This is a genomic window from Exiguobacterium sp. s21 (assembly GCF_018617975.1).
In the GTDB taxonomy this organism is placed as follows: Bacteria; Bacillota; Bacilli; order Exiguobacteriales; family Exiguobacteriaceae; genus Exiguobacterium; species Exiguobacterium mexicanum_A.
In genome coordinates this window covers 170,764-224,873 of sequence record NZ_JACSLF010000003.1, presented here as the reverse complement: position 1 = coordinate 224,873, position 54,110 = coordinate 170,764, and the positions used below count along the sequence as shown (strand labels likewise).

68 protein-coding genes and 1 riboswitch (2 of these 69 only partly in view) are annotated in these 54,110 nt (G+C 52.4%); of the genes, 39 read left to right on the top strand and 29 right to left on the bottom strand.

What is annotated here, in order from left to right; translation table 11 throughout:
* From KNP06_RS05755 to KNP06_RS05745, 3 genes are all read right to left on the bottom strand, one after another.
* Positions 1–183 carry the start of a pirin family protein gene (locus tag KNP06_RS05755; protein ID WP_138858613.1) on the bottom strand. 675 nt of this gene lie to the left of the window's left edge, so only the first 183 of its 858 coding nucleotides appear in the window; the start codon lies at positions 181–183; its stop codon lies beyond the left edge, outside the window.
* Positions 184–307: 124 nt separating this feature from the next.
* Positions 308–1,579, bottom strand: a complete 1,272-nt coding sequence (locus KNP06_RS05750; protein WP_353048590.1) for a hypothetical protein — start codon at positions 1,577–1,579, stop codon at positions 308–310.
* Positions 1,580–1,866: 287 nt separating this feature from the next.
* Positions 1,867–2,763, bottom strand: coding sequence for an aldo/keto reductase (locus KNP06_RS05745; protein WP_034779659.1), 897 nt, complete (start codon positions 2,761–2,763; stop codon positions 1,867–1,869).
* Between the two features lie 153 nt (positions 2,764–2,916).
* Between KNP06_RS05745 and KNP06_RS05740 the strand changes: the two genes are divergently transcribed.
* From KNP06_RS05740 to KNP06_RS05725, 4 genes are all read left to right on the top strand, one after another.
* Entirely contained in the window at positions 2,917–3,528 is a 612-nt protein-coding gene (locus tag KNP06_RS05740) for a serine/threonine protein kinase (RefSeq protein ID WP_034779656.1), read from the top strand.
* Between the two features lie 83 nt (positions 3,529–3,611).
* A complete protein-coding gene (locus KNP06_RS05735; RefSeq protein ID WP_214788128.1) occupies positions 3,612–3,941 on the top strand; it encodes a four-helix bundle copper-binding protein in 330 nt (109 codons plus the stop codon).
* Positions 3,942–4,054: 113 nt separating this feature from the next.
* Positions 4,055–4,567 (top strand): GNAT family N-acetyltransferase, encoded by a 513-nt coding sequence (locus tag KNP06_RS05730; RefSeq protein WP_214788125.1) that lies wholly within the window; start codon positions 4,055–4,057, stop codon positions 4,565–4,567.
* A gap of 66 nt (positions 4,568–4,633) precedes the next feature.
* Positions 4,634–4,972, top strand: a complete 339-nt coding sequence (locus KNP06_RS05725; protein WP_214788123.1) for a zinc ribbon domain-containing protein YjdM — start codon at positions 4,634–4,636, stop codon at positions 4,970–4,972.
* A 45-nt stretch (positions 4,973–5,017) separates the two neighbouring features.
* Here KNP06_RS05725 and KNP06_RS05720 read toward each other — a convergent pair whose 3' ends face one another.
* Positions 5,018–6,475, bottom strand: a complete 1,458-nt coding sequence (locus KNP06_RS05720; RefSeq protein WP_214788121.1) for an aldehyde dehydrogenase family protein — start codon at positions 6,473–6,475, stop codon at positions 5,018–5,020.
* A 170-nt stretch (positions 6,476–6,645) separates the two neighbouring features.
* On the opposite strand from KNP06_RS05720, the gene KNP06_RS05715 reads away from it, so the two are divergent.
* The 3 genes from KNP06_RS05715 (at position 6,646) to KNP06_RS05705 (ending at position 8,849) form a co-directional block, all read left to right on the top strand.
* Entirely contained in the window at positions 6,646–6,999 is a 354-nt protein-coding gene (locus KNP06_RS05715; protein ID WP_214788119.1) for a PadR family transcriptional regulator, read from the top strand.
* Positions 6,974–7,729, top strand: a complete 756-nt coding sequence (locus KNP06_RS05710) for an HAAS domain-containing protein (protein ID WP_214788117.1) — start codon at positions 6,974–6,976, stop codon at positions 7,727–7,729. The genes KNP06_RS05715 and KNP06_RS05710 overlap by 26 nt, the downstream gene beginning before the upstream one ends.
* A gap of 172 nt (positions 7,730–7,901) precedes the next feature.
* Positions 7,902–8,849 (top strand): alpha/beta hydrolase, encoded by a 948-nt coding sequence (locus KNP06_RS05705; RefSeq protein ID WP_214788115.1) that lies wholly within the window; start codon positions 7,902–7,904, stop codon positions 8,847–8,849.
* Positions 8,850–8,860: 11 nt separating this feature from the next.
* Here KNP06_RS05705 and KNP06_RS05700 read toward each other — a convergent pair whose 3' ends face one another.
* Positions 8,861–9,703, bottom strand: a complete 843-nt coding sequence (locus tag KNP06_RS05700) for a GNAT family N-acetyltransferase (RefSeq protein WP_214788113.1) — start codon at positions 9,701–9,703, stop codon at positions 8,861–8,863.
* A 72-nt stretch (positions 9,704–9,775) separates the two neighbouring features.
* Between KNP06_RS05700 and KNP06_RS05695 the strand changes: the two genes are divergently transcribed.
* Positions 9,776–10,483 carry a YjjG family noncanonical pyrimidine nucleotidase gene (locus tag KNP06_RS05695; RefSeq protein ID WP_214718978.1) on the top strand — a complete coding sequence of 236 codons (708 nt, stop codon included), beginning with the start codon at positions 9,776–9,778 and terminating at the stop codon, positions 10,481–10,483.
* On the opposite strand, the gene KNP06_RS05690 is transcribed toward KNP06_RS05695, so the two are convergent.
* Positions 10,457–10,903 (bottom strand): NUDIX hydrolase, encoded by a 447-nt coding sequence (locus KNP06_RS05690; RefSeq protein WP_021065918.1) that lies wholly within the window; start codon positions 10,901–10,903, stop codon positions 10,457–10,459. The two genes, KNP06_RS05695 and KNP06_RS05690, sit on opposite strands and share 27 nt — an antisense overlap.
* 53 nt (positions 10,904–10,956) lie before the next feature.
* Between KNP06_RS05690 and KNP06_RS05685 the strand changes: the two genes are divergently transcribed.
* The 3 genes from KNP06_RS05685 to KNP06_RS05675 are packed head-to-tail and all read left to right on the top strand — an operon-like array spanning position 10,957 to position 12,596.
* Positions 10,957–11,559 (top strand): pentapeptide repeat-containing protein, encoded by a 603-nt coding sequence (locus KNP06_RS05685; protein WP_214788111.1) that lies wholly within the window; start codon positions 10,957–10,959, stop codon positions 11,557–11,559.
* A complete protein-coding gene (locus KNP06_RS05680) occupies positions 11,556–12,395 on the top strand; it encodes an aminoglycoside 6-adenylyltransferase (protein WP_214788108.1) in 840 nt (279 codons plus the stop codon). Before KNP06_RS05685 ends, KNP06_RS05680 begins: the two co-directional genes overlap by 4 nt.
* A 48-nt stretch (positions 12,396–12,443) precedes the next feature.
* Entirely contained in the window at positions 12,444–12,596 is a 153-nt protein-coding gene (locus KNP06_RS05675) for a hypothetical protein (RefSeq protein WP_034779628.1), read from the top strand.
* A gap of 13 nt (positions 12,597–12,609) precedes the next feature.
* Here the strand turns inward: KNP06_RS05675 and KNP06_RS05670 are convergent, their stop codons facing one another.
* Complete coding sequence (locus tag KNP06_RS05670; RefSeq protein WP_233004872.1) at positions 12,610–13,011, bottom strand: ion channel; 402 nt, start codon at positions 13,009–13,011, stop codon at positions 12,610–12,612.
* Between the two features lie 104 nt (positions 13,012–13,115).
* On the opposite strand from KNP06_RS05670, the gene KNP06_RS05665 reads away from it, so the two are divergent.
* From KNP06_RS05665 to KNP06_RS05600, 15 genes are all read left to right on the top strand, one after another.
* Positions 13,116–13,943, top strand: a complete 828-nt coding sequence (locus tag KNP06_RS05665) for a glycoside hydrolase family 191 protein (RefSeq protein WP_308162277.1) — start codon at positions 13,116–13,118, stop codon at positions 13,941–13,943.
* A gap of 159 nt (positions 13,944–14,102) precedes the next feature.
* The gene (locus tag KNP06_RS05660) at positions 14,103–15,272 is read left to right on the top strand and encodes a GAF domain-containing protein (RefSeq protein ID WP_034779626.1); all 1,170 of its coding nucleotides are present in this window, start codon (positions 14,103–14,105) and stop codon (positions 15,270–15,272) included.
* A 4-nt stretch (positions 15,273–15,276) separates the two neighbouring features.
* The gene (locus tag KNP06_RS05655) at positions 15,277–16,215 is read left to right on the top strand and encodes a tetratricopeptide repeat protein (RefSeq protein WP_214755981.1); all 939 of its coding nucleotides are present in this window, start codon (positions 15,277–15,279) and stop codon (positions 16,213–16,215) included.
* The gene (locus KNP06_RS05650) at positions 16,197–18,044 is read left to right on the top strand and encodes a DUF2194 domain-containing protein (RefSeq protein WP_214788105.1); all 1,848 of its coding nucleotides are present in this window, start codon (positions 16,197–16,199) and stop codon (positions 18,042–18,044) included. Before KNP06_RS05655 ends, KNP06_RS05650 begins: the two co-directional genes overlap by 19 nt.
* Positions 18,041–19,459, top strand: coding sequence for a GT4 family glycosyltransferase PelF (gene pelF, locus KNP06_RS05645; protein WP_214764465.1), 1,419 nt, complete (start codon positions 18,041–18,043; stop codon positions 19,457–19,459). Before KNP06_RS05650 ends, pelF begins: the two co-directional genes overlap by 4 nt.
* Positions 19,440–20,888 carry an exopolysaccharide Pel transporter PelG gene (pelG, locus tag KNP06_RS05640; RefSeq protein ID WP_214788102.1) on the top strand — a complete coding sequence of 483 codons (1,449 nt, stop codon included), beginning with the start codon at positions 19,440–19,442 and terminating at the stop codon, positions 20,886–20,888. The genes pelF and pelG overlap by 20 nt, the downstream gene beginning before the upstream one ends.
* A 61-nt stretch (positions 20,889–20,949) precedes the next feature.
* A riboswitch (TPP riboswitch) is annotated at positions 20,950–21,054 on the top strand.
* A gap of 82 nt (positions 21,055–21,136) precedes the next feature.
* On the top strand, positions 21,137–21,811 hold the full coding sequence (gene tenA / locus KNP06_RS05635) for a thiaminase II (protein WP_138858633.1): 675 nt from the start codon (positions 21,137–21,139) through the stop codon (positions 21,809–21,811).
* Positions 21,808–22,596 carry a hydroxyethylthiazole kinase gene (gene thiM / locus KNP06_RS05630; RefSeq protein WP_214753465.1) on the top strand — a complete coding sequence of 263 codons (789 nt, stop codon included), beginning with the start codon at positions 21,808–21,810 and terminating at the stop codon, positions 22,594–22,596. The genes tenA and thiM overlap by 4 nt, the downstream gene beginning before the upstream one ends.
* On the top strand, positions 22,596–23,432 hold the full coding sequence (gene thiD / locus KNP06_RS05625) for a bifunctional hydroxymethylpyrimidine kinase/phosphomethylpyrimidine kinase (RefSeq protein WP_214788099.1): 837 nt from the start codon (positions 22,596–22,598) through the stop codon (positions 23,430–23,432). Before thiM ends, thiD begins: the two co-directional genes overlap by 1 nt.
* A complete protein-coding gene (gene thiE, locus KNP06_RS05620; protein WP_214711226.1) occupies positions 23,404–24,042 on the top strand; it encodes a thiamine phosphate synthase in 639 nt (212 codons plus the stop codon). Before thiD ends, thiE begins: the two co-directional genes overlap by 29 nt.
* Positions 24,043–24,065: 23 nt before the next feature.
* The gene (locus KNP06_RS05615) at positions 24,066–24,698 is read left to right on the top strand and encodes an SDR family oxidoreductase (protein WP_214711227.1); all 633 of its coding nucleotides are present in this window, start codon (positions 24,066–24,068) and stop codon (positions 24,696–24,698) included.
* Positions 24,699–24,898: 200 nt separating this feature from the next.
* Positions 24,899–25,357: a hypothetical protein gene (locus KNP06_RS15295; protein ID WP_251131552.1), complete on the top strand. Its 459-nt coding sequence runs from the start codon at positions 24,899–24,901 to the stop codon at positions 25,355–25,357.
* On the top strand, positions 25,243–25,644 hold the full coding sequence (locus KNP06_RS15290) for a GGDEF domain-containing protein (RefSeq protein ID WP_353048593.1): 402 nt from the start codon (positions 25,243–25,245) through the stop codon (positions 25,642–25,644). The genes KNP06_RS15295 and KNP06_RS15290 overlap by 115 nt, the downstream gene beginning before the upstream one ends.
* Before the next feature lie 45 nt (positions 25,645–25,689).
* Positions 25,690–26,139 carry an OsmC family protein gene (locus KNP06_RS05605; protein WP_021065934.1) on the top strand — a complete coding sequence of 150 codons (450 nt, stop codon included), beginning with the start codon at positions 25,690–25,692 and terminating at the stop codon, positions 26,137–26,139.
* An 88-nt stretch (positions 26,140–26,227) separates the two neighbouring features.
* Positions 26,228–26,665: a GNAT family N-acetyltransferase gene (locus KNP06_RS05600; protein ID WP_214788097.1), complete on the top strand. Its 438-nt coding sequence runs from the start codon at positions 26,228–26,230 to the stop codon at positions 26,663–26,665.
* On the opposite strand, the gene KNP06_RS05595 is transcribed toward KNP06_RS05600, so the two are convergent.
* On the bottom strand, positions 26,666–27,112 hold the full coding sequence (locus KNP06_RS05595) for a DUF4385 domain-containing protein (RefSeq protein WP_138858638.1): 447 nt from the start codon (positions 27,110–27,112) through the stop codon (positions 26,666–26,668).
* Positions 27,113–27,179: 67 nt separating this feature from the next.
* Here KNP06_RS05595 and KNP06_RS05590 point away from each other — a divergent pair, with 67 nt between their 5' ends.
* Positions 27,180–27,728, top strand: a complete 549-nt coding sequence (locus tag KNP06_RS05590) for a GNAT family N-acetyltransferase (protein ID WP_214788094.1) — start codon at positions 27,180–27,182, stop codon at positions 27,726–27,728.
* A 41-nt stretch (positions 27,729–27,769) separates the two neighbouring features.
* Here KNP06_RS05590 and KNP06_RS05585 read toward each other — a convergent pair whose 3' ends face one another.
* Complete coding sequence (locus KNP06_RS05585) at positions 27,770–29,167, bottom strand: 6-phospho-beta-glucosidase (RefSeq protein ID WP_214788091.1); 1,398 nt, start codon at positions 29,165–29,167, stop codon at positions 27,770–27,772.
* A 203-nt stretch (positions 29,168–29,370) separates the two neighbouring features.
* On the opposite strand from KNP06_RS05585, the gene KNP06_RS15285 reads away from it, so the two are divergent.
* Positions 29,371–29,712: a MurR/RpiR family transcriptional regulator gene (locus KNP06_RS15285; RefSeq protein ID WP_251131551.1), complete on the top strand. Its 342-nt coding sequence runs from the start codon at positions 29,371–29,373 to the stop codon at positions 29,710–29,712.
* On the top strand, positions 29,713–30,240 hold the full coding sequence (locus tag KNP06_RS15280; protein WP_251131550.1) for a MurR/RpiR family transcriptional regulator: 528 nt from the start codon (positions 29,713–29,715) through the stop codon (positions 30,238–30,240).
* A 30-nt stretch (positions 30,241–30,270) separates the two neighbouring features.
* Here KNP06_RS15280 and kynB read toward each other — a convergent pair whose 3' ends face one another.
* The 4 genes from kynB to KNP06_RS05560 form a co-directional block, all read right to left on the bottom strand.
* Positions 30,271–30,894, bottom strand: a complete 624-nt coding sequence (gene kynB, locus KNP06_RS05575) for an arylformamidase (RefSeq protein ID WP_214788088.1) — start codon at positions 30,892–30,894, stop codon at positions 30,271–30,273.
* 14 nt (positions 30,895–30,908) lie between these two features.
* The gene (gene kynA / locus KNP06_RS05570) at positions 30,909–31,748 is read right to left on the bottom strand and encodes a tryptophan 2,3-dioxygenase (RefSeq protein WP_214788085.1); all 840 of its coding nucleotides are present in this window, start codon (positions 31,746–31,748) and stop codon (positions 30,909–30,911) included.
* Positions 31,749–31,759: 11 nt separating this feature from the next.
* Entirely contained in the window at positions 31,760–33,037 is a 1,278-nt protein-coding gene (gene kynU, locus KNP06_RS05565; RefSeq protein ID WP_214788082.1) for a kynureninase, read from the bottom strand.
* Positions 33,038–33,158: 121 nt separating this feature from the next.
* The gene (locus tag KNP06_RS05560; protein ID WP_214788079.1) at positions 33,159–34,673 is read right to left on the bottom strand and encodes a BCCT family transporter; all 1,515 of its coding nucleotides are present in this window, start codon (positions 34,671–34,673) and stop codon (positions 33,159–33,161) included.
* A gap of 164 nt (positions 34,674–34,837) precedes the next feature.
* On the opposite strand from KNP06_RS05560, the gene KNP06_RS05555 reads away from it, so the two are divergent.
* Positions 34,838–35,692 (top strand): HAD family hydrolase, encoded by an 855-nt coding sequence (locus KNP06_RS05555; protein ID WP_214788076.1) that lies wholly within the window; start codon positions 34,838–34,840, stop codon positions 35,690–35,692.
* Positions 35,693–36,259: 567 nt separating this feature from the next.
* Here KNP06_RS05555 and KNP06_RS05550 read toward each other — a convergent pair.
* Positions 36,260–36,592 (bottom strand): hypothetical protein, encoded by a 333-nt coding sequence (locus KNP06_RS05550; protein ID WP_214764451.1) that lies wholly within the window; start codon positions 36,590–36,592, stop codon positions 36,260–36,262.
* A gap of 98 nt (positions 36,593–36,690) precedes the next feature.
* Between KNP06_RS05550 and KNP06_RS05545 the strand changes: the two genes are divergently transcribed.
* Positions 36,691–36,852 (top strand): hypothetical protein, encoded by a 162-nt coding sequence (locus tag KNP06_RS05545; protein WP_034779568.1) that lies wholly within the window; start codon positions 36,691–36,693, stop codon positions 36,850–36,852.
* 15 nt (positions 36,853–36,867) lie between these two features.
* Here the strand turns inward: KNP06_RS05545 and abc-f are convergent, their stop codons facing one another.
* On the bottom strand, positions 36,868–38,706 hold the full coding sequence (gene abc-f / locus KNP06_RS05540) for a ribosomal protection-like ABC-F family protein (RefSeq protein ID WP_214788073.1): 1,839 nt from the start codon (positions 38,704–38,706) through the stop codon (positions 36,868–36,870).
* Between the two features lie 326 nt (positions 38,707–39,032).
* On the opposite strand from abc-f, the gene KNP06_RS05535 reads away from it, so the two are divergent.
* On the top strand, positions 39,033–39,950 hold the full coding sequence (locus tag KNP06_RS05535; RefSeq protein ID WP_214788070.1) for a DMT family transporter: 918 nt from the start codon (positions 39,033–39,035) through the stop codon (positions 39,948–39,950).
* Positions 39,951–39,987: 37 nt separating this feature from the next.
* On the opposite strand, the gene KNP06_RS05530 is transcribed toward KNP06_RS05535, so the two are convergent.
* From KNP06_RS05530 to KNP06_RS05510, 5 genes are all read right to left on the bottom strand, one after another.
* On the bottom strand, positions 39,988–40,173 hold the full coding sequence (locus KNP06_RS05530; protein ID WP_138858649.1) for a hypothetical protein: 186 nt from the start codon (positions 40,171–40,173) through the stop codon (positions 39,988–39,990).
* Positions 40,174–40,187: 14 nt separating this feature from the next.
* Positions 40,188–41,099: a Gfo/Idh/MocA family protein gene (locus KNP06_RS05525; protein WP_214788067.1), complete on the bottom strand. Its 912-nt coding sequence runs from the start codon at positions 41,097–41,099 to the stop codon at positions 40,188–40,190.
* An 84-nt stretch (positions 41,100–41,183) separates the two neighbouring features.
* Positions 41,184–41,897: an anti-sigma factor gene (locus KNP06_RS05520; RefSeq protein WP_214788064.1), complete on the bottom strand. Its 714-nt coding sequence runs from the start codon at positions 41,895–41,897 to the stop codon at positions 41,184–41,186.
* Positions 41,894–42,454 (bottom strand): RNA polymerase sigma factor, encoded by a 561-nt coding sequence (locus KNP06_RS05515; RefSeq protein WP_214788061.1) that lies wholly within the window; start codon positions 42,452–42,454, stop codon positions 41,894–41,896. The genes KNP06_RS05520 and KNP06_RS05515 overlap by 4 nt, the downstream gene beginning before the upstream one ends.
* A 115-nt stretch (positions 42,455–42,569) precedes the next feature.
* Complete coding sequence (locus KNP06_RS05510; RefSeq protein ID WP_214711245.1) at positions 42,570–42,821, bottom strand: hypothetical protein; 252 nt, start codon at positions 42,819–42,821, stop codon at positions 42,570–42,572.
* A 62-nt stretch (positions 42,822–42,883) separates the two neighbouring features.
* On the opposite strand from KNP06_RS05510, the gene KNP06_RS05505 reads away from it, so the two are divergent.
* Positions 42,884–43,672: an HAD family hydrolase gene (locus tag KNP06_RS05505; RefSeq protein WP_214788058.1), complete on the top strand. Its 789-nt coding sequence runs from the start codon at positions 42,884–42,886 to the stop codon at positions 43,670–43,672.
* A 6-nt stretch (positions 43,673–43,678) separates the two neighbouring features.
* Here the strand turns inward: KNP06_RS05505 and KNP06_RS05500 are convergent, their stop codons facing one another.
* Both KNP06_RS05500 and KNP06_RS05495 read right to left on the bottom strand, forming a co-directional pair.
* Positions 43,679–43,951, bottom strand: a complete 273-nt coding sequence (locus KNP06_RS05500) for a hypothetical protein (RefSeq protein ID WP_214711247.1) — start codon at positions 43,949–43,951, stop codon at positions 43,679–43,681.
* Positions 43,952–44,115: 164 nt separating this feature from the next.
* Positions 44,116–44,331: a hypothetical protein gene (locus KNP06_RS05495; RefSeq protein WP_235420224.1), complete on the bottom strand. Its 216-nt coding sequence runs from the start codon at positions 44,329–44,331 to the stop codon at positions 44,116–44,118.
* Between the two features lie 130 nt (positions 44,332–44,461).
* On the opposite strand from KNP06_RS05495, the gene KNP06_RS05490 reads away from it, so the two are divergent.
* From KNP06_RS05490 to KNP06_RS05475, 4 genes are all read left to right on the top strand, one after another.
* The gene (locus KNP06_RS05490; protein WP_029594535.1) at positions 44,462–44,695 is read left to right on the top strand and encodes a hypothetical protein; all 234 of its coding nucleotides are present in this window, start codon (positions 44,462–44,464) and stop codon (positions 44,693–44,695) included.
* A complete protein-coding gene (locus KNP06_RS05485; RefSeq protein WP_214788055.1) occupies positions 44,692–44,892 on the top strand; it encodes a helix-hairpin-helix domain-containing protein in 201 nt (66 codons plus the stop codon). The genes KNP06_RS05490 and KNP06_RS05485 overlap by 4 nt, the downstream gene beginning before the upstream one ends.
* 155 nt (positions 44,893–45,047) lie before the next feature.
* Positions 45,048–46,508: a UDP-N-acetylmuramoyl-L-alanyl-D-glutamate--2,6-diaminopimelate ligase gene (locus KNP06_RS05480; protein WP_214788052.1), complete on the top strand. Its 1,461-nt coding sequence runs from the start codon at positions 45,048–45,050 to the stop codon at positions 46,506–46,508.
* A 96-nt stretch (positions 46,509–46,604) separates the two neighbouring features.
* The gene (locus KNP06_RS05475; RefSeq protein ID WP_034779525.1) at positions 46,605–46,949 is read left to right on the top strand and encodes a YflT domain-containing protein; all 345 of its coding nucleotides are present in this window, start codon (positions 46,605–46,607) and stop codon (positions 46,947–46,949) included.
* Positions 46,950–47,007: 58 nt separating this feature from the next.
* Here the strand turns inward: KNP06_RS05475 and KNP06_RS05470 are convergent, their stop codons facing one another.
* The gene (locus tag KNP06_RS05470) at positions 47,008–48,003 is read right to left on the bottom strand and encodes an MDR family oxidoreductase (RefSeq protein ID WP_214788049.1); all 996 of its coding nucleotides are present in this window, start codon (positions 48,001–48,003) and stop codon (positions 47,008–47,010) included.
* A 146-nt stretch (positions 48,004–48,149) separates the two neighbouring features.
* On the opposite strand from KNP06_RS05470, the gene KNP06_RS05465 reads away from it, so the two are divergent.
* Entirely contained in the window at positions 48,150–48,581 is a 432-nt protein-coding gene (locus tag KNP06_RS05465) for a hypothetical protein (protein WP_214788046.1), read from the top strand.
* 19 nt (positions 48,582–48,600) lie between these two features.
* On the opposite strand, the gene KNP06_RS05460 is transcribed toward KNP06_RS05465, so the two are convergent.
* The 4 genes from KNP06_RS05460 to KNP06_RS05445 form a co-directional block, all read right to left on the bottom strand.
* Positions 48,601–48,807, bottom strand: a complete 207-nt coding sequence (locus tag KNP06_RS05460) for a hypothetical protein (RefSeq protein ID WP_034779520.1) — start codon at positions 48,805–48,807, stop codon at positions 48,601–48,603.
* Between the two features lie 88 nt (positions 48,808–48,895).
* Positions 48,896–49,600 (bottom strand): SDR family NAD(P)-dependent oxidoreductase, encoded by a 705-nt coding sequence (locus KNP06_RS05455; RefSeq protein ID WP_214788043.1) that lies wholly within the window; start codon positions 49,598–49,600, stop codon positions 48,896–48,898.
* A gap of 11 nt (positions 49,601–49,611) precedes the next feature.
* The gene (locus tag KNP06_RS05450) at positions 49,612–49,998 is read right to left on the bottom strand and encodes a GNAT family N-acetyltransferase (protein ID WP_214788040.1); all 387 of its coding nucleotides are present in this window, start codon (positions 49,996–49,998) and stop codon (positions 49,612–49,614) included.
* Entirely contained in the window at positions 49,995–51,011 is a 1,017-nt protein-coding gene (locus tag KNP06_RS05445) for a serine hydrolase domain-containing protein (RefSeq protein ID WP_214788036.1), read from the bottom strand. Before KNP06_RS05445 ends, KNP06_RS05450 begins: the two co-directional genes overlap by 4 nt.
* Positions 51,012–51,167: 156 nt before the next feature.
* Between KNP06_RS05445 and KNP06_RS05440 the strand changes: the two genes are divergently transcribed.
* Positions 51,168–52,070 (top strand): sensor domain-containing diguanylate cyclase, encoded by a 903-nt coding sequence (locus KNP06_RS05440; RefSeq protein WP_214788033.1) that lies wholly within the window; start codon positions 51,168–51,170, stop codon positions 52,068–52,070.
* Positions 52,071–52,109: 39 nt separating this feature from the next.
* Here the strand turns inward: KNP06_RS05440 and KNP06_RS05435 are convergent, their stop codons facing one another.
* Positions 52,110–53,891 (bottom strand): solute:sodium symporter family transporter, encoded by a 1,782-nt coding sequence (locus tag KNP06_RS05435; RefSeq protein WP_214788030.1) that lies wholly within the window; start codon positions 53,889–53,891, stop codon positions 52,110–52,112.
* A 145-nt stretch (positions 53,892–54,036) separates the two neighbouring features.
* A protein-coding gene (mgtE, locus tag KNP06_RS05430; protein ID WP_214788027.1) for a magnesium transporter crosses the window boundary here: on the bottom strand, positions 54,037–54,110 show its 3' end. 1,285 nt of this gene lie beyond the right edge of the window; only the last 74 of its 1,359 coding nucleotides appear in the window; its start codon lies off the right edge, out of view; it ends in the stop codon at positions 54,037–54,039.

Sequence of the window (54,110 nt, the reverse complement as noted above, 5' to 3'; positions counted from 1 at the left end):
GCGATGCGGGTGGTCCGAGAACGTGCCGCGTTTGAACCAGTCCTCGGCCATCAAGATGAACGGGTCGAACTCGTTTTTTCGCTCAGGGGGCAAGACCCAACCTTGTTGTACGTGTGGATATCCAGGTTGCTTATAAGCGACGGGCCAATGTGTGGCGACGTCGCGCTCGAATCGTTTCGTCATCAAATTCTCTCCTTTGCATCGTTTGCTGTCATTGTCGCATAGCGACCAATGGATGCTTTCTGATTTTGCCTAGAAAACGTGCAAAGACAGACCGGTTCATACCGGTCTGTCTTTAGGAAAGGGGTTAGCCCTGTTGCTTATTGAATAAGTCGTGCCAACGTTCGGCATCGGCGCGGAGCAGTTTGAAGTGTGACCCTGTCAACGTATTCGTCAAAAAGACATCGTCTCCGTTATAGCTGATATCGAACGTCTGCGCACAAATACCCTCGAAAACGGTCAAATAGGGAGTCGGGGCCGGGGTCCCGGCCGTGGCGACAGCTTTCGAACGATCGATCGCTTGGAACACGAATTGGACGGCCTCGGCATTGGCGTGATGCAAGAACGATGCGTCCTTGGATTCCGTTCCGAGCAGCGCCAAGTCATGTGTCACGACATGCCGGCGGTGGGCAAATTGTTGGCGCATCTTCGTTTTCAACCGATCGCCGCGAAGCAACGTTTCTTCTCGATAGGTGATTGAGACGACTTGTTTATGCGGTTTCCCGTCACGGATGAATGAAAAGCTGAACAAAGGATAGCGCTCATTCGGGATGAGTGTCGTCGGGAGCGTGCTCGCTTGACGAGCGCCAAGCATGCGGTCGAACCTCGCGTCTTTCGGTCGAAGCACATCCCCATATAAGGTTTGATCAGATGACAAATGAAGCCCGTATTGTTTTGTATCTTGAGACACCTCGGTACCTAAGGCGAGGGAGAGGAAAGGTTGGCGCGATGCTTCGTTAATCGGCAACGTGACCGTCTCATATGTTTCCGGGGATTCGAACGTGAATTCGAAAGAGCCATTGAACGGCATCGTCACGTGAACGAGCGTCTGCTCGAGCCCGCTCCGTTTCGGATATGGCTCGTTGCCGACGGGTTTAGTCATTTCCTCTGTGAAATGGATCCGTTCGTGCGGTTGGGCGTTTCGCAGTTTTGACGTCGCTGAAGACGGAACAGCGTGGTCACGATACGCAATGAGACTGTTCGGCAATGTGTCGATTTGTTTCATGTACGTGATCGTCTCGGCTTGGCATTGAACGTAGGCTTGATTGTCCACTTCAAAAAAAGTGGCGGTCGGAAAGACATCGGTCGAGGATGTCGTGATCAGCGGTTGGGTCAATGTGACCGTCCCGATCAAGTGACGTTCTCCGTCAGGAATACGGGATAGCGCGTCCTCTGGATAACAAGCATCGAGGACGTTCGTCCGATCGGACTCGGTCATCTCGATTTGTTGTCCTGATGGCAGGGTAGCGCGACCTTGATAGTACTCTGGAGCTGTATGTAAACGAAAGGCATGTTCTTCTTCACATCCAAAAAGGACGAACAACATGGCGAGCGTACAAAGAATCAAGTACTTTTTCACGGGGGTGCACTCCTTTGATGATTAACTTTCATCATTTTAGCACCATTTTTTTGTGACTTTAGTCTTAAGAAAATTAATGTGTTTTTTTAAAAAAAAATCAAAAAACCCGCTCAACTTGAACTGAGCGGGCTTGTTTTACACTTATGGATATGAAATGGAATTTCACTCTTGTGAACATGTCGATTTTTGACGAATGAACCGTTGAATGGCCACGTTCTTGAAAATGATGAAACTATTTAAAAAATCAAGGATGGAACCAATCAGGGTTTATTTGTTTATTTTTACCTTCAATCGACGTCGCGGCCGCGAGCTGCCTTCAAAATTTCGAACCATTCTTCACGGGTGAGCTCGATATCGAGCGCGCCGACGGCGGTCTTGACTCGGTCAATTTTCCCAGATCCGACGATCGGCATGATCTTGGCAGGGTGTTTCAAAAGCCATGCGTAAACGACTGCATCGATACCGCTCGCTTCGTGGCGGTCACTGATGTCTTCGAGTTTCTCGCGAAGCGGCGCATACTGTGACTCGGTGAATAGTTGACCGCCGGCGAGCGGGCTCCACGCCATGAGCGGCATCCGCTTCTCGTGGCATAGGTCGACAGAACCATCTTCGAAGTGTTTCAGTTGCATCGGTGAAAGTTCGAGCTGATTCGTCACGAGTTGGAACGGTAAGCGTGACTGGAGCAACTGTTGGGTTGCCGGTACGTGGTTCGAGACACCGAACGTCCGGACTTTTCCACTGCGTTGTAACGTAATGAATGCCTCAGCGACTTCGTCCGGGTCCATAAGCGGATCGGGACGATGGATCAACAGCGTGTCAATCTGGTCAATGGCGAGCTCTTTGAGTGAACGCTCGGCTTGACGGATGATATGCTCTTTCGTCGTATCATAATGATTGATTGTTTGGCCTGGGTTGAAAGAACCTGTCAGTTTAATGCCAGTCTTCGTCACGATCTCGATTTGATCGCGAAGTGAAGGATTGAGGCGAAGTGCTTCCCCGAATAGTCCTTCACATGTATAGCCGCCGTATATATCGGCGTGGTCGAACGTCGTGATTCCGAGTTCGATACATTGCTCGATGAACGTGAGACGTTCCTGCGGGCTCATATCCCATTCAGCGAGACGCCACATGCCGTGGATGATCCGTGAGAATGATAAGTCTTCTGTCAGTTCGATACGTTGCATGATTGATTCCTCCTCATTGTCTGTCGCTTTCATTATAGAGATAGTCGGGGGATGCGTCACTTATTGGGCGTATCGGACGGACGCGGACCGAGTCAAATGAAAGTGATTTCAGTTATGATAGGAAAGAGATGAATCGAAAAAGAGGAGTGCTCTATGAATCATTATGAACAATATGCGGGCGTCACGTTTGAGCGACACGGGCAAGACACGCGTGTGACCGCCTATCATCCTGACCTCGAACTGCACGGGATCGGGCGCAGTGCTGCCGTGTTCCGCATAAAATCTACACGACTCGTCATTAAAGTGTTTTTCCCTGGCTATACGCACATCGCGGCCGAGGAAGCCGTGATCTATCGGAAGCTCGAGGGATTGCCACAATTCCCGGGTCTGTACGAAGCGGGTCCGAACTATATCGTCATCGACTATATCGAAGGGAAGACACTGTTTGAATGTTTGATTGAAGGCATTTGGATCGACCCCGCGTACATCAAGCAAGTCGATGAGGCGCTCATAGCGGCCCGGCGACTCGGCTTGACCCCGTCCGATGTCCATTTGCGCAACCTCATCCTCACGCCGGACGGCCGACTCTATTTGATTGACTTGGCGCGATTCCGACAAGGGCAACAAGTCGATCACCAATGGGAAGATTTGAAGCGGATGTATCGGCTCTATCGCCTCCGTTTCATGCCGAAGCGGTATTCGGAGCGCTGGTTGAACGGTGTCGCCTACCTATATCGTACATTCGTGAACGACCCGAGACGTTAGGCGACGGGCGTTTTTCTTTTGAAGATTAGGGAACAACAGTAACGTATTGTCGTTGTGTAGTCATTCAAAAGGAGGACGAATACATGGCTCATCGAATTTATGCGAACGAACTGGAAACGTTGCACGATTGCGTGGAGACGTGCAATTACTGTCTTGAATCTTGTCTCGAGGAACATGACGTGAAGATGATGGTCGACTGTATCCGACTCGATCGTGAGTGCGCTGCAATCTGTTCATTCCTCGCTGAGGCGATGACACGGGATTCGGCGTTCGTACCGGAACTGGCCCGGGCTTGTGCGGTCATCTGTAAGGCGTGTGCCCAAGAGTGTGAGAAACATAAGCACGAACATTGTCAGGAATGTGCGCGCGTCTGTTTCGAGTGCGCATCGATGTGTGACCGTTTGGCAGCCTAAGGTAAAAAAGTCAGTCGCAACGGCTGACTTTTTTTGTGGCAGCAAATCGTTACGTGTATTTTGAAATTGAGATAAGTATAATAAAGAAAACTTATAGAAAGTATGGTGTCCTCATGATTCGCAACTGCCGTCGAGACGACCTTCAAGCCGTTTTACATATTTACAATGACGCAATCGTCAACAGTACAGCTGTTTACCATTACGAGCCGGTGACGCTTCAAAATCGCGTCGCTTGGTACGAAGACAAAAAAGCGTCCGGGCTCCCGATCATCGTTTGGGAGGAAGGCGATGTCGTCATGGGCTTTGCCACGTTCGGCCCGTTCCGACCATGGCCGGCCTATCAGTATACGGTCGAGCACTCGGTGTACGTGCATCCCGGCTATCGGGGGAAAGGGATCGGGAATAAATTGCTCCGTGAAATCATCCGCATCGGTGAAGAACGGGAAGTGAAGACGATGATTGGTGGGATCGATGCCGCCAATGTCGCGAGCGTCAAAGCACATGAAAAATTAGGGTTCGTCCATTCAGGCACGATAAAAAAAGCCGGCTACAAGTTTGGCAAATGGCTGGACTTATCGTTTTATCAGCTTGATTTGAAAGGCCCCGAGACTCCGCAAGAAGGCTGACCGCTAGCTGTCGAACTTCTAAAATTGCGGTATACTGGGAACAGTGTATCGAATGGAGGAATCAGTATGACGGAACTACCGAATTGCCCAAAATGTCAGTCGACTTATGTGTATGAGGACGGGAGCTTGCTCGTCTGTCCGGAATGCGCCTACGAGTGGTCGCCGAGCGAGACAGCCGAGGCGGAAGCGGACGCGCAAATCAAAGATGCGAACGGAAATGTGCTCCAAGACGGAGACACGGTCACGGTCATCAAAGATTTGAAGGTGAAAGGGACGTCGCTCGTCGTCAAACAAGGCACGAAAGTGAAAGGCATCCGTCTCGTCGACGGGGACCATGACATCGACTGCAAGATTGACGGCTTCGGCGCGATGAAGCTCAAATCAGAATTCGTGAAGAAAGTCTAAAAAAAGCGTGTTGATCCGTTCGCGGACCAACACGCTTTTTTCTGTTTAAGAGAAAAATGGTTTGTATTCCCGGCGTTCGTGCATGACGGATACCCACTGGAGCGTCGTGAACTCCTCGAGCACCCACTCGCCGTTGAAACGACCAAGACCCGAATCTTTTTCCCCACCGAACGGCAAGTGCGGCTCGTCGTTCACCGATTGGTCGTTGACGTGAATCATCCCCGTCTCGACTTGGCGGGCGAACTCGGTCGCACGGTAAGTCGAACCGTGGACGGCACCGCTCAGTCCGTATGGCAACTCGTTCGAGAGTTTCAGCGCCTCGGCGTCGTCCTTGAACGACAGAATGACGGCGACCGGTCCGAAAATCTCATTTTTCGCGAGCGGCATGTCGTTCGTGACACCGCTCACGACAGTCGGCTCGAGCACGTTCCCGTCAGCGTTGCCGCCGACCTGGAGCGTCGCACCAGCGTCGACCGTCTGCTTGATTTGATCAAGGATGCGGTCGACTTGGTCGTGGTCGATGAGTGGACCGACTTGTGTGTCTGATTCGTTCGGGTTGCCGAACTTCAAGGCACGGACCCGATCAACGAATTTTTTGAGGAATTCATCGTGAATCGACTCGGCGACGAGGATTCGGTTCGTCGACATACAGATTTGCCCTTGGTGATAGAATTTCGAATAGACGGCCGATTCCACGGCACGGTCGATGTCGGCGTCGTCTAAGACGACGAAGACGTTATTCCCACCGAGTTCGAGCGCTGTCTTTTTCAACAGGCGTCCGGCCTTCTCGGCGATCCCTTTGCCGACCTCGGTCGAACCGGTGAACGAGATGAGTTTTGGCACCGGGTGCTCGACGATGGCGTCCCCAATCTCCGAACCGCGACCGACGACGATGTTCAAGACGCCTTTCGGAAGACCCGCTTCTTCAAATAGCGAGGCGAAGAGGAGACCTCCTGTGACCGGTGTCGCCGCCGCTGGTTTGACGACGACGGTATTCCCCGTCGAGAGGGCGGAGACGATTGAGCGGACCGCGAGGTGGAACGGGAAGTTCCATGGACTGATGACGCCGATGACGCCGAGCGGTTTCCGATAGACCCGGTTCTCTTTGTTCGGGACGATTGAAGGCTTGATGAGCCCGTCCATGCGGAACGGGAACGTCGCCGCTTCCTTGATGATCGCCATCGAGGCTAAAAATTCGCCTTCTGCTTTGATGCGCGTGCTGCCCGACTCTTTGACGAGCCAGTCGATGATGTCATCTTTATGCTGCAACGTCACTTCGGCGAACTTCTCAATCAAGGCCCGGCGATTTTGTGGCAGCATCGTCGCCCATTCGGTTTGTGCTTCTTTCGCAACGGCATAAGCCTTGTCGAGATCGGACTCGTCGGCCGAACGAATCGAGAACAATGTCTCGTCCGTGAACGGGTTGGTGTTATCGATCGATTTGTCGCTTGACCCTTCGACCCATTGGCCATCAATGTACATCTTTGTAAAATCGGTATGCATATTCAAACACTCCTTTATCTTTTTGCTTCACCTTAAGAAGTATTCACCTGATTTGAAAAAATAAACCTCTCGATGCGCAACTAACTTGTTTTACAAAGTAGTTGCAATTGGTAGTGCCTTCCATTACTATTATGTATAACAAGTTAGTTTAACGAAAGTGAGGTCACGCCATGGCGATGAGTCAAATGTTAAAAGGATTGCTCGAAGGTTGCCTGTTGGCCATCATCGATAAAGGAGAGACGTACGGATATGAGATGTCGGAGAAGTTGCAGACGTATGGCTTCACGATGGTGAGCGAGGGCAGTATTTACCCGGTCCTGTTACGGATGAAGAAAGAGGGGTGGGTCGAGACGGTCCAAAAGTCGTTGCCATCAGGGGGACCGAAACGAAAATATTACATTTTGACGGAGGCGGGACAGCAAGAGTTGCTCGCCTTCAAACAACGTTGGGCGGAAGTGTCAAGCGGTGTCGACCGCGTACTCGGAGAGGAGAATGAAGATGGAACTTTCAAAAAAGAGTCGTGATTTTTTGGATGACTTGGCGGTCTATCTCATGTCGAGCGGTAAGTCGGAAGGGGAAGTGAAAGACGTCGTCGAGGAGTTGAAAGATCACCTTGAGGAGGCGGAACGGGCAGGGAAAAGCGTGGACGATGTCATCGGCCAAAGTCCGAAAGCCTACATGCAGCATCTCGGTCGTGAGATGGCGTTCGATGGGAAAGGGTTTTTCAAAATCATCGCGATGATCATCCCGAACGTGTTTGCCTACATCATCATCGCTAATTTCATTCAAGGGGAGATGATGTTCTCGACAGTTCAATTGATCGGATTCCCGCTCGTCGCTGTCCTGTTCTTACTCGCCGCTTCACAAGCGTTCCGCAACATGTCGGTCCGCTCGAAAAAAAGTAAATTCAAAAACGGGATGATATACATTGCGCTCGCCGCGATGCCGATGACATTGTTCCTCGGGCTGATGGTGCTCGACATCTTCGTCGAGACCCCAACGATCGTGTTCGGCCCAACCGGTCAACTCGTGTTACTCGGCCTTGCCGTCGTCACGTTGCTCATCGTCTCGGTTTGGACGAAAACATGGATCAATCTGATCATCCCGATTCTTTTATTCGGGCCCCAATACGCGTTCGCCCAAACAAGCTTGCCGCTCGAACAACAATTGATTTACTCGATGCTGATTTTATTCGTTGGGATGGGGATTTTCTTGTTCGTGTGGTGGAAAAAGAACCAAAAGGGGCAAGTTTGATGTTGGCACGCTTCGGATTATTTCTCTTCTTGAGCCTACCTTTGGGCTATCTCATGGCCGCAGCCGACGATCAATGAGACAGGTTGTCCGAAAAAGCACTCACGTCTGCTTAGAGTGTAACGCGGCTGGGAATAGGCAACTGTACGCCTAAAAGAGAAAGAAGGGATTCCCGTTGCCAGTCAATCCGACGATTCAATTTTATTTAAACCAGTTTCAAAATCAGCTCTCGACCACATATGACCAATTGGATCCGTTCGAATTAAGACGACAAGAAGACGCAATGATGACCCGGTTTCAACATAAAGAGCACGTGCATGATGTCGAAGAGCGTCTGATCGCGCTCTCAGGCCGTTCGCTCCCGATTCGCATCTATCGGTCGGGTCGAACGATCGCGCCAGCACTCGTCTATTTTCATGGTGGCGGATATGTCACGGGCAGTCTCGACACCCATGACGCGATATGTCGGACGATCGCGAACGAGGCCGACTGCACCGTCATCTCGGTCGGCTACCGACTCGCTCCGGAGCATAAGTTTCCGACAGCCGTCTACGATAGCTATGAGGCGCTCGTTTGGATTGCGGATCACGCCTCGGAACTTGAAATCGATGCCGAGCGCATCGCCGTCGGCGGAGACAGTGCCGGCGGGACGCTCGCCACGGTCAGCGCCTTGATGGCGATTGAACGAGGTCGTCCCCTCGTCATGCATCAGCTGCTGTTTTACCCGGTTACCGGGACCGAGGAGAACTTGCCGTTGTCATTGATTGATTACGCGAACGGTTATTTGCTCGATGAAGGGCTCATCCGGTGGTTCCAGCAACAATATTTCCGTGATGAGTCGGAATTGATGCATCCGTACGCCTCGCCGATTTTTTCGGACCACTTAGGGGACCTTCCCCCGACGACGTTGTTGACGGCCGAATACGACCCGCTGCGCGACCTCGGACGCGCATACGCCAACAAATTGATTAGCCTCGGTGTCCCGGTGACGTATCACAATTACGGAGGACTCATCCACGGCTTCGTCAACTACTACGCATACGTTCCGGAAGCGCGACGAGCCGTCAAAGAAGCGGCGCAAGCGCTCGGACATGCCTTCCATACGCAAAAAACTCGCCCCTGAGGCGAGTTTTTTTATGCTTTCGATAAATAAGGGAAGCGACAACCTTCCGGGAAGAGTTGTCCTTCGTTCATGCGAATCATCCATTGGCCGTCGCGGGACGGACGTTGTTCCACACCGTCCAGATTGGGCGTGAATTTAAAGACGATTTCGGTGATGCCTTCAAAGGAGAGGCGAGCCACGACGTCACGCATATCGACAGGTCGCGGCGACAGCACGGCATACAAGTTTAAGCGCGAGCGCTCAATCATATAAATGACATGGACGTCATCGAAACGATACACGTCCTCGTTCATCCCTTGGTAGTAATGGAACATCCAAATATGCATGTCGTCCGTCGCATAGAGGCGTGGCGAAAACAGGAGCGACTCCAGCTTGAAACGACGCCACTGCTCGGCATCGACATCGACACGTTCGAGTGGGGAAGCCGATCCCGATACTGAAACGAATAGCTCCGGTTCAAGTTGGACGGAGAACCCCTGTTGCTCGTAAAACGGTTCAACCCCTTCGTCACAAGCCAAAAAATAAGGCAAGGCATCGGCGTCATGTTGCTTGAACACATGCTTGAAGATGCGGGTGGCGAGTCCTTGTCCTTGTCGATCCTCGTCGGTCATGACCGTCCCGATCTGATACGTCTCGCGAGCGGTTCCGTCAGCCACGATCGTCATCCGGCTCATCCCGACGTTCGAGATGACATTCCGATAAAACGTCAATGAGTAACAACGATAGCGGTCGGTCCATTCGCCGGCCATGTACCATTCACCAAAATCGATGCCGAACATCTCATCGGCCAAATAGAAAAATGACGCGAATTCTTCCCCTGAATACTCGAGATTGCTGATAGGTCGTTTAGCCATATGACTCACTCCTTGTTTTGAACTTCTCGGTCCGTTCCTGTACATTAGAGGCAGAGAGGGGTAATGCAGATTATGAAACGGTATGAAGCGATTTTATTCGATGTCGACGATACGTTGCTCGACTTTAAACAGAGCGAGCACGTCGCCTTGGAGCAGTTGCTCGCGGCACACAACGTTCGGATGACAGATGAATTGAAACAACAGTACGTGACGATCAATAACGGATTGTGGCGCGCGTTCGAGCGCGGCGAGGTCGGACGGGAAGACGTCTTAATGGGCCGACACACGCAACTGTTCGATACGCTCGGCATCACGATCGATGCACATGAAGTCGAACAGCGCTATCGCGACCATTTGCACAACGGGGTACACATCATCGATGGGGCACTCGAGCTCGTCCAAACGCTCAGTGAACAGTATCCGCTCTATATCGTCACGAACGGTGTGACGGAGACGCAGTTCAAGCGGCTCGAAGCGTCGGGACTGCTTCCTTATTTCAAGGACGTGTTCGTCTCGGATGCGACCGGATCGCAAAAGCCGATGACACCGTTCTTCGATTACGTGTTCGACCGCGTGCCGAACGTGGCACCGGAACGTGGACTCATCGTCGGTGACTCGCTGACGGCAGATATCGCCGGCGGACGCATGTATGGGCTCGACACGTGCTGGTACAACCCGCACGAGATTGCGGCGTCGGTCGAGACGACGTATGAAATTCAAGACTTGCACGAATTGAAGTCGATTCTATCAAGCTCAGCGATCGATAAAGTGGGGCGGTAGTGATTGCGGCAACGCATAGAGTGTCTCCGGGAAGAGTTTCAAGTCCCGGAGCGCGTCGAGCGGCTGCCAACGATAGATGAGGTGATCTCCTTCCGGTCCATGGAAGTCTCCATGCCGGAGCGGGAGGTCACCCGATACATAAAAGTACATGCCGATCTCATGGACGGTGCGCTCCAAATACGTGAAGAAATTTTCGGAGACGAAAGCGAACGTCGTTCCCGTCAGTGTCGCTTCGAGTTCTTCTTGCAGTTCACGCGTCAAGGCAAGCTCGGCCTCTTCGCCGATGCCGACACGACCGCCCGGTAACGCCCAAAAGTCATCGTTCACGTTCCGATGAACGAGCAAATGACCGTCCTGGACCCAGATGCCGGCGACGCGATAATTGAACGTGCCGTGCTCGGTCGGAAATACGATATCCATCTTCATCACTCCATTCCTTAAGCTACATCAAGTATACGCCAAGGAGGCAGGTCATGTTTCAATCAAATGAGAGTTATAAAGGCGAGGACTTCCGCGACGAGACGCTCCGTGACATCCAACTCACGCAGACGACGTTCGAGAACTGTCGCTTCACCTATATCGATGCGACCGAGTTCGAGACCGAACAGTGTCGTTTCATCAACTGTGACTTCACCGATTCGAAGTGGAACGCCTCGCGCCACAGCGGCAGCTCATTCCTGAATTGTCAGTTCAACGGGGCGAATCTGTTTTTGAGCGAGTTCGATCAGTGCAAGATGACGGGTTCGTCGTTCGATTCATGCACGTTTGAAGGGGTCGTCGTGCGTGAAGGAGATTGGTCGTTCGTCAATCTGCGTCACGCCCCGCTCCGGAAGATGGATTGGTCCGGTGTCCGGTTGACGGAGGCGGATTTATACGGTGCGGATTTGAAAGAATCACGCTGGACGAACGCCGTCTTGTCCCGCGCCGTGTTGCAACACGCGGATTGCACGGGGGCCGATTTTGTAGGGGCGGAGATGGATGGGGTCGATTTCTCGGACGTCATTCTGAAACAAGCGACGCTTGACGTCATGCAGGCCGTCCAAGTCGCCCGCTCGCTCGGGGCGAACGTCATATGACCAATGAGCAAGTGCTCGAGCACTTGACGGCCACGGCCGCGGAGCGGGAAGACGTCCGCGTCCTCGTCTTGAACGGGTCGCTCGTCAATCCGCACGTAAAACCAGACCGTTTTCAAGACGTCGATGTCACTTGTTTCGTCGAAGACGTGACCGCGTTCATCGAGGACCGCTCGTGGATGGCGCCGCTCGGGGACGTCTTGATTATGCAGACGCCGGACGAGGTGCCAGGAGGCGACGAATATGAGCGTTTCGCGTTTCTCGTCCAGTTTGCAGCCGGTCATCGCGTCGATTTGACCGTCCGTCCTATGCGTGACGTGCAGGAAGCGATTCACGCTGACTCACTCAGTCTCGTCCTCATTGATAAAGACGAGATTGCCGGTCAAACGATCCCATCTGATGACACGTACCGCATCAAACGACCGAGCCGATTCGACTATGAGCAGTGTTGGAACGAGTTTTGGTGGGTGTCGCTTTACGTCGTCAAAGGTATCAAGCGGGGTCAACTGTTATACGCATTCGACCATGTGACGATCATGCGAACGATGCTCCGGCAGATGCTTGCATGGGACGTCGGCTTTGCGACAAACTTTACGGCGAACGGAGGAAAGTCCGGGGATGGGCTTGAGAAGCATCTGGCCCCTGAAGTATGGAAGGCTTATCTTGATACATACACTTTGGTCGAAGTGACAGCGGTGGAAACGGCCCATGCGACGTTGGTGGAACAATTTGAACGTGTCAGTCGCCGCGTGGCCGACCAAGCCGGATATCCGTTTGCGGAGATGGAAGCCCGACGAATTCGTGACGCCTTTTCGACGCTTTGGTGTTCAAACGATTAGTTTTCGGTTGAGTCGGGAAAAGCCCCTCTATAGAAGGGGGAATGACGCTTGAATCCGTATACGACGTTCATCGCGCTCCTAGTGGGGAGTTTACTTTTATTTGTCGGCATCCGGACGAAAAAATGGCCGATTTTAGTCGTGGCCTTATTTCCGCTTGGACTTGTCGCCTTCAACATGTATTTGCTGATTACTGGACGTTAGAAGACTGTTTTCTTCAGTCTTCTTTTTTGTATATCGATTTTACAAAAAATGCTGTCGGCAACAAAATCCCGATGGCCGCTTCGAGCAAGGCGAACAACCGGGCCGGACCGATTGGCAGCAGGTCGCCGAATCCGATAGACAGCAACGTGACCCCGCTGAAGTAAAGCAGATTGCGCCAGTTCGGATCGACCGCGTTCATCGTCTCGAGTGACGTCACCAATATGACGCCATCGCGTGAGAGCGCGTAGTAAATCAAGGCAAACCCGATCATGACGCCGAATAGGCTGACGAACAAGTGGCTGAACAAGCGCATGTCGAAACCGGTCTGTCTATACGTTTGGCGTCGAAAAAAGGTAAACACGTTCAAGCCGACGAATAATAGGGCAATCGTCAATAAAATGGTATTCACGCCCATTTCTCCCTTCTGTGATAGTCTGTATTATGTTGTTTCCCTGATCGTTCACCGTCAAACGGACCGATTCACACCAAGACGGATTCATTCAACAAGGAGGTGTCCGAGTGCGACGATGTCTAGTGAGCGGCTTATTGTTCATCTTCTGTTTAGGAGGATGTACGACGAAAGAGCCGTTTGATTTTGATGAGATCCATTCCTATAAGATTTTTTATAACATGCCGACCGAGGCGATCATTGAAGACATGGCCCGATACGACCTCGTCATCATCGAACCGATTTGGTATACAACGGAACAGATTGAAGCGATTCGGTCGAACGGGACGAAAGTGCTCGGCTATATTAACGTGATGGAAGCAGATACGTGGAATCGTGCGCTCATCGGCCAAATGGACAAAGACGATTTCTTCTATCGGGACGGGGAACGCATCTATTTCCCGAAATGGGATTCGTATTTGACGGATATCAGCTCGTCCGACTTCCGTAAAATTTTAATCCGTGAAATTCAAAAACAAGTCATCAATAAACATCTGGACGGAATTTTCCTCGACACGGTCGGGGATATCGATGACGTCCACCTCGACTATCCGGACGACTTAGAAGAACAGTTGGCTGGGCTCGAGGCCTTTTTACAAGCGATTGAAAAGGCATACCCGGGCGTCCCCGTCGTCCAAAACTGGGGCATCGAGACGCTCGAACGAACGAGTGCGCCTTATGTGGAAGGCTTCATGTGGGAAGGCTTTAACTACACGGAAATCACGTCTGACTCTTGGTCGATGGAGATGCTCGATCGAATGAACGCGATTCAAGACGAATATGGAATCGCCGTCCTCACCGTCTCGGACCAAGAAGAGGCGACAAGTCGGGACATGGCCGAGGCGAACGGATTCATCCATTATCACGAACCAACTTATTACAATACGTGGGATTTTTAGGGGGTAATTAGGGGAAAGGAAGATAAGGGACTATGTATACCTGTCCGAGGGCAGGGGATCATCCCGCATTAAAACTGAAGAGATGTTATCCATGAGGAGGGGATTATCATTCTGTACGCTCAAGACCGTCCATGGCTCAAATGGGTCGAGATTCTTGTCGTGTTCGCACTATTGATCGGAATCGATTTATTCTTCAGCCTAGGCACGATTCAAAATGAACTGAACTTGTTTTATGTGGCCGCCATCCTGTTCGCGCTCAGGTATGGAACGATTTTCGGCTTAATCAGTTTCGGCATTTTGCTCCTCTATAAAGTGTTATACACCGGCTTAATGGGAGGAGACATCTTCCTGTTGTTCTACGATACAAACTCACTTCTTACACTGTTTTACTACTTCGCCATCACTGTCATCGTCGGGTTGTTCAGCACCTCATTTCGAGAGCGTTACGAAATCAGCCAGTTCCGCAACGAAGAACTGAAAGATGAAAACACGTATTTGAAAGAGACCGTCGATTTACTCAACACTTCGCAAACCACACTTCGTCAAAAACTACTTCAATCCGAGTACAGCTTGAACCAATTGTATGAACTGGCCGTATCGCTTGATTTGCCGCATCCAGAATTGATTCGGAGCGAGACGATTCGCCTATTGAAAAAAACGTTCCTCGCGAGTGACGTCGCCATCTACCACGTCGACCGTTCCCAGAAGTCGATGCGCCTCTTGATTCGCCAAACGGACAAGAAAGAGTTTCCACAAACGATTTTTCTCGATGAGGCGTCGAGTATGTTCAAACGGTTCTTCCAAGTGCAAGAGACGACGCTCCGTCAACTCGACGACGAGGACACGGACCCGATGTTGCTCGCACCGATCATCGTGGACGGGACGACCCGAGAAGTCGTCGTCATCAAACGGTTGCCGCTTCGGAAATTGACGACCGATGACTTGCACGTTCTCAACATCCTCTTCTCGTGGATTGGCACACGCATTCAAAATGCCGAGAACCTGATTCGTAAAGAGCAGCACGAGAAGATGCATAAAGGCACCTCGTTTTATAAGAAAACAGCGTTCACAGAACTCGTCGCCATCCAAGAACAAAAGAAGATTCACCATGGACAGCCGTATATCGTCCTCGAATATCCGCTCGGGTATGAGCCTGTCTCACTCGAGAGTATCGAGGCCATCGTCCATTCGTATTTACGGGAGATCGATGTCGTCGGGTATGACCCGGATGAGAACAAGCTGTTGCTCTTACTCCCAGGAACGAGTGAAGAACACCGTCAACGGATCTATGACCGGATCGAAGGGATTTTGATCCAGAAGGGAGTGTGACGGGATGGAGTCTACCATTCGTCTCGTATTGATCGGGATTTATGTCGTTCATGCACTGCTCGCCTTCGGATTATTGATCGTGTTGAAACGAAGAATGAAAGCGCCGGATTATGGCGTCGCGGTGGCGGCGCTCAGCTTCGGTCTGTTCTTACCGTTTCTGGCCGAACTTGCCGTCTATGCGGTGTATCGGCTTGCTGAACGGTTCGGTCGGAGCGGTCTGATTGAAGACTATGACGACTATATCGACTTCAAGGTCGTCAACTATGAACAAATTCGTCATGAAGCGAGCAGCAGCAGTCATCTGTTACCGCTCACCGACGCCATCAACTCGAAAGATCCGGCTATCCGCAAACACTCGATTTTGACGCACGTCAACCAGTCGATTGACCAGCAAGGCAAGTATTTGCAGATGGGACTTGAGAGCACGGACAGCGAGACTGTCCACTACGCCGCGGCGACAATGAACATCTTGATCGATCAATATGAACAAGAATTGAAACACGCCAAACGCGAATACGACTTAGGTAACCCAGACACGATTCGACGGCTTGCGACGATTTATAAACGCATGATCCATAGTGAGCTCATCACCGAGGTCATGTTGAAGGACAAGCGAGGTGCATGGCTGGAGGAATTATTGAAAGCGAAGACGCTCTATCCGCCTTCGCCCTGGATTTACGAAGACTTGAACGAGATTTATCTCACGTTAGAGCGCCCCAAAGAGCAATTGAACATTTTAAAAGAGTACGTCCATCATTTCCCGGAACGCATCGAGGCTCATCTGATGCTGATCAATTACTATTATGAGCGCGAACGTTGGAACGAAGTGAAGGCGGTCATGTTTATGATGCAGACCCAATTCTCACTGGAGGACGTACCGTATGAGTACCGACTGTTGTTTGAAGAATGGAGTGACACGACATCATGGAAAAACGAACTGTAATCTCCTTCTCGCTCTTCATCGTCTTATTTTTAGTCGTCGTCGGTGCGATTCAATACTTACGGATCCACTCGCTACACACGTTGTTGCCAAACGTCGCCGAGCAACAGATGAACATCGACCAGTTGAAGAGTGATGCCTCGGCAAAAGCGGGTGAGCATCAGCTACAAGTTTATCTCGTCCGGGATGAAGGTGATTTGGCGGTCGAAACGGCAAACAACCTGCTGTACGGTCTGCAGTATGCGAAACTTGATGTTCGCGAAGTGAACCCAGGCGCCGTCGGATCGATTGCGCCATCTCCATACACCATCATCATTTTCACGGGTGAAGATACGACAAGATGGCCGTTCGTGGAAATGAAACGTTATGTCGAACAAGGCGGGAACCTCGTCTTTGCGAATCGGTTTAAAGATCCGGCATGGAACGCGTTGACCGGCATCGAAGAAATCGGTGAGTACGTACCGGACGTGTATGGTCTAAATTTTGAAGAGACGATTTTCCCTGGGTATGTTGACTTGAACCCACCGGACGACTTATTTGTCCATAGTGTCGTCGATTTTGCGATTGCAGACGAGGCCAACGTCATGTTGTCGGCCGAAGGATTCCCGATTCTTTGGGAATACGGCGTCGGCGAAGGGAACGTCCTTTATTGGAATACGACAATCACCAACCAAAAGATGATCCGCGGTCTGTTCGTGCAGACGCTCGGCACGATGCCGCCGGCGTTCGTCACGGCACAAGCAGCGATCAAGCTCATGTACATCGATGATTTCCCGGCACCGGTCATGGACGGGAAAATGAAAGACGTGTCCGCGACCCCGCTCGATAAATCGGTCAAAGATTTCTTCGCCGAGGATTGGTGGGAAGATATGGTCGATTTGGCGAAAGACGACGATTTGATTTACACGGGTGCCATGATTGGGACGTATGAAGAGGAGATGGAGCTCGTCGACGAACAGTTGATCAAACGGGGTGAGTTCCCAATGCTCTACTTCGGTCGCAAATTGATCGCCCACGGTGGGGAAATCGGACTCCATGGCTATAACCACCAGTCGCTCGTCACGGCCGATGAACCGATTGACCCGACGTACGGGTACATCCCCTGGCAAGATAAAGACGAGATGAAACGGTCATTGCTTCAAGCCGAGTCCGTGTTTGAGAATTATTTCCCGGCTGAAACGCTCAAGTCATATGTCCCGCCGTCGAACGCGCTCAACCGCACTGGGGTCGATGCGATCGCCGAAGCGTTGCCAGAACTGCGCACGATTGCTTCGCTCTACACCGGGGAGCCGGAGAGCGGGGACTTCGTTCAAGAGTTCGAATTTGATGCGACGCATCCGAACTTGTACCATTTCCCGCGTGTGACAAGCGATTACGGGGAAGAGCGCGGATCGATTTTCCAAATGGTCGATGGAATCGCCAACTTCGGTGTGTTTTCCCACTTCATTCACCCGGATGATGTCATCGACCCCGACCGGGCCTTCGGTCGGGATTGGGATACGATGTTCGCGAGTCTTCGCAAAATCGTCCACGACGTGAAGGATCGATATCCGCACCTCGAGGCATATACGCAACACTATGCGACCGAAAAGATGATCACATACCAACAAGCTGATTTGAACGTCACGTTTGATGAGTCGACCGTCTATTTGGCCGGGGAAGGTCTCGTCAACCCCTCTCATTTCACGATTCGCCTCAAACCAGGCCAATCACTTGAGACGGGAGAGTTTGACTTTGGGACGGTCGAACAATGGGAAGCCGACCGTCCGCTCTACCTCGTCGAACTGACATCGGCGAACGCTGAAATCGCCATCAAGGGGGAAGCGCAATGAGAATCGGACTCGTATTAGAGGGCAGTTATCCATACGTGAGCGGAGGCGTCTCAAGTTGGACGCAGACGTTGATTGAGGCGATGCCCGAAGTGTCGTTTGAAATCATTTCGATTCAACCGACAGAGAAGCGTCCGGAAGAGATGAAATATGTGTTCCCACCGAACGTTTCAGGGATCACCCACTTGTATTTGAGCGACTTGGGTGAGCGGGCGAAAGGGCGATTAAAGTGGGGCGCTGAGGACGAACAGAACGTATCGGACTGGCTCATGTTGAAAAGTCCGAACCGGCAAGCGCTTCGTTTGCTTGGGAAAGAAGTGCCTTCAAGTCAGGCGTTTTTCGCAAGCGAGTTCTTTTGGAAAAATGTCAAGGCGGCCTACGCCGAGGAAATGAACGGAGGTTCGTTCATCGACTATTTCTGGATGTGGCAGAGTATGTACACTCCGATTTTACGGGTGCTCCATCAACCGCTCCCGAAAGTCGACCTCGTTCATTCCGTGTCAACGGGTTATGCCGGTGTGGTCGCGTCCTACATGAAAGAGACGCAAGGGATTCCGTTCATCTTGACGGAGCACGGCATCTACTCGCGGGAACGCGAAGAGGAGATTCTACAGTCGTATTGGATTCCAGCGCCGTATAAGCCGAGGTGGGTCCGTTTCTTTCACCATTTGTCGCGTGAGGCCTATAACGCGGCCGATGAGATCATCACCTTGTTCGAGCGGAACCGCGAATATCAGGAGTGGATTGGCGCCCCGAGCGAGAAGACGAAAATCATCGCCAACGGCATCGCCGATCGACAAATCCAGGCGACGGTCGACCGTCCGGAGCACGATCTCTTTCAAATCGGGGCCATCGTCCGCTTGGTGCCAATCAAAGATTTGAAGACGATGATTTACGCCGCCAAGATTTTGCAGGAGCGGCATCGTCTGTTCAAGCTGACGATCATGGGACCGCTCGATGAGGATGAGGAATATGCGGAAGAGTGCCGGTTGCTCATCGAACAGAGCGGGCTGACCGATTATGTCGAGCTCGCTGGAAAGGTTGATGTCCAAGCCTATTTGCCGAAGTTTGATTTACTTCTGTTGACGAGTATCTCGGAAGGTCAACCGCTCGCGATTCTTGAAGGCATGGCAGCCGGCATCCCGTGGGTCGCGACCGATGTCGGGGCTTGTTCCGAGCTCCTGTATGGACGAGAAGACGACCCGTTCGGTCCAGCCGGGTTTATCGTGCCCCCGGTTCATCCGGAAGCGGTCGCGGACAAGGTCGAGTGGATGATGGATTATCCGCAGGAGCGGATGCGTTTCGGTAAGAACGGGCGGGAGCGGGTCCGCCAATACTATCGTCTCCAACAAGTCGTGGACCGCTACAAAGCCATCTATGAAACGAGGAGGGAACAGTATGGCGGGCATCGGGTTTAAGCTGCAGAAGTTGTTCCAAGAAGACTACTATTCGTCCAGGTTGAAGGCGTACACGTTCTCGGGCCTCGTCACATCCGGACCGTGGTTGATCGTCATCTTGGTCGTCGGGACGATTCAATTGTTGGCGTTCCAAATGCCGACGTTATCGCTCGCCGAACGGACGCTTTTCATGATCTCGGTCTCGTACGCGTTCATCTTCTCGCAAATCTTGTTCAGCTTCCAACAGCTCGTCGTCACCCGATATGTGGCGGACTTGTTTTACGAGAAGAAAGCGCATGAGATTTTCCCGGTCTTCACCGGGATGCTCAAAGTGACGATCCTCGCCGCGACGATTCTGTATAGTATCTTTTGGCTATTGTCGCCGCTCGATTTTCTGTACAAACTGACGTTGTTCGTTTTATTCATGACGATCAATGTCATCTGGGTCATGTTCTTGTTCTTGAGTGCCGCCAAGTATTATCAAGCGGTGGCCTATAGCTTCTTGCTCGGCGGACTCATCTCGGTCGGGAGCGTCTATGCGATTAGCCGTCTCATGGTCAATCCGTCGAGTCTCGAGCTGTTGCTCGGTTTCACGGTCGGGATGATTGTGACGTTGTTCGGGTTGTTCTTCGCGATGCTCCGGACGTTCCCGCTCCGTTACGCGGTGAAAGAGTTCTCGTACTTCAAGTACTTCGACCGCTATCCAGACTTGTTCGCCATCGGCGTGTTGTACGTGCTCGGGATTTGGGTCACGAATTTCATCATCTGGTTCGGTGAAGGACGCGTCATCATCGCGGACTCGTTCTTGTTCAACCCGTATTATGACACGGCCATCTTTTGGTCGTACTTGACGATCATCCCGACGCAACTCCTGTTCGTCGTCGCCGTCGAGACTCGGTTTTATGAGCGCTATCGCACGTTTTATGGATTGATTAACTACGGCGGGGCGCTCCATCAAATCGAGAAAGCGAAACAGACGATGACGTCGGTGCTGAAAAATGAGTTGATTCGACTCGCGCGGAGCCAAGGCGTCGTGACGTTGTTCGCCATCCTCATAGCAGGCGTGTTCGTCAGTTGGATCGGCGTCCCGGATGAGATCGGTCAAATCTTTCGGATGACGACGCTCGCGGCGTTCGCGAACGCGATGATTCTCATCTTGACGTTGTTGTTGCTCTATTTCGAGGATCGACGCGGGGCATTATTCGTCAACATCTCGTTCTTCACGTTGAATGCGTTGTTCACGCTCTTGCTCTTGCCGCGCGGCATCGATTGGTACGGCGTCGGCTTTGCCGTCAGCACGACAATCACGTTCTTCTTGGCCGGCCTGCGTTTGATCTATTACATGGGCAAAGTCGATTATTACGTGTTCGCGGCCTCGAATCGACGCAAGCTCGGTACCGAACGGTTCTCCCAAATGGGGACGTTGTTGAACCGTCACTTCTCGCGATAAAGGGTTTTCAACAAAGATAAAGACTGATATGATGTGGTCGTAGACGACCGAATTTCATAATGTTTACCACTAGGGGAGTCGCGTGACGCGGCTGAGATGGACGAGGTCCAGACCCTTTGAACCTGATCTAGTTCACGCTAGCGTAGGGAAGTGGGCGAACCGATTGTTCTCGTACACTTTGTGTAAATCCGACGCCGCTTCCGTTATGGGAGGCGGCGTCTTTTTTTATCACAAAGGAGGAGACAAGAATGACATTCACCGCACATCTTCGACAAGAGGCCGATGCCTTGTTTCAAGCCAGCTTTGACCATCCGTTCGTCCGCGAGCTCGGAACGGGTGAACTCGACGAGGCGAAATTTCGGCATTACGTCATGCAAGACTCATATTATTTGAACCAGTTCTCCAAAGTGCAGGCGAAAGGCGCGACCCTCGCCCCGAACATGGAAGTAGCGAGCCGCTTTTTGACGCATGCGCTTCATACGATTGAAGCGGAGCATGCGTTGCACCGTGAGTTTTTCACCTTGCTCGACGTGACGGAGGCAGAGTGGGCAACGTTTGAGCCCGCTCCAACGGCTTACGCCTATGCGCTCCATATGCAACAGGCCGGTCCGACGCTCGGCGACGTGCTCGCGTCGATTTTGCCGTGCTACTGGGTCTATTATGAGATTGGGGAACGAATGAAAGATGCCACACCCGATCATCCGATCTATGCGACGTGGATTGCGACGTACGGTTCGGAATGGTTCCGCGATCTCGTCGAGGAACAGCTTGAACGGCTCGACGTGCTCGCCGGACAAGCGACAGCGGAAGAACGGGTCCGGTATCAACAGCTGTTCTTGAAGAGTTGTTATTATGAACATGCGTTTTGGGAAATGGCGTGGACGCTCGAATCGTGGGATTTACCGGCGGGGGTGACACGATGAAGCGCGACTTATGGGACAAAGTCAGAGCCGAACGGCCACTCATCCATAACATTACGAATATCGTCGTCGCTAACTTTTCGGCGAACGGGTTGCTCGCCATCGGCGCTGCGCCGGTGATGGCGTCAGCCGTCGAAGAAGTCGCGGACATGGCGTCTGCGAGCGATGCGCTCGTACTCAATATCGGCACACTCGATGCGACGACGGAACGTACGATGATTCGAGCCGGACAGGCGGCGAATGAATCGAGCCGGCCGGTCGTCTTCGATCCGGTCGGTGTCGGGGCGACCGCGTTTCGACGTGACGTCGCTACATCCATTTTGCAACACGTCCGCGTGACGGTCATCCGAGGCAATGCCGGAGAAATCGCGACATTGATTGGTCTCGACGCGGCGGCGCGCGGCGTGGACGCTGGGGAAACGCGGGTTGATTTGAATCACATCGCGCGCGCGGCGGCACGACGCTACAACTGTGTCGTTGCCGTGACCGGAGAGACGGATGTCGTCAGCGACGGGGACGCGACGATTGAAATCAAAGGCGGCACCGCAGCGATGGCCCGGACGACAGGGACCGGTTGTTTACTCAGTGCGGTCGTCGGTGCGTTCCTTGCGGTCGAATCCGACGCGTTGACGGCCACGGCGACAGCGCTCGCCGGATATGCCCGGTGCGGCGAACTGGCTACCGCTTTGGCGGACGGACCGGGCGACTTCCCCGTTCATTTCTTGAATGAACTCGGCAAGATGACGGCCGTCGAGTTGCCGAGCGACCGTATTGAGGTGGTGTCATGATGCGGCCGCAAGTATTGACGATTGCCGGTTCGGACTCTGGCGGGGGAGCGGGAATCCAAGCTGATTTGAAGACGTTTCAAGAGCTCGGCGTGTTCGGGACGAGCGTTCTGACGGCCGTCACCGCTCAAAACACTCGTGGGGTGCATGGGGTCGAAGCAGTGTCGCCGAAACTCATCACGCAACAACTCGATGCAATCGGTTCGGACTTTTCGATCGCAGCATGTAAGACCGGGATGTTATTTGATGCGGCGCGCATCGAGGCGGTCGCTACCGGGGTGAAACGTCATGTCTTCAACCGACTCGTCGTCGACCCGGTCATGATTGCGAAAGGAGGGGCCCCGCTTTTACAGGACACGGCGATCGATGCGCTCAAGACCTCCTTGTTGCCACTCGCGACAGTCGTCACGCCGAACGTGCCGGAAGCGGAAGTGCTGACCGGTTTGACGATTCGATCGTTTAATGATCGTCTCGAGGCGGCTCGGCGGATGTTAGCGTACGGTGTGCGCGCGGTTATTTTAAAAGGCGGCCATCTCGAAGGTGAAACTGCCGAAGACTTGATCATGACGGAGTCGGAAGTGTTCCTCCTCTCGGCCCCGCGCATCCAGACGAGCGATACACACGGAACAGGTTGTACATTTTCGGCGGCGCTTACAGCGGAACTTGCCAAAGGTCGTTCCATCATGGAGGCGGCGGTGACGGCGAAGCGGTTCATTCAAAGCGCCATCACCCATGGCCTCGAGATCGGCGCCGGACACGGACCGACGAACCATTGGGCATATGTGGCGTATGGAGAGGAGGGCGTGACGATTGAATCCATCAAGGCGGGCACTCGCTGAACAGTTACGGCTTTACTTCGTATGCGGGACACCGAACACGAAAGACATACTCCAGACGGTCGAAACGGCGCTCCGATGTGGCGTGACATGTTTCCAATTTCGCGAAAAAGGTAAAGAGGCACTGTATGGGGATAAAAAAGAAGCGATGGCGAGAGCGTTGCAAACACTTTGTCGTTCGTATGACGTCGCGTTCATCATCAATGACGACGTCGACTTGGCAGAGCGCATCAATGCGGATGGCGTGCATATCGGGCAAGACGACGCCGATGCCGCACGCGTTCGCGAACGAATCGGTCCGGGCAAATGGCTCGGTGTCTCCGTCCATACGCTCGAAGAAGCGGCTGCGGCGATCGACTATGCGGATTACGTCGGCATCGGTCCGGTCTACCCGACGAACTCGAAAGCAGACGCCGGGGCAGTCAATGGGACGGTGCTCATTCGCCAAGTTCGAGCCATGTATCGAGAGCTGCCAATCGTGGGGATTGGTGGCATTTTACCGGAACATGTCCCGATGATTCGGCAAGACGGGGCGGACGGCGTCGCCGTCATCTCAGCCATCGCTTCTGCACCGGATGTGGCCATGGCCACACGGCGTTTCGCTTGTCTCTGAATTCAAATCGAGGAGGAAGACAGATGAACGTATTTGTAATTGGCGCGAATGGACAGATTGGGAAACAGCTCGTCGAACGATTGCACGAGGAAGGGAAGCATCAAGTCACGGCGATGGTGCGGAAACAAGACCAACTCGACGACTTTACATCGAAAGGCTATCAGGCCGTCCTAGGCGACCTCGAAGGTGACGTGTCGTCACTTGAACAGGCGATGTCTGGCATGGACGTGATCGTGTTCGCGGCCGGTTCGGGTGGTAGCACTGGAGCCGACAAGACGTTGTTGATCGACCTGGACGGCGCGGCGAAAAGTATCGAGGCTGCCAAGAACGGGAATGTTAAACAGTTCGTCATGGTCAGCGCCATGAAGGCGGAAGATCGTTCGGCATGGCCGGAAGAGATGAAACCATACTATGTCGCGAAGCATCATGCGGATCGTCTGCTCGAGGAGAGCGGGCTTACGTATACGATCGTCCGTCCGGGCGCTCTCACAGATGACGCCGGTACCGGCAAAGTGAAGACGGGCGACGTATCGACTGGTGAGATTCCGCGTGCAGACGTGGCGGCCTTCTTGGCACATCTCATTGGTCGTGACGCAGCCCACAATCAAGCGATTGACCTCGTCAAAGGTGACACGGCGATTGAGGACACATTATAAACGAGATGACGACAGCGAGCGGACTTGGTTCCGCTCGCTTTTTGTATGGATGTGTCCGTGAACTCGACAAAGGATTCGCTTCGACCGATAGAGAAAGTAAGAGATGGATTTGTTAGAAGAAAGGGGTCTATCCATGACCGCATTATTTCTCTATATGGCCGTTTACTTGCTTCCGGCTTTTCTATTGAGTCACCTTGCTCTTGACGTATTGGTTCGGTAACGCCGGAATTTTGATTTTCGTCTGTTCGGTCCACTTCATTGTCAAAGTGACGGGCGTCGGGGCGAAGTTACCGAGATGGATTTATCCGTATGCCATTTATTTGCCGCTCGTCCCGGTCGCGTTGACGTTCATCCGTCAAGAGAACATCTTGAACAGTCAGCGTTTCGACCAAGTCGGTGTCTGGATTTATCCTGAGTTCAACGCGTCTTATTTGACGACGATGACCGTCGGTAACGTGTTTCATTTTCTTGTGATCCTATTATTGATGTATGCCCTTAAGCGGTCCGAGCGCTTCGAGCATCATCGTGTCCTGCGCTTGTCGTCATCGACCTCGACGGCTTTAAAGGAATCAACGACACGTACGGCCACCAAGTCGGCGATGATTTTCTCATTCATCTCGGTGAGTTGCTTGAGATGGCGACGCCGGAAGCGGGACTAGCCTCGCGCGTCGGCGGGGATGAGTTCTATATTTATGTGCCGAACGTCGATGCAGATGACATCGTTGCGTTCGTCGAGCGCTTGCAGTTGCTGCTGACGGAGCGGCCGTTCCGGCTCGGACGGGAAACGATTCCGATTCGAGCGAGCATCGGGGTCAGTGTCGCACCGGATCAAGGGGCGGACTTGGACACGCTCATTCATAAAGCTGATCAAGCGATGTATCAAATCAAGCAACACGGTAAAAACGACTATGCGATTTATGACGAAGTGTTACATGGACCGAAATAACGGGAACGAGAATGAAGATGGCAATTTGATAGAGGAGGAGACAATATGACTGAAAAACCGTTAGTAACGATGCGAGCCGAAGGGGAAGCGACGAGTGTGAAGACGACGGTGCATGTGCGTGACCTCGAACCGTTCGTCGTCGATGAACCGGAACGTCTCGGCGGGACGGACGCCGGTCCGAACCCGCTCGAATATTTGCTCGGGGCATTGTCGTCGTGTACGACAATCATGATTGCCTACGTGGCGCAAGACCAAGATTTCAACTACGACGGGGTGACGTTCGTGACCGAAGGAACGCTCGACCCGCGCGGCTTCCAAGGCGTTGAAGGAGTACGGACGTATTTTGAGAAAGTACACGTCAACATCGTCCTCGATACGACCGAATCGGATGAACGGATTGCGGCGCTCCAGAAAGGCGTCGAAGCTCGTTGTCCGATCCATAATTTGATGCATGCGGCCGACGTCGACATCACGGCGACGTGGACACGGAAGTGAGGATGGGGCGACCCATCCTTTTTTTGATGTAGACAGGAATGTTTGCCGACGAGCACGAACAAAAAGAGACGTGAGAAAGGAGGTTGTCATGGATATTCGCCCGATGACACAGCAAGACGCCCGCGCGATTCAAGCGTGGACGTACGAGGCACCGTATGATTTCTATAACCAAGAAGCTTCAGCGGAAGGGCTGGATGAACTGATGGCGTATCAGGCCGTCCATGACGAGGCGTTGATCGGTTTCTATTGTCTCGGCACGTATGCACAAGTGCCGAACGATACATACGTCTACGATGACACATGCGTCGACCTCGGGCTCGGCATGCATCCGGATCGAACGGGACGGGGGCACGGGCGTACGTTCGTCCGGTTGGTGATGCAAGAAGCAGCGCACGAAGGCAAACCGCTCCGGTTGACGGTGGCCGCGTTCAATAAGCGGGCCATCCATCTCTATGAGCAGCTCGGGTTTCGACAGGTCACTTCGTTTGAAAAAGGGGCGACCCGTTTTCTCGTCATGACCCGATAATCAGCCGTACTGTTTCTGATGGGCTTTCTTTCGCTTCAAATAGTCTTCATCTGCCCGAAGCTGGTCCCATCGCTCTTTGAAGATGCGGGCCGATTCCGCTTTCTCCTCGTCGATTTGTCGGTCGTGGAGATCGCCGTCGTCCTTATATTTTCGTCCGCCTTTATAGTTGGCGTAACGTCTCGCCCGGGTATAGCCCATCTGGATGAATTTGCGGGCCATATCCATTCCGACGAAATCATCGTTGGCCCGGTATTTTTCGAACAGCTCCATGATCTCATCGGCGGACTGTTTGGCGATGTCTGGCGTCTTGAAGCGCCAATGGGGGAGAATCTCACTTTTATATGGTTCGACGAGCAGGACGCCTTGTTCGCCGCGTCCGACTCGATACAGCTCGGGGTGTTCGCGGAAATCAATCGTTTCAAAATCTAAATCATAATCAAATGGCATCGTCATCCCTCCTTATGGATTCATTCCCGGAACGAATCCGAGGGAAACGACAGAAAGGAAGAACAAGATGATTCAACTTGATACAGACCGGCTCCGGTTGCGGGCGTTTCAGCTCGAGGACGCTGAACAGATGTTTCGATACGCGCAAGACGAGCGGGTAGGACCGAAAGCGGGATGGGCGCCGCACCAGTCGGTCGAGGAGACGCGTGACGTCATCCGACTGTTCCAACAAGACCAAGACGTCTGGGCCATCACACTGAAAAAGACAGGTGAGTTGATCGGCAGCCTCGGGTTGCACGACCGCCGACCGGACCCTGAGATTCAGCATGACCGGCAGCGCGAGATCGGGTATGTTCTCAGCCCGGACCATTGGGGGCAAGGGTACATCCCGGAGGCCGTCCACGAAGTGATGCGGCACGGTTTTGACGACCTCGGACTTCAACGCATTTGGTGCGGTCATTTCGACTTCAACGACCAGTCGCGCCGCGTCGTCGAGAAGACAGGCTTCACGTACGCGTTCACGACGTCTCAGCAGTTGACGCGCTTGGATGGGCGCACTGTGCAGAGCCTCATTTACGTCGTGACGAAAGAGGAGTACGAACGTGTTAAAGCGTGAATAAAAGCCAGCGCGTCGCAAATCGACACGCTGGCTTTTATTTATGCGTGCTCGACAGGTTGGAGCGCTTGAATGACTTCGTCTTTGATCGTGACGCCGTTCGCTTCAAGTTCAGCGATTTTATCGGCGAACTGCGGCAAGTAATCTTTATGGGCGATGAGCAGTTCATCGAGCACCCGTTTCGCGGTCTCGCCGCTCGGGATAAGCGGATTGATGATGAACGCTTGAAGGGCGAGCCCATAGTCACCGGTCACGGCCGCTTCTTCGACGCACAGCTCCATGTTCTTCATAACTTGGAGCCATCCTTTTTCAGCCGGGGCGAGCGTGCCGAACGCGATTGGTTTCGCACCGGTCGCACCGATATAGGTGGACACTTCGACGACGTCGTCCGGGGCGAGGTCAGGGACGGCCCCGTTGTTCTTCGTCGAGACGACGATATGTGTGTTCTTATTGGCGTAAATCGAGGCGATCGTCTCACACGCCGCGTCCGAATAGTGGGCGCCACCGCGTTTAGATAGTTGCTCCGGTTTATGGTCGAGGTTCGGGTCTTTGTACAGCTCGAATAGCTCCGCTTCCGTCTGCTTCACTTGCTCGGCCCGCGTGCCGACGGGCGGGTCCCGATATTCCTCGAGCATGTGGGCGAGCATTTCCTCGGCACGATAGTAATACCGGTGATAGCCGCAAGGAATCATGTTCATCTGTTGCAGTTGTTCTTGGAAGAACGGCATGTCGTGAATATTGGCGGGAATCCCCGAATCGCCGTCATACATCTTGTCGATGATGTCGCGTGTCACGTCTTGTCCACTCACGTCGTGGACGCGGTGCCAGTGGAAATGGTTCAACCCGGCAAACGAATAGATCAAGTCCTCTGGCTTCTTGCCGATCAGCTCAGGTTCAGCCATCATCGCATTGACCGGCACGTTGCACAGGCCGATGACTTTGTCCCATTTGCCGTAACGGATGACCGCATCGGTCACCATTCCGCTCGGGTTCGTGAAGTTGACGAGCCAGGCGTCCGGACAGAGCTGCTTCATGTCTTCGACGATATCGAGGATGACAGGAATGGTACGGAACGCCTTCAAGATACCGCCGGCCCCGTTCGTCTCTTGACCGACCATACCGTATGAGAGCGGAATCCGTTCGTCTTTGATGCGGGCGTCGAGCAAACCGACACGGAACTGTGTCGTGACGAAGTCGGCGTCTTGTAACGCTTCTCGACGGTCGAGCGTCAGATGCACTTTAACGTCATACGGAGAAGCGTCCCACATCCGTTGCGCCATCTGTCCGACAATGTCGAGTTTGTCTTTCCCGGCCTCGATATCGACGAGCCAAATCTCACGAATCGGTAACTCTTCGTAACGCTTGATGAACCCCTCCATCAATTCTGGTGTGTAGCTGCTGCCGCCCCCGATGGTGACGAGCTTGATTCCCGTTTTCATTCCAATCTCCTCCTCATATGTTCACAAAATAGTCTCAGATGTGTAAATGAATATCAGCGCTGAATGTATCTTCTCATTTCTCATTCAGTATAAAATATAGAAAAATGAACACAATAGATTTACAGACAACTCCGAAAGCGTTTACAAAAAGAAACATATAGACATTTATTTTTGTGAATTCAATTCACGAGAGGAGGCCGGGCATGCTATTGACCGAGAAAATGAAACAAGACCTGTTCTCGAAATTGGAACGGGCCGTCATCGACTATTTGTTCGCCGAACGGGAGCGAATCCATGACAAGACGATGAAACAAATCGCCGAGGCGACGTATACGCACCCGTCGATGTTAAGTCGCATCGCCATGAAACTGGAGTTCACGGGTTGGATCGAATTGAAGGAACAGTTTTTGGAGGAAATTGAGTATTTGAATCGTCACTTCTCGGATATCGATGCCAATGAGCCATTCTCACCCAAGGACAACTTGATGGTTGTGGCGAACAAGCTGGCGGCGCTCAAGCAGATGACGATCGAGGATACGTTGTAGTTGCTCGATCACGAGGCATACGAGCAGGCCGTAACGATGTTGAGTGAAGCGCGCCATATCAAGGTCTTTTCTGTCATCCATAATTTGTTGCTTTGTCACGACTTCAAGTCAAAGATGAACCGGATCGGCAAACAAGTCAGCCTCTGTGAATTCGATGCCGAATTCGAGGCGGCCAACTCGGACGAAACGACATGTGCGCTCCTGATCTCCTATACGGGAGAAAGTGATTATACGGTCGGACTCATTCCTTACTTAAAAAAACAACGTGTGCCGGTGCTCGCCTTGACGAGTCTAGGGGAGAATGCCATCTCGAACCAGGCGGATTGTACGCTCCGTTTGACGACCCGTGAGCGCCTCTATTCGAAAATCGGAAGCTTCACGACGAACGATTCGATTCATTGTCTGCTCGACCTGTTGTACGCTGGTGTGTTCTCGACAGACTATGAGGCGAACATGGCTTACAAAGTGCAAATCTCGAAACGGTTCGACCATCGTAAAAGTTCGAGTGAGGTCATGCAGGAAGACTGAAAACACCCCTTCGAGCGAAGGGGTGTTTGTTTAATCGAGCGAACGCAAGAGCGCGCGCACCGGACTGCCGTCTCCTTTGACGATCGGGAGCGGCACGGCGTTCAATTCGTAATCACCAGGGGCGATATGGTCGAGGACGAGTCCTTCGAGAATGTGGACCCCGTTGCGGGCGAGTGCATGATGCGCCGCCATCTCTTTACTGTCGATCGCGTCGACCGACGGCAAATCGAGACCGATCAAGTAAATCCCAAGTTCGCCGAGACGATCGGCAAGTGACGGCGTGAGTTCAGGGATATGGCTCGGGAACTCCTGCTTGTTCGGCCAGCCGTCCGTCTTTAAAATCAACCGTTCGACGCCGGTCAAGTCAAAGCCGTCCAAGTCCGTTGCTTCGATCCGTTCGCGGGCAGGGAGATGAATGACTCGGGCCGGACCGATATAGAGCCCGGGATCAAGGTCGATGACGCGCTGTCCGGCGTCCTCGAAATGGAACGGGGCATCAATATGTGTTCCAGTATGCAGGCTCATCGTCACTTTCCCGACGTTGACCGAACCGCTATCGGCCATCGGCCACGCGATCTCGTAACGGAACGCCGTGTCGCCTGGCCATGTCGTAATCGTGTCTTCGAGCGGTTGCGAAACATCAATCCATGTCATCGTGTTCGTCCTCCTTACAGTTTTGTCCGGACAGTCCAAAGTTCAGGGAAGAAACGGTGGTCGAGGACGCGGCGCAAGTAATTGACGCCTGACGATCCACCCGTCCCCATCTTTTGACCGATAATCCGTTCGACGGTGCTCATATGGTTGAAGCGCCACATCTGCTGCTGGCTGCCGATATCTAGCAGTTTCTCTCCGAGCTCATACAAGTCCCAGTACTTGTCCACGTCCCGGTACACCTCGGCCCAAGCCGCTTCGACGCTCTCGTTCCAGTCCCAGTCCTTCGTGACGTCCCGGTTGAGCACGGCGTCATCGATGGCAAGGCCACGGCGGTGCATTTCGTGGACAGTCATATCATAGATGCTCGGTGCCTGTAGCGACGCATCGAGAAGGGGGTACAGTTTCTCGTCATGGGCGTAGACGCTGAGCGTGCGCGCGTTTTTAAAGCCGAGCGCGAACTCGATTTGGCGATTTTGGTACGATTGGAAACCAGAAGACGAACCGAGTTTGTCGCGGAACTCCAAATATTCAGCCGGAGTCAATGTCGCGAGCACGCTCCACGACTGGATGAGCTGTTGTTGAATCTTCGAGACACGGGCAAGCATCTTGAACGAACGCTCGAGCTCTCCTGTCTCGATGGCGGTCACGGCCGCCGTCAGTTCATGCAAAATCAATTTCATCCACAGCTCACTCGTCTGATGGATGATGATGAACAGCATCTCGTCATGATGGTCCGATAAGCGGTGCTGACTCGATAAAATCGGGTCGAGTTGCAAATAGTCACCGTACGACATGTCTTTCGAAAAGTCTGTCTGAATCGATTGCTCGACTTTGTGTTCAATCCGTTCACTCATATTGTTTCTCCTTAGGCCACGACTTCGCGGACGTTCTCGAACGCCTCGTATTCTTTGTTTTCCATAATTGTCTGTAACGTCATCACGACATCATACACATCGGTGAACGTGTTGTAAAGCGCGACCGGTGCGAGGCGGATGATGTTCGGGGCCCGGAAGTCCGGGATGACGCGATGCTGTTTGAGCGCTTTACAAATGCGGGCCGCCTCAGGGTGTTCGAGACTCAAATGGGCACCACGTTGTGTCTCGTTGCGCGGACTGCCGATAACGAAGCCGTATGGTGCGAGCACTTCGTCAATCAGTGCGGTCATATACGTCGTCAAGGCGAGCGATTTCTCGCGGATGGCGTCCATCCCGATCTCATTGAACATCTCGAGGGCACCAAGTTGCGGGGCCAGGCTCAAGACGTGCGGCGTCCCGATTTGGAACGCACCGGCGTCATCGGCCGGCGTCATCGTATGATCCATGTCGAACTGTTTATCTTTGCGTGAACCGAACCAACCGGCAAGACCAGGCGTCGTCCCGAAGTGACGCTCGTGAACGAATAGACCGCCGACGCTGCCAGGTCCGCCATTCAAATGCTTATAGTTGCACCAGTAGGCAAAGTCGACACCCCAGTCGTGGAATGCGTGTGGGATGGCGCCGACCGAATGGCAGGCGTCCAAGCCGATCAAGATATCCCGTTCATGCGCCGCCTTGGCGAGACGGGCCATATCGAGGATTTGTCCGCTGCGATAGAGGACGGTCGGCAAGACGATCAAGGCGATGTCGTCTGTCATCGCTGCGATGATGTCTTCTTCCTTCAAATAGCGTCCGTCCGGGCTCGAGACTTGGACCAAATGTTCACTCGGGTCGAGTCCACGGAGCTCGAGTTGACTCTTCAAAGCGTAAATATCAGATGGGAAGGTGAGTGTGTCGGCTAAAATTTTCGTCCGCTTGCCTTCCGGTTTAAAGAATGAGGCGACAAGTTGGTGCAAGTTGACCGTCGTCGACCCGGTGACCATCACTTCTTCGGCTTTTGCTCCGACGAGCGGGGCGTTAAGTGCGGCCAATTGTTCTGACAAGTTGAACCATGGGTGGCGTCCCGACATCCAGCCATCGATTCCGAGCTCTTTCCAATCGTTCAGTGATTCGAGTAACGTCCGTTCGGCCCGTTTCGATAACAGGCCGAGTGAGTTACCGTCCATATAAATGCCGTCTTGCGGCAAATAAAATTCTCCCCGGAATGGTGCGAGCGAGTCGCTGGCGTCGCGTGTTTCCGCATACGCCCGTGTGAAATCTTGAGCCATATCATTTCCCCCTTTGACTTGCGTGTCATGCTGACAAAAGCGTAGCAATCGCCTTTGCACGTGTCAATATGGAGGGACGCATCCCCAAAAGAAAAGGCCACCTTTGAGGCGACCCCAATTCCTATTTGATTTTACGGACATTTTCTTTGCGTAATAGACTGAACAGCGTGTACACCATCAGAATCAAGATGACGGTGAACGGGAGGGCAGAGATGAGTGAAGCGGTCTGCAATCCCTCGAGCCCGCTCGCGATCAATAGAACGGCGGCGATTCCGCCGAGCAAAATGCCCCAAACGATTCGGACAGTGAGCGGTGGATTCAAACTACCATTCGTCGTCATACTGCTGATGATGTACGTCGCCGAATCGGCTGACGTGATCAAGAAAGTAAGAATCAACAGAATCGACAAGACGGATAAAACAAAACTGAACGGCAATTCGGCGAACGTGACGAACAAAGCACTCGTCACATCGGCATCGACCGCTTGCGCAATCGATGTTCCTTCGAATAAGTCGAGGTGAAGGGCCGTTCCGCCGAACACGGCAATCCACAAGAGCGCGATGAACGGTGGCACGATGAGCACCCCGACGATAAACTCACGAATCGTTCGGCCACGTGAGACGCGGGCGACGAATGCACCGACGAACGGCGACCAAGCGATGGCCCATGCCCAGTAGAAGATGGTCCAATCACGCACCCACGTCCCTTGCTGGTACGGCTGCAAACGAAGACTGTAGCGGATAAAGTTCTGTAAATAATCCCCTAACCCGAGCGTGAACGTCTCTAAAATAAAGATGGTCGGGCCGGCAAAGAACACGAATACCATCAATACGAGCGCGGTCCCGAGGTTGATATTACTGAGCCATTTGATGCCGCGGTCGAGACCGGTCGTCGTCGAAGTCAAAAACAAGACGGTCAAAACAACGATAATCAATACTTGGACGAGCGCTGTGTTCGGCAACCCGAAGACACTGTTCAAACCACCGTTGATTTGGAGCACACCGAGACCGAGTGACGTGGCGACACCCATGACGGTCGCGATGACGGCTAAAATATCAATCGTTTGATTGAGCGGCTGTTTATAAGCCCGGTCTTTAATGAGCGGAGACAGACTCGTCGAAATAAGCCCGTCCGCATTTCGGCGGAACTGGAAATACGCGATAATCAAGCCGACGATGGCGAAGACGGACCATTGGCTGACGCCCCAATGGAAGAAGGAATATGCCATGGCCAATCGAGCTCCTTCGACGGTCAGCTCGGTCGTATCCGCATACGGAGGGGTGATGAAATGGCTCATCGGTTCGGCAACGCCCCAAAAGACAAGTCCGACCCCGAAACCAGCGGAGAACAGCATCCCGATCCAAGTAAAGAACGGGTATTGCGGACGGTCCTGGTCCGTCCCGAGCCGAATCTTCCCGTATTTACTGAACGCGAGGAAGACGAGGAAGACGACGAACAAGAAGACGGCGAGTAAGTAAAACCAACCAAACGAGCGGGTCGTGAAGTTGAAGATGTTCCCGGCAATCGTCGCGAAAAACGTCGGACGAATCGCACCAAACAGGACGAGGAGAGCGATGAGACTCGCCGAAATGTAGAACACGCGATTCAAGCGTGGCTTTTCAGGTGAAGTGTTCATGAGGACTCCTTTCCAAACGCACAAATTATTATTTAGGACTAATAAATATTTCCCTATTTGCGTGAAAGGAAAACGCCTATATGCCAGAATGGTGTTTTCTTTGCGTTGAGATGAATGAATTCGGGGAATGGAATGATGAGACGCGTTTGAAAGGAGATTGGAATATGAAATTGATTGCCATCGATTTAGACGGGACGTTATTGTCTCGAACTGGTATCATCACAGAAACGAACCAAGACGCAATCCGGCGTCGCCAAGCCGAGGGAGATTTGGTCGCCATCTCTTCGGGCCGATCGATTCACGATATCGAAGAGTTGCTGCGACGGAGCAGATTGACTTGTCCAATCTTGTCCGGGAACGGGGCAATCGCTTTCTATGAGAACGAACGCATTTATTACCACGCGCTCCCGAAAGACGTCGTACAGGAGTTGTGGGATGTGGCCCATGAGCAAGGAGCGTATGTCGAATTTTATACGAATGCCGGGGTGAAAGTACTCCGTTCGGGTACCGATTTACTGAAGGGCGAGTTGGATGAGGTGTTGCCACACGACCAATCGTTCTCACAGGAATGGGGCGAGCGGGAGATTGAGATTCAAAACGAACAGTTCGGGCTGACATATGTTGATGCGATCGAGGACATCGACTTTGAGGCCGACGAAGTGTACAAAGTCTTTGTCTATTCGTTCGATCGGCGCAAACTGCACGAGCTCCGGAAACTGTATGAGCCTCGGACCGACATTTTGATCACGACGGCAGGCTGGACAAAAATCGAGATCGGTCATCCGAATGCGAGCAAAGGGATGGCCTTGACGCAGTTGGCAGAGCATCACGGTATTCCCCAAGCGGATATTGTGGCCATCGGGGACAATTTGAACGACATCTCGATGTTCGAAGTGGCGGAAACGAGGATTGCGATGGGGAACGCCGTCGATCCGTTGAAAGACATCAGCACCCATATCACGAAGGATGTCGAGGACGATGGCGTCGCCTATGCGCTCGACCATTATATCGACGACTAAATTTTGGAGAAATGGTGAACACGGATTCGATGTCACGTAAAACGGTTAATGTATTAGTGTATTAGTGTAGTCATTATTCAACGTGTTGAGCTGAAAGAGGGCAACGGATGAAACGAAGATTCAATCGTTGTTTGACTGAGGCCGGCTCGGTGAAACGAGAGACAAGTTGGTTGAAAGACCGGCGGACTAGGTGATCTCCTGATTCAAACTGTCGTCCACCTGACCTCGTGCGAGAGGTGAGGGGCAGACAAAAAGGATATGTGGGAGGCAAAACGTCTAGGAAGTTCGGTGTTTCAAAACAGGTGGGCATGATGAGGTTCAAGATGGATTTCAACCTTATTACGTCGAAACGCAGTCATGGCCGTTTTGGAGGCAATGTCTCTGTGCAGGGTCAGATTGATGTTCAGACGAACGAACGCTCCGAAATCACGTTCTGAACCGCGTCCATTTTCTAGCACGTATCGATTGATTGCATGGGACGGTCGGCTGGGAACTTTCTCGGTCGGATGAAAGTCCGCTCTACTAGAATCGCTCACCGTTAAGCGCCACGATACGTGGCGCTTTTTCTTATGGGGCGAACGTGGCGACCCGGTCCGGTTGTTTGCCATCTGCTCGTTCAAACTTCACACGATGGCCGTCTGCGGCCTGTTCGACCTGAAACGTGTAAGCGGCGTCGGGTTCGTCTTCGAACGTCACATCATAGACGTAGCCGCTTAAGGAAAGGGTACCGTCAATCGAATAGGTTTCCGCCGAAATGTTATAATGAGTCGCAAGGTACTGCTCCAAAGCCCGCTCGCGTTCTTTAATTTCGGTCGAGTAGCGGACGTAGAGGAACGTAGCGGCCGTGATGGTGACGACGAGGGTGAATCGGAGAATCGTCTCCCAGTTTCGTTTTGGCATGAGCACGTCCCCTTTCCATATCTGTAAAATAAGAATTTCAAAATATTTTACGAAAAATTCTGACAAATTACAAGAAAAAATTGTAGAGGAGTGACGACATGCCGAAAATATATTGGCTCGGGACGTTCGTGAGCGGATTGATCCTCATGATGATGGGGGAAACGGGTGCTGTCCCACGTATCGTGCCCTATTTTTTGATGGCGCTCGGCGTGACGGGCTTTCTTGTCCAAGCTTGGTTCGAACAAAAACGACGCCGCTAAAGGCGTCGTTTTTGATTAAATCGATTCGAGCAACTGGTTCAACAACATGTCGATGTCTGCTTGGAGCGCATCGGCTTGTTGCTGCAACGTCATTAATTCTTCTAAATTGTTCGTCTCATTCATCCGGTGCAGGAGTGCTTGATGTGATGCTTCGAGCTCGGTCAGGCGAGCTTCATCAACTGAGGTGTCGCGAGTCGTTTCTTGCTTCGGTTTCACGAGTTTCGGTTTAGGAACGACGACCTCTGCGTTCATTTCATGTTGCCGTTTTTCGAGCGCATACGACACGTTTCCCTGGAAATGTGTCGCTGTCCCATCAAGCCAATACGTAATCGGGAACAGCTTGTTCAAGAAGTAGCGATCGTGTGAGACGGCGACGAGCGTGCCGGTAAAGCGGTCGAGTGCGTCTTCGAGTGCCTCACGCGCTTCGATGTCGAGATGGTTCGTCGGTTCGTCTAACACGAGCACGTTGATGTCCTCGTGCATGAGGATGGCGAGCATGAGCCGCATCTTCTCACCGCCGCTCAAATCTTTGACCGGTTTGAAGACGCTCGCGCCATAGAAGAGGAACTGGGCCAGCAATTGACGGGCCTTCCCTTCATCGACAGCGATGCGGTCACGGAACGCCTCGATGAGCCGATGGGAGTCATCAAAGTCGATGTGTTGGGACAAGTAGCCGATTTGGGCCCGTTCCGCTCGTCGCACCTCGCCTGTCGCCGGTTCGAGGTGACCGAGCAACACTTTCAACAGGGTCGACTTGCCGCTCCCATTTGGGCCGACGATGGCGATGCGTTCGCCATGACCGGCGTAGAACGAGACGTGTTCGAAGACGGTCCGGTCGTAAGTGACCGTCACGTCGGTCGCCTCGAACACATCGCGTCCGGTCCGCCCCTGAGCTGTGAACTGAATGTCCGGTTGAACGGCCTCGAGTCGTGGTTTTTTGATCGTCTCGATGCGGGCGAGCGCTTTCTCCATCGATTTGGCGCGCCGATAAAACTTCTCGTTCGGTGGATTGCCTTCGTTCGCCCACTGTCTTAGCTGTCGAATCGTTTCCTTCATCTTCTTGATTTTCTTTTGTTGCTCCGTATAGGCATGGAATTGATCGAGCAACTTCTTTTCTTTTTGGGCGACGAACGCGCTGTAGTTGCCATCAAAACTAGCCAACTCCCCGTCCTCACATTCGACGATGCGTGTGGCGACGGCGTCGAGAAACACGCGGTCGTGTGAGACGAGGAGAAGCGTGGACGGACTGTCACGCAGGAATGACTCGAGCCAAGTCATCGCTTCTAAATCGAGATGGTTCGTCGGTTCGTCGAGGATGAGCAGTTCCGGCTCTTGGAGCAACGCCAAGGCGAGCCCGACTTTGGTCCGTTCTCCGCCGCTGAGTGTGTCGAATGGGCGGTCGACGAAACTTGTGAGCCGTAATCCATCGATCATCGCATTCACTTTCGAATCGATGGCATAGCCGCCGCCGTTCTCATAGCGCATCTGCAGGGCGCCGTACGTCTCGAGGAGTGAGTCGATGTCGTCACTTGAGATCATCTGTTCCTCGAGTCGTCGCATCTCGTCACCGAGTCTCGTCAACTCGGCGAACGCGGTATAGAGTACGTCTCGCCCTGATTTACCGGGATGGGCAGGAATCTGGGCCAAATAGCCAATCGTCAGCCGTTGTTTTCGATAGATCGTCCCTTCGTCGGGCGAATCGGCGCCGACGATGAGGTGTAGGAGTGTCGTCTTGCCGCTCCCGTTCCGTCCGACGAGCCCGATTCGCTCGCCTGCGTTTACCTGAAGATTGGCATCGATTAAGACGGCGTGGCCGCCGAATTGTTTTTGAATATGTTGTAATTCGATTAACATAGATGGTTCCTCCTAAAGTAGAGGCCTATCAAAAAAACCGAGCGCAAAGAAGCGCTCGGCAAGAAAGAGAGGCGCTTTGTCGTATTTCAGCAATGTCTAAAAAAGGACAGACGGGTCCTGTGGTTACGCGACATCGTGAAAAATCGCACGCAAAATGTACAAATGTTCTGTTGACCAGTGCGTACGTCCGACAAAGTTCACCTTTCTCCCTCCTTTCAATCATCATTAGAGTTATTGTAAGCGATTTCGGTCAGTTCGACAACTAGAGAGACAGGAATTTCAGGAAACGGTGTCGTATTGTTTAGGCATCAGAAAGGAGAGACGCTATGCGCAAGGAATGGCTCGGTGCTATCAGTTTAACGCTCGCCGCCAGCATTTGGGGCGGGATGTACGTCGTCAGTAAGTATGCGCTCGGCTATATCGAACCGTTCACGCTCATCTGGATACGTTACGCCGTCGCGTTTGTCGTCCTGTTCGCGATGTGGTGGGCGTTCGGGCGCGAGCAAATCGGTCGACGCGACTGGAAATGGATTGCGCTCGTCGGCGTCATCGGATACGTTGCCTCGATTTCGTTTCAGTTCATTGGCACGAAACTCTCAGATGCCCATACCGGATCGCTTGTGACGGCGGCGACGCCGGCGTTCATGGTAATCTTCGCCCGATTGATCTTGAAAGAGCGGCTCACACCTGTCAAAATCGGGTCACTTCTGTTGGCGACGCTCGGGGTCATCATTGTCGTCGGCTGGCATGTCGAAGGTACGTATTTCATCGGTAGCCTCGTCTTGGTCGGTGCCGCCATCACGTGGGCGCTCATGTCCATCTATGTGAAAATCGCTTCCGAGACGATGTCGTCGTTAACGATCACGACGTTCGCTATCGGCATCGCCTTCGTATTGATGACGCCGCTCATGGGAATGGAAGTGGCCTCATCCGGTTTACCGGATATGACCACGGTGTTGTGGCTCAGCGTGTTATACGTTGGCATCATTTCGACGGCCGGGGCGTTCTTCTTTTGGAACAAAGGAATCGAACTCATGGATGCGAGCGTCGGGTCGCTGTTTTTCTTCTTCCAACCGCTCGTCGGGGGTTACCTCGGCTGGCTCGTCCTCGACGAACGGCTCGACCGCAACTTCTTCATCGGTGCCGCCTGCATCATCACGGCCGTCACTTGGTCGACACTCGCCGAACGACGGCAAAAACGGATAAGTGACACAAGACTCACCTCAGAACGGCATATCCTATAAGTGAAGACGGTCGACCCGATAAGGGCCGGCCGTCTTTTCAAAATCCGTGATGATCGAGTTTGTCTTCGTCGCGCTTCATTTCGAGCTCGAGCCGCTGGATGGCGAGCTTTTCTTGTTCGACTTTGAGTCGAAGTTCCTCGACACGAACCTTTTGCCTCTTGTTGAAGCTGTCCGCGGCGATGGACACGACGACGATAATCATAATGTAGAAAAAGAAATCCATTTATTTTCCTCCTCTTAGCGTGAGTTGAACAAATCTGTCACCATCTGTTGTGTGAGGAGCGCCTCACGACCGTCCGTCATGATGGCCGTATCGTCGGTCAACGCCGAGATGAAGTGGTCGATCGCTCCTTGAAAGCCTCGTTGAGTCAGGAGCGTGTCCCATGACCCGAACGTCTTCGTCGAATGGGCGCCGTTCTCGAAGCGCTGAAGCGTCACCATCTCATCGACCGTCACGCGAAGTCCGTCCCGGATGGCGCTCAGCCCTTCATGATTGGTCCCAGCCTTGCGGTGCATCGATGTCGTGTGCAGTCCGTATTCGTCTTGCCAGACGTGGCGGGCGAAATGAAGCCCGTTCGCTGTGGTCTTCTCCAAATGCCCTGTGACCAGACGCAACTCGCTTCCGGTGAGATACCGGAGCGTGTCGACGACGTGTAAATAATCGTCGAGCAATGTGAACTGATAGTCGTGGCCGCGCAATCCGTCCCCGCGATGCTTGACGAAGTCGAGCGTGTGGAATGGGGCTGCTTCTTTCACGTGCTGATACATCGGGGCGAAGCGGCGATTGAAGCCAACCATGAGCTTCCGGTTCGTCTGCTCGGCCAGCTCGACGAGACGTTCCGCCTGTTCGATTGTCGCAGCGAGTGGTTTATCGACATACACATCGACACCGTTTGCGAGCAGATAAGAGACGACGTCGAAATGCGTCTCGGTCGAACTGTGGACGAACGCCGCGTCGACGGACGCCGCGAGCTCGGGAAGTCCTGTGAACGACTCCATCCGATGGGCCCGACAAATCGCGTTGCGTTTGGCGACGGTCGGGGAATAGGCACCGATCAGTTCGAACGATGTGCTGTTCGTTAAAATCGGTAAGTACGCTTTCTGAGCGATGCCGCCGAGACCGACGACACCAATTTTAGGCTGACGCATATGTACCACCCCTTTTCTATCATCATAACGAAAAAAGAACCGAATGACACGTACGCGTGGTGCGTCAAGTCATTCGGTCCTTGCTTATAGGCTGGCACTGAGCACGATGTCGCCCTCGGGTGCCGTGTTGCCCCGTTCGGGTTCTTTCGTGACAGCGACGGTATCCCAGTCCGTCTCCGACTCGGTCGAATCGAGTGTATAGATGACGGTCCCGTTGCCTTTAGCATCCGTCACGAACGCCCCGGTCGGAATCGGGGAGTCGTCTTTTATGAGCCAAACTTGATATACCTCGTTCGCTTCGAGCGCATCGAGTCCCTTCGTCTGGACGATGAGCTGGCGCTGGCCGTCCTGTTCGGCCAGATAAGCCACGCCTTCTGAGTCGCCTTCGAGCGGGACGGTCTCGGTCAAGGCGATGCCGCTCGGGTCATCTTGGTTCAAGAGCAGATAGCCGTTCCCGATCAAAGAGAGCACGAGTGCGGCTGCGAGAGCGAGCGCTCCCCATGGCGTCTTCTGATTTTTCTTCGATGCCGTGAATGGGGTGACCGGGGTCGGTTCGTCTGGTTTCGACGCTGTCTCCGTATCGTCTTCTGCGAACACGTTGTCGAGGATGCGTGCCTTCATCCCGCTCGGCGGTTCAGCCGGTTCAGAGAGGAACGCGACGCCGCCGACGAGGGCCTCGAGTTGTTCGAGCTCTTCTTGACACGTTTGACATGTCGCGAGATGCGCTTCAAACCGGATGCGTTCGTCTTCCGTCAAATGCTGGTTGAAATAATCGATCAATTGGTCACAAGCGTTCATCGTTCCACCTCCTTATCGATCAAATCATGGGATAGATGCCTTCGTAACTGTTTCAACGCTAATCGAATCCTTCCTTTTACGGTACCGAGCGGAATATCGCACGCATCGGCGATCTTTTGTTGGCTGAGCCCTTGGAAATACATGAGACGGACGACTTGTTGTTGCTCGACCGGAAGCTCGGCCATCGCCGTCTCGATTTGCGTTCGCTCTTCTTGCCATTCGACCTCGGTCTCGACGGACGGGGCCGGGGACGGGATGGCTTCAGCGTAAGACTCGTCTAGTTGTAGGTCAGGTTTTCGTTTGCGAATCAAGTCGATCGTGACGTGACGGCTCATCGTGAACAGCCACGATTTGAATTTTCCTTTTGAGTCATCATATACGCCGCCGCCGCGCCACAGCTTGATGAATACTTCCTGCATCGCTTCTTCGGCGAGGTCGCGGTCTTTCGTCAACTGCATGACAAAGGCATACAGGATTCGTTCGTAGCGATCATAAAGTGCCTCGAGCGCTTGTTTGTCTTTTTGCCTGACGCGCTCGTACAGTTCAATATCAGTCATGGCTGTCTCCTTTATCCATAAGGGAATCCCTTGTATTGATCTAACGGATGAAACCGTGAAATGGATGCCTATTTGAGGTGACTATTTTGTGAACGGTCGTTATGTAGTCCCGTGTTTAACGGGAGCATGTCGACGTCGCGTCGCCGAGGCGGCGGAAGAGTTTCAAATTCAAGGCGCTGAGCAGTCGATACGTCATAAAACTAATGAACGTCGCCGTGAGGAGCGTGACGAGAAGTGCGGGTCCGTTCGAGAGCCATTGTTGCCAAAATGAATATGTCCGTATGCCGAACAAAAAGGCGAAGACAAGTCCGAACCCGATCACGATTCCGCTATACTGACAGTAGTAGCGGCTTAAACGATTTTTCATGTTGCACGTCCTTTCTCCTTTTACTATACGAGAAGGGGTATGGCGACACAAGGAGGATGACGATGAAACGATTTACAAAGGAAGGACGGACGCTCATCTGTTTTGATTTCGACGAGACGTACTTCCCGCATGCTTGTTCCGCAAAGCAGTTGGAGCACTTGCGGCAACTCGAAGATTTTCTCGATCATCATTCACATCGCTTATCGACGATGTGGGTGACGGGGAGTTCGCTCGAGACGATTATGGAGAAAGTGAAGCGGGCCGAGATGCGTTACTTCCCACATCGAATCGCGGCGAGTCTCGGGACAGAGCTGTATCAAGTGACGGCGTCCGGACAACTGGAGCTTGATCCCGGTTATTCGTCACGGTTTCCCGATGATTTTTCAGACCGCGTCACCCAAGTCGTCGACAGGCTAGAGCGAACACTCACGATTGAACCACAGACGAATCTTGGCACAAGCGGCTGGATGCACAATTATTATTACTTCGGCAAGAGCGAGGATGAGCTCGAGCATATTCGTTCGAGCGCCCATGACTTCGGGATTGCGGTCAACGTCAGTCGTTGTAACCCGCTCGCCGGGGATCCGGCAGACGCCTACGATATTGATTTCATCCCACGAGGGGCGGGGAAAGTCGCTGCAGTCGACTACGTGTGCGACCGATATACGTTTCAAACCGAGCACGCCTACGCGTTCGGGGACAGTGGGAACGATTTAGGAATGTTGGGGTATGTCGGTAACGGCTATGTGCTTGGCAACGGGACGGAAGAAGCCAAACGAGAACACGGTCGTGTCACCGAGGGCATGTATGCGGATGGGATTCTAGAAGTGTTGCATCGAGCGATGCGATAGACGAACTCAAGCGCTGGCGACTAGACGTAGCGCTGCGGTCTCCACCCGCTCGAACAAATGCGTTCTCAGCCGATGGGTCGTCAAATCGAGCGGCAGACGATGCTTCCAAAGCTCGGTGAACACCTCGAATAGGACGGCCTCGGCCCAGTCGGCTCGCGTCGTCAAGCGGAGGGTGAGCGAATATAAGATGCGCTCATAGCGGTCGTACAGCAGTTCGAGCGCGGAAGTGTCGCGGTTTAACAATCGTGCGTATAAATCGTGATCGGATATGAATGACATGGTGAACTCCTTTAGGAATGAGACTATCTCGGGTTAAGTTGCGGGAAAATGACGGAACCTTCTTATTTCACTTATAAGGTGAGCGTAAACGGTTACTTGCTGATTCGAGCACATTCAAAAAACACCCGAGGTCCGCGTCTAGCGGCCAGGCGGGTGTTTTTGGGTTAAAACGACGTATAACAGTGAGGGCATGTCTGGGTGTTCCCACCGGACCGTTTGAACGTTTTCTTACAGTTCGGACACGTGACGGTCTCGGTGTCTTGGCCGAACAGGCTGCCGCGGTTGAATAAGACATTTCGCAAATTTGGCAAGGCTTTGGCGGCATAAATCATGGAGATGAATAGGACGATGGCCAAAACGGCCAACATGACATATGTCATAACGGGCATACTCCTTTCGCAAAAGATTCATTTCTTCTAGCATACGGCAAATCGCTCAAACGCACACCTCTAGACTGGAATTACGAACAAATGTTCGATATAATAAAGGTAACAAAAGGAGGGAGATCAGATGAGGCAAGAGGTCATGCGTTGGATGCGGAACGGACAAGTCGTAGAAATGGTGTATATCGATCGGAACGGGGTCATTTCAAAGCGACGCGTCAAACTGATGAAGCTGCAAGGCGATCGACTTGTCGCGTGGGATATACGCAAGAAGGCCCGTCGGACATTTTGTATGGAACGTGTCCTCGCCTGTCTCCCGACGATCGAACGAGATTCAGGACGAGAGGAGGGAATTGGATGACACCACTTCCGAAATGTTCGGCGCCGGCCGAACGGGCGCTCAAGGCCGCCTATATCGATACGCTCGAACAGTTGGCCACGTATACGAAGCAAGAGATTGCGGTCTTACATGGGGTCGGGCCAAGTGTGCTGCGGATCTTGGAAACCGCGCTTCATGAGCAAGGACTTCGGTTCACCGACAGCGAAATACATTCCTAGTCCCGTCCTGGACTAGGAATTTTTTGGTTGGGCGATTGCATTGCACGTAAAAAGGGAAGTAATATATTTGTCATCTCCATTACAGCCTAATATCTAGTACCATGACGATAAGGTTTGCGAACCTAGCGACACCCATGAGAAAGGAAGTACACAGCATGAGGACGAAACGTTTATCCGCCATTCTAGAAAATGAGATGGATGACATCGAACGTGATCCATGGGTGACCGGAATTGAGACAGATTCCAGAAAGGTCAGTCCAGGGAATTTATTTATCTGTATCCGCGGTTATACGGTGGACGGACATGAATTCGCTGAGGATGCCGTCTCCAAAGGAGCGGTTGCTGTCATCTCGGAATACCCGCTTGATCTTGAGGTGCCGAACCTTGTCGTCGCGGACACGAAGCGGACAGCCGGCGTGGTGGCCAGTGCCTTTTATGACCACCCCTCACATCGGATGCGTATTTACGGTGTCACCGGTACGAATGGCAAAACGACGACCGCGACATTGACATATGATCTATTTCGTCTGTCCGGACGACCGGTCGGGATTGTCAGTACGATTGGAGCACGTTATAAAGATCAAACATTAAAAACACCAAATACGACGCCGGAAGCCGTCGTCTTACATCGTATTTTGGCCGAGATGGCGGATGCCGGCGTGACCGACTGTGTCGTCGAAGTCTCCTCGCATGCAATGATGGAAGGACGTGTCGAAGGCGTCCGATTTCACGCGGCGGCGTTCACGAACTTGACGCATGACCACTTGGATTACCATCGCTCAATGGACGAGTACGCCCGGGCCAAAGCCCGATTATTCGAACAAGTCGAAACGACAGACGGGGACGCCATTATTTTGAACGCCGAAGACCCGGCCAGTAAAACGATGGCCGCCTTTGCCCCGACCCGTCGACGTATCATGTATAGCACGCATGCGGACGTACCGGCCGATATCCAAGTCATTTGGCATGACCAAACGGTAGTCGTCAAAATGAACGCACTGACGATTGAGGCGCCGGTCCGCTTCATGGGCGCATTCAATGCCGCCAACTTGGCCGCAGCCATCGGTCTCGTCTCGACGTCGGAACTGATGTTGCGCTCCATCATCGCCAACGTGCCGGGACTCACGCTTCCGAAAGGTCGGCTCGAACGACTCGATACGGAAGACGCCGAGATTTATATCGACTATGCCCATACGCCTGATGGACTCGAAAAATGTTTGTCGACGCTTCAGCAAGGGGAACGTGAACTCGTTGTCGTCTTGAGTGCGGCCGGAGACCGAGATCCGACGAAGCGGGCAGAGATGGGTCGAATCGCGAGCCGCTATTCAGACGATTTAATCGTGACAGTACATGACGTGCGGACGGAAGACCCGAGGCACATCATCGATGGATTGCTCGAAGGTGTTGATTCGAACACGCATTACGTGACGTTCGAGGAACGGCGAGATGCCTTGCGCCATGCAGCGCAACAAGCGCTCGTCGGTAAACGGATCGTCGTCGTCGGAAAAGGTCATGACCATGTCGAACGAGTCGGACAAGAGTCGATTCCGTTCAACGAATCGGACATTTTGCTCGATGAATTAAAAAAATTAAAAGGCCAAGAACCGGCCGTTTAACGAAACGATGACAGCTGTCATCGTTTTTTAATGTGTCATTTTAGGAAAAGAAGGTAATTACTCTTACTGTAACGCTATCGAAGGAGGGAACTACACATGTCAGTTTTGTACAAAGAGTTCACAAATGATGAAGAAGTCGTGACCGCCATTCAATCGATGAAAGCGAAAGGGATTGAGGACAAGCACATTTATGTCATCACCCATGACGATGACCGGACCGACCGTGTGGCCGATAATGCCGACGCGAATACGGTGACGGCATCAGACGTCGGCCTGGGGACGGCCGCGAAAAATGTGTTCCGTAAAAAAGGGGACGAGCTTCGAGCCCAATTCGAACAGCTCGGCTTCTCATCGACCGAAGCGGATCAACTCGAGAAAAAATTAGACCAAGGCAAGGTGATCGTCGTCGTCAAAGACGCACCAGCCGGATTCACGTTATAATTCCACCACCATGGAGAATACAGAGACAGGGCTGAATCGATGGATTCAGCCCTGTTTGTTAGTCATGGATCCGAACGACGGTCCGGCCGCTCAGTTCGCCGCGCATCATCGCCTCAGCGTGGCGAGGGACGTCATGCAACGGAATCTCATGAATCATATGGTTGAGCACGTTAGAATCAAGCAGCTCATCCAGTCGTTCCCACGCCTTCAGACGACGTACGATGGGTTGCATGACCGAGTCGATGCCGATTAATTTGACTCCGCGCAAAATAAACGGATAAACAGTTGTTGGAAGGTCGGAACCGCCGACAAGTCCGCAAGCTGCAACGGCACCTTCATAACGCGTTTGACTCAAAATATTCGCAAGAGTGGCCCCGCCAATCGAATCGATTGCCGCGTCAAACCGCTGTCGAGCTAACGGACGAACCGCTCCCTCAAGCTCGTGTCGATCGATGACGGTGTCAACGCCAAGTGCTTGCAAATAAGGGGAGTCTGTCTTTCCTGTGGATGCGATGACGTGATAGCCAAGTTTATGAAGTAAGATAATCGAAAAACTGCCTACGCCTCCAGTTGCACCTGTTACTAGCACTTCTTCCCCTGGTCGAACGCCAGCGGACTCAAGCGCATCGATTGAAAGCATGGCTGTCAATCCAGGTGTCCCGATTGTGATGGCATCACGCATGTCCATACCTTTAGGCAGTTTTACAAGCCAGTTTCCGGGAACTTGTGCAAATTGACTGAATCCGCCGAAATGTCGTTCGCCGATCCCGAAACCGGTGGCGATGACTTCATCGCCGGCTTTGAAGTCGAGATGATCGGACTCGACGACCTTGCCGACAAATTCACATCCAGGGATGAACGGGTATTGATTAATGATTTTTCCGGGTTCGGTAAGACCGAGGGAGTCCTTATAATTGAGTGCGGAATAATGGATCTCGACGAGGACGTTACCGTCTTCTTCTTTTGGAAGCGCGTCGAGTTTGACGTCCGTCACCTTGGCGTGAAGATGGTCATCCGTCTTGTCGAGGACGAGTGCTTGAAATGATTCGTTCATGGTCAATTGGCCCCTTTCGCTGATCCGTATTCTATTCCTTTGTTATGATTCCCTACCTGCCAAAATATATACACGAATGTTTCGTTCTAACAGGGAGTGGAATGGTACAATGAAAGAGATTCAACTAGAGTGAGGAGGAATGAAGCATGCGGCACGACGACTATGAGTTTGATGAAGAAGTAGAAGAAGGCGAATTGTTCAACGTATACGACATTCTGCCACCGGATGGTACCATTCTTGAGATGGCAACGGCCGAAGAGATGGTACGTGCGGCGGAACTCGAGGCGACACATAATGCGCTCGAGCGAATCCAAGACTCAAACTTTCAGTTGTCAGGGGTAACCTTTAAAGAGTTGCTGGCAGAGTTCGAACGATACGAGCAAGAATCGATGGAATTCTGGACAGGTGTTTATAGCCGATTGCGCATTCCATGGGCATGGACGATTCGAATCGATGTGGCCAACGGTCCGATTCACGTCGTCAATGACCGCGACATCTTTATCGATGAAGCGGACTTCGAAGAGTACGATTTCGAGGAATATGCTGATGATGATTACGAAGATGAAGACAATCAATGAATCCAAAAACGTCTTTCCCTCATTCAGGGAAAGACGTTTTTTTGCTGTCGAGGAGAGCAACACGGATGCGCGTTACTTCTGTCGCTCCGAACCAAAGTCCGACGCTACATAAGATGGCGACACCGCTCACCATCGCTCCGACAATCGCCGTGTCCCCAATCATCGTGAACGACAATCCGAGACTGAACAAGCCGAAAAATAATAATCCTCCTGCAATCGTCTTCATGACTTAGCCACCCTTTCTCATTTCATCTGTCTCTAGTGTAGGCGGTTGAACCTAAAAAGGGTGGTTGAATTTTATACCAGGTGAAAAATCAGTCTAGGTCATACACCGAATACGTCTTGCCATTCTCGAACGGCTCGTCTAGCAAGTGTTTCGCCAAGATGCGGGCGACCGTTTCAGGGGTGCGCAATCGTCCTTCCGTCACATAGGAGCGGAACTGTTCAACGTCACGGAACGCGTCTTCTGACGAGGCCCGAATGCTTTCCTGCATCGCGGTGTCCATGACGCCTGGATTGAACAAGGCGACCTTGTCATCCGTATCGGTCAATTCAAGGGCGACCGTCTCGGTTAAATGATCGAGCCCGGCTTTCGTTGCACAATAGGCACTCCAGCCCGAGATGGGGCGCTTGGCGGCCCCAGAGGTCACATGGATGAGCGAGACGGGCAGGTCGTATGCGAGCACCGCGTTTGTCAAGAGCATCGGGGCGAGCAGGTTGGCTTGGACGTGGGCGATGAGCTGCGCAGCGTCCAATTGACCGGCCCGATGAATCGGTTCAATCAACGCCGCATTTTGGACGACGAGCAAAGACGTTGCCGTCTCGATGAGCGGCTTCATCTGTCCAATTGCGGCCAGTGTGCTTGTCGGATCAGCTAAGTCGACCTTGACGTGACGGAACGAGGCATCGGTCGCCTGCGTCCGTGAAAAATTGACGACCTCGTAATCACGCTTCAATAGTTCTTCGGCGATGGCACGGCCGAGGCCGCGCGATGCACCGGTCACAATGGCTAGTTTCATGACAGTTCCTCCTATTCGTGAATCGTCTTTCGATACCCGTAAAACGGGCGGAAATTCAATTTCTCGTAGTACGTGTGGGATGAAGCGCTCGCGAGCATCTCGAGGCGCGTTTCGGGGTAGAGCGCATGCACGTGTGACAGCAGTCGCTCGCCAATCCCGAGGCGACGGTGCGAGGTCGCGATGAGCAGTTCGCACACGTACAGGCTCACGGTCGTGTCGGTCAATCCACGCAAGTAGGCGATCGCCTGTCCTTCTGATTCGACGACATAGGCGACGTTCGATTGCCGCCACGCCTGTTTCGTCAACTCGTGTTGTCGGACGAGTTGACTCCAACCTTCCGTTTCATTCAACGCTTGAATCTGTTCAAAGTCACGTTCTTCGTATGGGCGGATGTTCAAGAAGACACATCTGCTTTCTGTTCGATGACTTTCATGAGGTCGAACGCCCCGTCTGACTCGTTCGAACAGACGACCGAGACGATGTCTGTGGCCGGATAGTAAGCAGAATGAAAACTGACGCCGGGGTCATAGCCCATGACATGATATTTGAAGACGTGTCGATTCGCGTCCAATTGAATCCACAGACCGTAGCCATAATGTACGCCTTTGTCGTTTACCTTCACATGAGGAGTCAGCAGTCGTGATGTCATCTCCTCATCAAGTAGGCGATGAGCGAGCAGGGCGTTCCAAAGTTTGGCCATATCTTGTGCCGTCACGAACGCACCGCCGTCCGCGCCGCCTTTTATGGGAATCGAATAGTGGTTCGTCCGCCAAGAGCCGTCCGCGTGGTCGATATACCCGAGCGCCGTGTGCGCTGGTAAGGCATCGAGGGAGAAGTACCCCGAATCGGTCATGTCGGCCGGTTTGAACACGAATCGTTCGATATAGTCCGAGAACGTCAACCTGCTCGCTTGTTCGATGATGAGGCCGAGCAGGATATACCCGGCATTATTGTATTGGAACACGCCCCGTTCTTGTCGCATCGGTTCGTGCTGGAACATCTGGAGAAAGTCACGTAGCTGCCTGATGTGATACATTGGACGCTGTCGCCACAATTCCTCGAAATCGTCCATGACAGACTCGTCGAAATAGTCGGGGATGCCGGACGTGTGGGTGAGCAACTGTTCAACTGTCACGGCTGGGTCAAATCGGGGGAAGTCGATGTCCAAACTCTCGCGGAGTGTCGACGTAAACGACAATTTTCCTTGTTCGACGAGCTGGCAGATGGCAATCGCTGTGAACAGCTTACAGCCCGAAGCGATGCCGAAGCGGGTCGACGTTTGATTTTCGATTTGTTCGGCCCGATTCGCGTAGCCTTGCTGAAGTTCGAACAGGATGTCGTCTTGTCGCATGACGAGCGCCGATCCAGAAAAAGTAGATGAAACTTCATAGCGTGACCAGTCAGGACTCATGGTTGACCTCCAACTTCTAATTTTAAGTTTAAGTTTACATTCATCAACAAATGAACGTTACATTTAAACATTAACCTAAATAATGGAAAAGGTACAGGCGGCGTTTCGCTAACATGATACGATAGAATAGTACGTTTAGATGGGGAGCGGGAAAACATGGAACAATTTTGGTTAGGTTTATTAGTTGGATTGATTTTGGTACTTGTTGCGCAGAAGATACTTCAATCACGTAAAGAGGTGGACGGGGCGTTTGCACATTTCGGTAACCACGTTAAAGACGTCATTTATATATTTGAAGTCAAACCAACGTTTCGTTTTCGTTACATAAGTCCTTCCCTTGATTTGTATTTAGGTGAGGGTGTTGTAGCGGAAAACTATGAAAATCCAGATGATTGTTTTCGTCGTATTCACCCAGATGATTATCAAATTCTCATGAATAAAGTCTCAGGAAAGATGAGTTACGATGAGGCTATCTCGCAACGTTGGCGAACTAATGACGGTCGTTACTTGCGTTTTGAAGAATACACGACTCCGATTTATAAAAATGGTGAGATTGTAGCTGTACAAGGAATCATTAGGAATGTAGAAGCGGCTGTAATGAAACGTGAGGAGTTAGAATATGTGAGCCGTCATGATGAACTCACTGGGGTTTTGAACCGACGTGCCTTTAATGAAACAATTGATCGTCTTTCTTTTAAAAAAGTAGGGTTGATAGTCATTGATTTAAATGACTTGAAGAAAATTAATGACCATCAAGGTCATTCGGCTGGTGATTTGTTACTTCAGAAAGCGGGACTCCTCTTGCAAGGGGTAAGCACAAACGTTTATCGGATTGGAGGCGACGAATTTGTTGTATTAACTGATCAACTACAACAAGATAAATTGCTAGATTTGACGGTTTCCATTAGAAGCGTGTTTGAATCGAATGATATTTCAGCCGCTGTCGGTGCAGCTTGGGAGGAACAGTTAAACGATTTCAAGAAATTGTATGATCAAGCGGACCAAAACATGTATGAACAGAAGAATAGAAGTAAGACAAATCGACACGTTCCTTGCTAAAAGATATCAGCAAGGAACGTGTCTGTTTGTCTAAATACATTATTCACCAATCGCTTCTTCACGTTCGGTGTCTGTCGTACCGAGATTCGTCAAGTAAGCCTCATATTTCGGCAACCAGTAGCGATACGATGTCCAGACGAGCCCGCTCGTCGTCGCGACCAAAGCGAGTGTCGCTGGCCAGAACCAGCTCGACACGATCCCGTCCGCGTAGGCGAGACCGATTGGTGAGAAGACGAAGTAGACGAACACCATCGAAGCAATCAGGATGATTGACGTCGAGATGGCATGGCGCCAAGGTTTGACGCGACCGAGGTCGATGCGAATCGGATTGATGTGTTGCATCGGACGAACTTTCGCGAACACGAGCATGATGGCCGTCTCGAGGACGAACAAAATCCCGTAAATGTGAATGAAGTTAATGCCGAGGTCGAAGCCGAACCACTGCTCCGTTCCCCAAACGAGGAAGTAATACGTGACGACGTGGAAGCCGATGACGAGTTTCGCGGCGATCGGCGGCACCCGCTTCACGAGCATCCCGATTAAGACGATGACGAGAATCGGGATGTTGAAGAAGCCGGTGAAACGGCGAATCAAGTCCCAAAGGCCGTCCGGTGCATACATCAAGTTTGGAGCGACGAAGAACGAGACGAGCGCGACGAACGTCCCGAACCATTTGCTGACCCGAATCAAGTCTTTGTCTGATGCGTCCGGTTTGAACTTCGGCTTGTAAATATCGAGCACGAATAGCGTAGCGATACTATTCAACAGCGAGTTGAACGAGCTGAACACGGCACCGAGCAAGACGGCGAGGAAAAAGCCCATGAGCCACATCGGCAACAAGTCGGCAATCAAGCTCGGATAAGCGAGGTCGGCCTTGTCGACGTTCGTGCCATACAAATGGAATGCGATAATCCCCGGGAGCAACATGAAGATTGGGACGAGCAACTTCAAATAGCCGGTGAAAAGCACCCCTTTTTGACCCTCGGCCAAGTTCTTCGCCCCGAGCGCCCGTTGGATGACGTATTGATTGAGCGCCCAGTAGAATAAATTCGCGAAAATCATCCCTGTGAAGATGGACAAGAACGGGACGGAATCGTTCTCTGAACCGATTGCGTTCAGTTTCTCTGGATTCTCGGTTGCAATCGTCTTCATCCCATCGACGAGGTTGCCGTCACCGAGCGCGATGAAGCCGAGCGTCGGGACGAGGAAACCGATGATGATCAAGCCGATTCCGTTCAACGTGTCGGAGACGGCGACGGCGCGGAGTCCGCCGAAAATGGCGTAAACCGCTCCGATAATCCCGATGAACCAAATGACGAGCCAGAGCGACTGCTCGAAGCTGATGCCGAGTAATTCCGGTACGTCAAACAGTTGTAGGACGGCCAGTCCGCCGGAATAGAGCATCGATGGGATCGTGACGCACATATATCCGAACAAGAACAACAGGACCGTCAAGCGGCGGACGTCCTCGTCATACCGTTGGCTCAAAAATTCAGGAATCGTCGAAATACCGATTCCGAGAAAACGCGGCAGTAAAAAGAGCGCCATGATGATGGCGGCGATTCCGGCTGTGACTTCCCAAGCCATGGCCGACATGTTGCCGGCGAACGATTGCCCGTTTAAGCCAATCAACTGCTCGGCTGATAAGTTCGTTAATAAGAGCGATCCGGCGATGAATAGACCGGTGAGACCACGTCCAGCCAAGAAGTAGTCGTCGGCACTCTCGACTTTCCCTTTCGTCATGCGATAAGACACGTAAGCGACAAGCCCCATGAATAAGGCCCCTGTGATTAATATGTAAACAACTTGTTGAATGGTCAACGACATTCCCTCCCTCAACTTCTTCTTATTTATAAGTACTTTTTCATAACTACCCTTCACGAAGTATGATTATTTCCCGTTTTCTCTTTTGTAAAAGAACCGTAACAAACCTCACAACAAAAAAAGACACCTGAGAGGTCAGGTGTCAAAAAAAGCGAAGCAACGAAGTCGCGACCGTGAAATAAATGATTAAGCCGAGATTGTCGACGACCGTCGTGA

Excerpts from the sequence above, each read along its gene's own strand:
- KNP06_RS05745 (WP_034779659.1), bottom strand. The coding sequence starts at position 2,763 with ATGCAACGTATCGAACTGACAGAAGACTTATCATTCTCACGGATCATC.
- KNP06_RS05740 (WP_034779656.1), top strand. The coding sequence starts at position 2,917 with ATGAATCATTATGAACAATATGCGGGCGTCACGTTTGAGCGACACGGG.
- KNP06_RS05735 (WP_214788128.1), top strand. The coding sequence starts at position 3,612 with ATGGCTCATCGAATTTATGCGAACGAACTGGAAACGTTGCACGATTGC.
- KNP06_RS05730 (WP_214788125.1), top strand. The coding sequence starts at position 4,055 with ATGATTCGCAACTGCCGTCGAGACGACCTTCAAGCCGTTTTACATATT.
- KNP06_RS05725 (WP_214788123.1), top strand. The coding sequence starts at position 4,634 with ATGACGGAACTACCGAATTGCCCAAAATGTCAGTCGACTTATGTGTAT.
- KNP06_RS05720 (WP_214788121.1), bottom strand. The coding sequence starts at position 6,475 with ATGCATACCGATTTTACAAAGATGTACATTGATGGCCAATGGGTCGAA.
- KNP06_RS05715 (WP_214788119.1), top strand. The coding sequence starts at position 6,646 with ATGGCGATGAGTCAAATGTTAAAAGGATTGCTCGAAGGTTGCCTGTTG.
- KNP06_RS05710 (WP_214788117.1), top strand. The coding sequence starts at position 6,974 with ATGGAACTTTCAAAAAAGAGTCGTGATTTTTTGGATGACTTGGCGGTC.
- KNP06_RS05700 (WP_214788113.1), bottom strand. The coding sequence starts at position 9,703 with ATGGCTAAACGACCTATCAGCAATCTCGAGTATTCAGGGGAAGAATTC.
- KNP06_RS05695 (WP_214718978.1), top strand. The coding sequence starts at position 9,776 with ATGAAACGGTATGAAGCGATTTTATTCGATGTCGACGATACGTTGCTC.
- KNP06_RS05690 (WP_021065918.1), bottom strand. The coding sequence starts at position 10,903 with ATGGATATCGTATTTCCGACCGAGCACGGCACGTTCAATTATCGCGTC.
- KNP06_RS05685 (WP_214788111.1), top strand. The coding sequence starts at position 10,957 with ATGTTTCAATCAAATGAGAGTTATAAAGGCGAGGACTTCCGCGACGAG.
- KNP06_RS05680 (WP_214788108.1), top strand. The coding sequence starts at position 11,556 with ATGACCAATGAGCAAGTGCTCGAGCACTTGACGGCCACGGCCGCGGAG.
- KNP06_RS05670 (WP_233004872.1), bottom strand. The coding sequence starts at position 13,011 with ATGGGCGTGAATACCATTTTATTGACGATTGCCCTATTATTCGTCGGC.
- KNP06_RS05655 (WP_214755981.1), top strand. The coding sequence starts at position 15,277 with ATGGAGTCTACCATTCGTCTCGTATTGATCGGGATTTATGTCGTTCAT.
- KNP06_RS05650 (WP_214788105.1), top strand. The coding sequence starts at position 16,197 with ATGGAAAAACGAACTGTAATCTCCTTCTCGCTCTTCATCGTCTTATTT.
- pelF (WP_214764465.1), top strand. The coding sequence starts at position 18,041 with ATGAGAATCGGACTCGTATTAGAGGGCAGTTATCCATACGTGAGCGGA.
- pelG (WP_214788102.1), top strand. The coding sequence starts at position 19,440 with ATGGCGGGCATCGGGTTTAAGCTGCAGAAGTTGTTCCAAGAAGACTAC.
- tenA (WP_138858633.1), top strand. The coding sequence starts at position 21,137 with ATGACATTCACCGCACATCTTCGACAAGAGGCCGATGCCTTGTTTCAA.
- thiM (WP_214753465.1), top strand. The coding sequence starts at position 21,808 with ATGAAGCGCGACTTATGGGACAAAGTCAGAGCCGAACGGCCACTCATC.
- thiD (WP_214788099.1), top strand. The coding sequence starts at position 22,596 with ATGCGGCCGCAAGTATTGACGATTGCCGGTTCGGACTCTGGCGGGGGA.
- KNP06_RS05615 (WP_214711227.1), top strand. The coding sequence starts at position 24,066 with ATGAACGTATTTGTAATTGGCGCGAATGGACAGATTGGGAAACAGCTC.
- KNP06_RS05605 (WP_021065934.1), top strand. The coding sequence starts at position 25,690 with ATGACTGAAAAACCGTTAGTAACGATGCGAGCCGAAGGGGAAGCGACG.
- KNP06_RS05600 (WP_214788097.1), top strand. The coding sequence starts at position 26,228 with ATGGATATTCGCCCGATGACACAGCAAGACGCCCGCGCGATTCAAGCG.
- KNP06_RS05595 (WP_138858638.1), bottom strand. The coding sequence starts at position 27,112 with ATGCCATTTGATTATGATTTAGATTTTGAAACGATTGATTTCCGCGAA.
- KNP06_RS05590 (WP_214788094.1), top strand. The coding sequence starts at position 27,180 with ATGATTCAACTTGATACAGACCGGCTCCGGTTGCGGGCGTTTCAGCTC.
- KNP06_RS05585 (WP_214788091.1), bottom strand. The coding sequence starts at position 29,167 with ATGAAAACGGGAATCAAGCTCGTCACCATCGGGGGCGGCAGCAGCTAC.
- KNP06_RS15285 (WP_251131551.1), top strand. The coding sequence starts at position 29,371 with ATGCTATTGACCGAGAAAATGAAACAAGACCTGTTCTCGAAATTGGAA.
- kynB (WP_214788088.1), bottom strand. The coding sequence starts at position 30,894 with ATGACATGGATTGATGTTTCGCAACCGCTCGAAGACACGATTACGACA.
- kynA (WP_214788085.1), bottom strand. The coding sequence starts at position 31,748 with ATGAGTGAACGGATTGAACACAAAGTCGAGCAATCGATTCAGACAGAC.
- kynU (WP_214788082.1), bottom strand. The coding sequence starts at position 33,037 with ATGGCTCAAGATTTCACACGGGCGTATGCGGAAACACGCGACGCCAGC.
- KNP06_RS05560 (WP_214788079.1), bottom strand. The coding sequence starts at position 34,673 with ATGAACACTTCACCTGAAAAGCCACGCTTGAATCGCGTGTTCTACATT.
- KNP06_RS05555 (WP_214788076.1), top strand. The coding sequence starts at position 34,838 with ATGAAATTGATTGCCATCGATTTAGACGGGACGTTATTGTCTCGAACT.
- KNP06_RS05550 (WP_214764451.1), bottom strand. The coding sequence starts at position 36,592 with ATGCCAAAACGAAACTGGGAGACGATTCTCCGATTCACCCTCGTCGTC.
- KNP06_RS05545 (WP_034779568.1), top strand. The coding sequence starts at position 36,691 with ATGCCGAAAATATATTGGCTCGGGACGTTCGTGAGCGGATTGATCCTC.
- abc-f (WP_214788073.1), bottom strand. The coding sequence starts at position 38,706 with ATGTTAATCGAATTACAACATATTCAAAAACAATTCGGCGGCCACGCC.
- KNP06_RS05535 (WP_214788070.1), top strand. The coding sequence starts at position 39,033 with ATGCGCAAGGAATGGCTCGGTGCTATCAGTTTAACGCTCGCCGCCAGC.
- KNP06_RS05530 (WP_138858649.1), bottom strand. The coding sequence starts at position 40,173 with ATGGATTTCTTTTTCTACATTATGATTATCGTCGTCGTGTCCATCGCC.
- KNP06_RS05525 (WP_214788067.1), bottom strand. The coding sequence starts at position 41,099 with ATGCGTCAGCCTAAAATTGGTGTCGTCGGTCTCGGCGGCATCGCTCAG.
- KNP06_RS05520 (WP_214788064.1), bottom strand. The coding sequence starts at position 41,897 with ATGAACGCTTGTGACCAATTGATCGATTATTTCAACCAGCATTTGACG.
- KNP06_RS05515 (WP_214788061.1), bottom strand. The coding sequence starts at position 42,454 with ATGACTGATATTGAACTGTACGAGCGCGTCAGGCAAAAAGACAAACAA.
- KNP06_RS05510 (WP_214711245.1), bottom strand. The coding sequence starts at position 42,821 with ATGAAAAATCGTTTAAGCCGCTACTACTGTCAGTATAGCGGAATCGTG.
- KNP06_RS05505 (WP_214788058.1), top strand. The coding sequence starts at position 42,884 with ATGAAACGATTTACAAAGGAAGGACGGACGCTCATCTGTTTTGATTTC.
- KNP06_RS05500 (WP_214711247.1), bottom strand. The coding sequence starts at position 43,951 with ATGTCATTCATATCCGATCACGATTTATACGCACGATTGTTAAACCGC.
- KNP06_RS05495 (WP_235420224.1), bottom strand. The coding sequence starts at position 44,331 with ATGACATATGTCATGTTGGCCGTTTTGGCCATCGTCCTATTCATCTCC.
- KNP06_RS05490 (WP_029594535.1), top strand. The coding sequence starts at position 44,462 with ATGAGGCAAGAGGTCATGCGTTGGATGCGGAACGGACAAGTCGTAGAA.
- KNP06_RS05485 (WP_214788055.1), top strand. The coding sequence starts at position 44,692 with ATGACACCACTTCCGAAATGTTCGGCGCCGGCCGAACGGGCGCTCAAG.
- KNP06_RS05480 (WP_214788052.1), top strand. The coding sequence starts at position 45,048 with ATGAGGACGAAACGTTTATCCGCCATTCTAGAAAATGAGATGGATGAC.
- KNP06_RS05475 (WP_034779525.1), top strand. The coding sequence starts at position 46,605 with ATGTCAGTTTTGTACAAAGAGTTCACAAATGATGAAGAAGTCGTGACC.
- KNP06_RS05470 (WP_214788049.1), bottom strand. The coding sequence starts at position 48,003 with ATGAACGAATCATTTCAAGCACTCGTCCTCGACAAGACGGATGACCAT.
- KNP06_RS05465 (WP_214788046.1), top strand. The coding sequence starts at position 48,150 with ATGCGGCACGACGACTATGAGTTTGATGAAGAAGTAGAAGAAGGCGAA.
- KNP06_RS05460 (WP_034779520.1), bottom strand. The coding sequence starts at position 48,807 with ATGAAGACGATTGCAGGAGGATTATTATTTTTCGGCTTGTTCAGTCTC.
- KNP06_RS05455 (WP_214788043.1), bottom strand. The coding sequence starts at position 49,600 with ATGAAACTAGCCATTGTGACCGGTGCATCGCGCGGCCTCGGCCGTGCC.
- KNP06_RS05445 (WP_214788036.1), bottom strand. The coding sequence starts at position 51,011 with ATGAGTCCTGACTGGTCACGCTATGAAGTTTCATCTACTTTTTCTGGA.
- KNP06_RS05440 (WP_214788033.1), top strand. The coding sequence starts at position 51,168 with ATGGAACAATTTTGGTTAGGTTTATTAGTTGGATTGATTTTGGTACTT.